The organism is Halopseudomonas salina, from assembly GCF_008641105.1.
In genome coordinates, this window is sequence record NZ_VTTI01000009.1 from 29,160 (window position 1) to 86,830 (window position 57,671).

At 56.8% G+C, this 57,671-nt stretch carries 51 protein-coding genes; 25 read left to right on the forward strand and 26 right to left on the reverse strand.

Annotated features, from left to right (window positions below):
* Positions 1-69 precede the first annotated feature (69 nt).
* The gene (locus tag FZF01_RS14200; RefSeq protein WP_150278875.1) at positions 70-834 is read right to left on the reverse strand and encodes a substrate-binding periplasmic protein; all 765 of its coding nucleotides are present in this window, start codon (positions 832-834) and stop codon (positions 70-72) included.
* Between the two features lie 134 nt (positions 835-968).
* Here FZF01_RS14200 and FZF01_RS14205 point away from each other — a divergent pair, with 134 nt between their 5' ends.
* A complete protein-coding gene (locus tag FZF01_RS14205; RefSeq protein WP_150278876.1) occupies positions 969-1,718 on the forward strand; it encodes a pseudouridine synthase in 750 nt (249 codons plus the stop codon).
* A gap of 2 nt (positions 1,719-1,720) precedes the next feature.
* On the opposite strand, the gene FZF01_RS14210 is transcribed toward FZF01_RS14205, so the two are convergent.
* On the reverse strand, positions 1,721-3,091 hold the full coding sequence (locus FZF01_RS14210; RefSeq protein WP_150278877.1) for an NAD(P)-binding domain-containing protein: 1,371 nt from the start codon (positions 3,089-3,091) through the stop codon (positions 1,721-1,723).
* A gap of 371 nt (positions 3,092-3,462) precedes the next feature.
* Between FZF01_RS14210 and FZF01_RS14215 the strand changes: the two genes are divergently transcribed.
* From FZF01_RS14215 to FZF01_RS14225, 3 genes are all read left to right on the forward strand, one after another.
* Entirely contained in the window at positions 3,463-3,693 is a 231-nt protein-coding gene (locus FZF01_RS14215; RefSeq protein WP_150278878.1) for a cysteine-rich CWC family protein, read from the forward strand.
* Positions 3,694-3,824: 131 nt separating this feature from the next.
* Positions 3,825-5,468 (forward strand): methyl-accepting chemotaxis protein, encoded by a 1,644-nt coding sequence (locus FZF01_RS14220; RefSeq protein ID WP_150278879.1) that lies wholly within the window; start codon positions 3,825-3,827, stop codon positions 5,466-5,468.
* A gap of 61 nt (positions 5,469-5,529) precedes the next feature.
* On the forward strand, positions 5,530-6,192 hold the full coding sequence (locus FZF01_RS14225) for an SDR family oxidoreductase (RefSeq protein ID WP_150278880.1): 663 nt from the start codon (positions 5,530-5,532) through the stop codon (positions 6,190-6,192).
* An 18-nt stretch (positions 6,193-6,210) separates the two neighbouring features.
* Here FZF01_RS14225 and FZF01_RS14230 read toward each other — a convergent pair whose 3' ends face one another.
* Positions 6,211-6,930: an extensin-like domain-containing protein gene (locus FZF01_RS14230; protein ID WP_150278881.1), complete on the reverse strand. Its 720-nt coding sequence runs from the start codon at positions 6,928-6,930 to the stop codon at positions 6,211-6,213.
* Positions 6,931-7,065: 135 nt separating this feature from the next.
* On the opposite strand from FZF01_RS14230, the gene FZF01_RS14235 reads away from it, so the two are divergent.
* On the forward strand, positions 7,066-8,199 hold the full coding sequence (locus FZF01_RS14235; protein ID WP_150278882.1) for a glutathione S-transferase family protein: 1,134 nt from the start codon (positions 7,066-7,068) through the stop codon (positions 8,197-8,199).
* Between the two features lie 48 nt (positions 8,200-8,247).
* Here the strand turns inward: FZF01_RS14235 and FZF01_RS14240 are convergent, their stop codons facing one another.
* On the reverse strand, positions 8,248-9,510 hold the full coding sequence (locus tag FZF01_RS14240) for a DEAD/DEAH box helicase (protein WP_150278883.1): 1,263 nt from the start codon (positions 9,508-9,510) through the stop codon (positions 8,248-8,250).
* 285 nt (positions 9,511-9,795) lie between these two features.
* Here FZF01_RS14240 and FZF01_RS14245 point away from each other — a divergent pair, with 285 nt between their 5' ends.
* The 7 genes from FZF01_RS14245 (at position 9,796) to FZF01_RS14275 (ending at position 14,857) form a co-directional block, all read left to right on the forward strand.
* The gene (locus FZF01_RS14245) at positions 9,796-10,404 is read left to right on the forward strand and encodes a LemA family protein (RefSeq protein WP_150278884.1); all 609 of its coding nucleotides are present in this window, start codon (positions 9,796-9,798) and stop codon (positions 10,402-10,404) included.
* The gene (locus FZF01_RS14250) at positions 10,401-11,168 is read left to right on the forward strand and encodes a TPM domain-containing protein (RefSeq protein WP_150278885.1); all 768 of its coding nucleotides are present in this window, start codon (positions 10,401-10,403) and stop codon (positions 11,166-11,168) included. The genes FZF01_RS14245 and FZF01_RS14250 overlap by 4 nt, the downstream gene beginning before the upstream one ends.
* Positions 11,169-11,187: 19 nt before the next feature.
* On the forward strand, positions 11,188-11,805 hold the full coding sequence (locus tag FZF01_RS14255) for a TPM domain-containing protein (RefSeq protein ID WP_150278886.1): 618 nt from the start codon (positions 11,188-11,190) through the stop codon (positions 11,803-11,805).
* A gap of 26 nt (positions 11,806-11,831) precedes the next feature.
* Positions 11,832-12,533, forward strand: a complete 702-nt coding sequence (locus FZF01_RS14260; protein WP_263363785.1) for a competence/damage-inducible protein A — start codon at positions 11,832-11,834, stop codon at positions 12,531-12,533.
* A 43-nt stretch (positions 12,534-12,576) separates the two neighbouring features.
* Positions 12,577-13,305, forward strand: coding sequence for a DsbA family protein (locus FZF01_RS14265; RefSeq protein ID WP_150278888.1), 729 nt, complete (start codon positions 12,577-12,579; stop codon positions 13,303-13,305).
* Between the two features lie 66 nt (positions 13,306-13,371).
* The gene (locus FZF01_RS14270) at positions 13,372-14,067 is read left to right on the forward strand and encodes a VWA domain-containing protein (protein WP_150278889.1); all 696 of its coding nucleotides are present in this window, start codon (positions 13,372-13,374) and stop codon (positions 14,065-14,067) included.
* 40 nt (positions 14,068-14,107) lie between these two features.
* Complete coding sequence (locus tag FZF01_RS14275; protein WP_150278890.1) at positions 14,108-14,857, forward strand: J domain-containing protein; 750 nt, start codon at positions 14,108-14,110, stop codon at positions 14,855-14,857.
* Here the strand turns inward: FZF01_RS14275 and FZF01_RS14280 are convergent.
* The 5 genes from FZF01_RS14280 to FZF01_RS14300 all read right to left on the reverse strand — a co-directional run bounded on the left by FZF01_RS14280 (position 14,854) and on the right by FZF01_RS14300 (position 18,314).
* Positions 14,854-15,183 carry a hypothetical protein gene (locus tag FZF01_RS14280; protein WP_150278891.1) on the reverse strand — a complete coding sequence of 110 codons (330 nt, stop codon included), beginning with the start codon at positions 15,181-15,183 and terminating at the stop codon, positions 14,854-14,856. The two genes, FZF01_RS14275 and FZF01_RS14280, sit on opposite strands and share 4 nt — an antisense overlap.
* Before the next feature lie 46 nt (positions 15,184-15,229).
* The gene (locus tag FZF01_RS14285; RefSeq protein ID WP_150278892.1) at positions 15,230-16,405 is read right to left on the reverse strand and encodes a saccharopine dehydrogenase family protein; all 1,176 of its coding nucleotides are present in this window, start codon (positions 16,403-16,405) and stop codon (positions 15,230-15,232) included.
* A 264-nt stretch (positions 16,406-16,669) separates the two neighbouring features.
* Positions 16,670-17,089, reverse strand: a complete 420-nt coding sequence (locus FZF01_RS14290) for an HPF/RaiA family ribosome-associated protein (RefSeq protein ID WP_150279004.1) — start codon at positions 17,087-17,089, stop codon at positions 16,670-16,672.
* A 279-nt stretch (positions 17,090-17,368) separates the two neighbouring features.
* A complete protein-coding gene (locus FZF01_RS14295; RefSeq protein ID WP_150278893.1) occupies positions 17,369-17,902 on the reverse strand; it encodes a Sir2 family NAD-dependent protein deacetylase in 534 nt (177 codons plus the stop codon).
* A 130-nt stretch (positions 17,903-18,032) separates the two neighbouring features.
* Positions 18,033-18,314, reverse strand: a complete 282-nt coding sequence (locus tag FZF01_RS14300; protein ID WP_150278894.1) for a hypothetical protein — start codon at positions 18,312-18,314, stop codon at positions 18,033-18,035.
* A gap of 205 nt (positions 18,315-18,519) precedes the next feature.
* Between FZF01_RS14300 and FZF01_RS14305 the strand changes: the two genes are divergently transcribed.
* Positions 18,520-19,155 carry a LysE family transporter gene (locus tag FZF01_RS14305; RefSeq protein ID WP_150278895.1) on the forward strand — a complete coding sequence of 212 codons (636 nt, stop codon included), beginning with the start codon at positions 18,520-18,522 and terminating at the stop codon, positions 19,153-19,155.
* Between the two features lie 48 nt (positions 19,156-19,203).
* Here the strand turns inward: FZF01_RS14305 and bfr are convergent, their stop codons facing one another.
* The 4 genes from bfr to FZF01_RS14325 form a co-directional block, all read right to left on the reverse strand.
* Positions 19,204-19,668, reverse strand: coding sequence for a bacterioferritin (bfr, locus tag FZF01_RS14310; RefSeq protein WP_150278896.1), 465 nt, complete (start codon positions 19,666-19,668; stop codon positions 19,204-19,206).
* 143 nt (positions 19,669-19,811) lie between these two features.
* Entirely contained in the window at positions 19,812-20,024 is a 213-nt protein-coding gene (locus tag FZF01_RS19700; RefSeq protein WP_150278897.1) for a bacterioferritin-associated ferredoxin, read from the reverse strand.
* A gap of 70 nt (positions 20,025-20,094) precedes the next feature.
* The gene (locus FZF01_RS14320) at positions 20,095-23,241 is read right to left on the reverse strand and encodes an efflux RND transporter permease subunit (protein ID WP_150278898.1); all 3,147 of its coding nucleotides are present in this window, start codon (positions 23,239-23,241) and stop codon (positions 20,095-20,097) included.
* A 4-nt stretch (positions 23,242-23,245) separates the two neighbouring features.
* A complete protein-coding gene (locus FZF01_RS14325; RefSeq protein WP_188434476.1) occupies positions 23,246-24,295 on the reverse strand; it encodes an efflux RND transporter periplasmic adaptor subunit in 1,050 nt (349 codons plus the stop codon).
* Positions 24,296-24,584: 289 nt separating this feature from the next.
* Here FZF01_RS14325 and FZF01_RS14330 point away from each other — a divergent pair, with 289 nt between their 5' ends.
* The 3 genes from FZF01_RS14330 (at position 24,585) to FZF01_RS14340 (ending at position 28,363) form a co-directional block, all read left to right on the forward strand.
* Positions 24,585-24,833, forward strand: coding sequence for a DUF2789 domain-containing protein (locus FZF01_RS14330; RefSeq protein WP_150278900.1), 249 nt, complete (start codon positions 24,585-24,587; stop codon positions 24,831-24,833).
* Positions 24,834-24,985: 152 nt separating this feature from the next.
* Entirely contained in the window at positions 24,986-27,121 is a 2,136-nt protein-coding gene (gene ovoA / locus FZF01_RS14335; protein WP_150278901.1) for a 5-histidylcysteine sulfoxide synthase, read from the forward strand.
* A gap of 54 nt (positions 27,122-27,175) precedes the next feature.
* Positions 27,176-28,363, forward strand: a complete 1,188-nt coding sequence (locus FZF01_RS14340; protein WP_223825534.1) for a MalY/PatB family protein — start codon at positions 27,176-27,178, stop codon at positions 28,361-28,363.
* 13 nt (positions 28,364-28,376) lie between these two features.
* On the opposite strand, the gene FZF01_RS14345 is transcribed toward FZF01_RS14340, so the two are convergent.
* Positions 28,377-30,158, reverse strand: coding sequence for an ABC transporter transmembrane domain-containing protein (locus tag FZF01_RS14345; RefSeq protein ID WP_150278902.1), 1,782 nt, complete (start codon positions 30,156-30,158; stop codon positions 28,377-28,379).
* An 86-nt stretch (positions 30,159-30,244) separates the two neighbouring features.
* Between FZF01_RS14345 and FZF01_RS14350 the strand changes: the two genes are divergently transcribed.
* Both FZF01_RS14350 and FZF01_RS14355 read left to right on the forward strand, forming a co-directional pair.
* Complete coding sequence (locus tag FZF01_RS14350; protein ID WP_150278903.1) at positions 30,245-31,678, forward strand: sodium-dependent transporter; 1,434 nt, start codon at positions 30,245-30,247, stop codon at positions 31,676-31,678.
* A 157-nt stretch (positions 31,679-31,835) separates the two neighbouring features.
* The gene (locus FZF01_RS14355; protein WP_150278904.1) at positions 31,836-33,014 is read left to right on the forward strand and encodes a multidrug effflux MFS transporter; all 1,179 of its coding nucleotides are present in this window, start codon (positions 31,836-31,838) and stop codon (positions 33,012-33,014) included.
* Here the strand turns inward: FZF01_RS14355 and selB are convergent.
* The 11 genes from selB to FZF01_RS14415 form a co-directional block, all read right to left on the reverse strand.
* The gene (gene selB, locus FZF01_RS14360) at positions 33,011-34,855 is read right to left on the reverse strand and encodes a selenocysteine-specific translation elongation factor (RefSeq protein ID WP_150278905.1); all 1,845 of its coding nucleotides are present in this window, start codon (positions 34,853-34,855) and stop codon (positions 33,011-33,013) included. The genes FZF01_RS14355 and selB overlap by 4 nt on opposite strands.
* Positions 34,852-36,249 (reverse strand): L-seryl-tRNA(Sec) selenium transferase, encoded by a 1,398-nt coding sequence (selA, locus tag FZF01_RS14365; protein WP_223825535.1) that lies wholly within the window; start codon positions 36,247-36,249, stop codon positions 34,852-34,854. Before selA ends, selB begins: the two co-directional genes overlap by 4 nt.
* 97 nt (positions 36,250-36,346) lie before the next feature.
* Complete coding sequence (locus tag FZF01_RS19750; protein WP_308420837.1) at positions 36,347-36,877, reverse strand: UGSC family (seleno)protein; 531 nt, start codon at positions 36,875-36,877, stop codon at positions 36,347-36,349.
* Entirely contained in the window at positions 36,874-38,310 is a 1,437-nt protein-coding gene (locus tag FZF01_RS14380) for a thioredoxin domain-containing protein (protein ID WP_150278908.1), read from the reverse strand. The genes FZF01_RS19750 and FZF01_RS14380 overlap by 4 nt, the downstream gene beginning before the upstream one ends.
* Positions 38,311-38,446: 136 nt before the next feature.
* Entirely contained in the window at positions 38,447-39,883 is a 1,437-nt protein-coding gene (locus FZF01_RS14385) for a methyl-accepting chemotaxis protein (protein ID WP_223825536.1), read from the reverse strand.
* A gap of 261 nt (positions 39,884-40,144) precedes the next feature.
* Positions 40,145-41,362, reverse strand: coding sequence for a beta-ketoacyl-ACP synthase I (gene fabB / locus FZF01_RS14390; RefSeq protein WP_150278910.1), 1,218 nt, complete (start codon positions 41,360-41,362; stop codon positions 40,145-40,147).
* An 11-nt stretch (positions 41,363-41,373) separates the two neighbouring features.
* Positions 41,374-41,889 carry a 3-hydroxyacyl-[acyl-carrier-protein] dehydratase FabA gene (gene fabA / locus FZF01_RS14395; protein ID WP_150278911.1) on the reverse strand — a complete coding sequence of 172 codons (516 nt, stop codon included), beginning with the start codon at positions 41,887-41,889 and terminating at the stop codon, positions 41,374-41,376.
* Between the two features lie 255 nt (positions 41,890-42,144).
* The gene (locus FZF01_RS14400; protein ID WP_150278912.1) at positions 42,145-43,713 is read right to left on the reverse strand and encodes a class I adenylate-forming enzyme family protein; all 1,569 of its coding nucleotides are present in this window, start codon (positions 43,711-43,713) and stop codon (positions 42,145-42,147) included.
* A gap of 130 nt (positions 43,714-43,843) precedes the next feature.
* Entirely contained in the window at positions 43,844-45,775 is a 1,932-nt protein-coding gene (locus tag FZF01_RS14405; protein ID WP_150278913.1) for an ATP-binding protein, read from the reverse strand.
* A complete protein-coding gene (locus tag FZF01_RS14410; protein ID WP_150278914.1) occupies positions 45,772-46,728 on the reverse strand; it encodes a hypothetical protein in 957 nt (318 codons plus the stop codon). Before FZF01_RS14410 ends, FZF01_RS14405 begins: the two co-directional genes overlap by 4 nt.
* 30 nt (positions 46,729-46,758) lie before the next feature.
* Positions 46,759-48,876: a TonB-dependent receptor plug domain-containing protein gene (locus tag FZF01_RS14415; RefSeq protein ID WP_223825537.1), complete on the reverse strand. Its 2,118-nt coding sequence runs from the start codon at positions 48,874-48,876 to the stop codon at positions 46,759-46,761.
* A 215-nt stretch (positions 48,877-49,091) separates the two neighbouring features.
* Between FZF01_RS14415 and FZF01_RS14420 the strand changes: the two genes are divergently transcribed.
* The 7 genes from FZF01_RS14420 to FZF01_RS14450 all read left to right on the forward strand — a co-directional run bounded on the left by FZF01_RS14420 (position 49,092) and on the right by FZF01_RS14450 (position 55,190).
* Entirely contained in the window at positions 49,092-50,135 is a 1,044-nt protein-coding gene (locus FZF01_RS14420) for an NAD(P)H-dependent glycerol-3-phosphate dehydrogenase (protein WP_150278916.1), read from the forward strand.
* A 2-nt stretch (positions 50,136-50,137) separates the two neighbouring features.
* Positions 50,138-50,476, forward strand: coding sequence for a DUF4389 domain-containing protein (locus tag FZF01_RS14425; protein WP_150278917.1), 339 nt, complete (start codon positions 50,138-50,140; stop codon positions 50,474-50,476).
* Positions 50,473-50,943, forward strand: coding sequence for a phosphohistidine phosphatase SixA (gene sixA, locus FZF01_RS14430; RefSeq protein WP_150278918.1), 471 nt, complete (start codon positions 50,473-50,475; stop codon positions 50,941-50,943). Before FZF01_RS14425 ends, sixA begins: the two co-directional genes overlap by 4 nt.
* Before the next feature lie 154 nt (positions 50,944-51,097).
* Entirely contained in the window at positions 51,098-52,783 is a 1,686-nt protein-coding gene (locus FZF01_RS14435) for an AMP-binding protein (RefSeq protein ID WP_150278919.1), read from the forward strand.
* 37 nt (positions 52,784-52,820) lie between these two features.
* On the forward strand, positions 52,821-53,240 hold the full coding sequence (locus FZF01_RS14440) for a hotdog fold thioesterase (protein ID WP_150278920.1): 420 nt from the start codon (positions 52,821-52,823) through the stop codon (positions 53,238-53,240).
* Positions 53,241-53,417: 177 nt separating this feature from the next.
* On the forward strand, positions 53,418-54,281 hold the full coding sequence (locus FZF01_RS14445; RefSeq protein ID WP_150278921.1) for an alpha/beta fold hydrolase: 864 nt from the start codon (positions 53,418-53,420) through the stop codon (positions 54,279-54,281).
* 63 nt (positions 54,282-54,344) lie between these two features.
* Positions 54,345-55,190 (forward strand): DUF4892 domain-containing protein, encoded by an 846-nt coding sequence (locus FZF01_RS14450; RefSeq protein ID WP_150278922.1) that lies wholly within the window; start codon positions 54,345-54,347, stop codon positions 55,188-55,190.
* Positions 55,191-55,209: 19 nt separating this feature from the next.
* Here FZF01_RS14450 and FZF01_RS14455 read toward each other — a convergent pair whose 3' ends face one another.
* Entirely contained in the window at positions 55,210-57,657 is a 2,448-nt protein-coding gene (locus FZF01_RS14455) for a penicillin acylase family protein (RefSeq protein WP_188434473.1), read from the reverse strand.
* Positions 57,658-57,671 lie beyond the last annotated feature (14 nt).

The window sequence follows — 57,671 nt, forward strand, 5'->3', positions numbered from 1 at the left end:
GCGCGGTGGGGCAAAGCCGGCAAATGGCTTGTTAATGCAGCATTCAGCGCGTTTATCTTCGCGTGTTGGTTAGCGCGCCTGGGCGAAGGGAGCTGGCTTGGTCCTGGCTGCGCTCACCTTGCGGTAGCCTTCGGTCAATGCAGCAGCGATACCGTCTGCGTCTGGGATATTTCTCGAGACCACGTATACCAAGGGCCAGGTATCGAGCACGTCGCATTTTGAATCTGCTTGCGGATAATGAAGCAACGCTTTCTTGATTGGATCGGCGTAACTGATCAGGTAGTCGGCACGCCCTTTTTGTAGCAGTTGCATGGCAGCTACGTGATCCGGCGCGACAATTGGACGCCGCTTGTTTTTCTCGAATATGTCGTCGAGCTGTGCGCGGTAGGTGTAACCCCTGATCAGTACCAGATCCTTGCGAGCAAGGTCCTGAACACTCTCGATCGAAGGAGTAGCTTCCAATGAGAATGCGCATAGCGTTATATCGATGCCGATTGAAGGCGTTTCGAGCGTAGCATCTTGCAGGGCAGGAATGGCCTGCGATCCGGGCCAGAAATCGATCTTGCCGGTGGTCAGGCCGTGGTAAATGCGCCTGATCGGATAACTTACCCAATTGATACCTAGCCCGCTTTCCGCCGCGACGCGATTGGTCAGCTCGATAACGCTCCCGGCTGGCTCACCGTTGTCATCGAGATACGCCATGGGGGGGAAGTTCAGAAAGGCTGCATTCAGTGTTCGAACGGGTTCTGCGGCATGCACGAAACTGAAACTGGTGTACAGCATCAGCAGTAGACCCAGAGAGATTCTGCGCCAGGGGCGGGTATATTGGTTCATTTATTTATTATTGGTTTGGTATTTGTAAGCGCACGCTGCCAAGCCTAGACGGGAATTCATTTGGCGTCGAGCCAGGATTCACACCCATTTGGGTTAGACTTGATTTCCTTGTTCGGCCCGGAGAGCAGCTCTTTATGGCTGTAGCGCATCCTTACCTGTCGGCTAACCCGCTGCATGAAATTTACCGGGACTCATGGCTCCTGGCGGCTCACAAGCCGGCCGGTCTGCTGGTACACCGTAGTCCTATTGATCGGCATGAAACCGAGTTTGCACTGCAATACGCCCGTGCGCTCAATGGCGGTGAGCATGTGTACCCGGTGCATAGATTGGACCGCCCGACCTCGGGTGTGCTTCTGTTCGCTCGAGACCCAGCGACCGCGAGTGCTCTGGGGAAAATGTTCATGGATGGAAAAGTAGCGAAGACGTATCTGGCGATGGTGCGGGGCTGGACTCCCGAGGCGGGGGTCATCGACCACCCCCTGCGCGAGCATCCGACTGACCGACGCTGCAAGGGTGAAGAGCAACCCCTACGCGAGGCGAAGAGCGGCTTCCGTCGGTTGGCGACGACGGAGATTCCAGTTGAGATAGAAGGCTACCCGGCCAGTCGTTACAGTCTGGTAGAGCTCAGCCCGCAAACCGGTCGCAAACACCAATTGCGCCGGCACATGCAGCACATCAGTCATCCGATTATTGGCGATACCAATTACGGTCGTACCCGGCACAACCATTATTTCGCCGAGCGTTTCGGCCAGAGCCGGTTGATGCTGGCGGCCACCGCTATGGCTTTCAGCCATCCCGTCACCGGTCAGTCGGTCATCCTGGAATCAGTACCCGAGATGTCGTTCATGCGGGTTTTATCAATTTTTGATGGGGAGTTTAGCTAAGCTCATACACTTTCCTTTTCTGGCTGGGCTTGCGCCTCAAAGAGGAAAGCTTCCAGCGAATCGTCCATCGCATCCATCCAGGGGGTGTGGTGGACGGGGGCCAGGGTGCCGGTCAGTGTCGAGCGGTAACTCTTGTTGCGATAACCGAGTATGTCCGCCTCCTTGTGATGTTCCCACTGCTTGAAGATCTCGGCGACGCCGGTCACATCGAAGGGCGGGTAGTCAGTCGGCTCAAGCAGATCCAGTATGTAGGCCGCCTGGAAGTCGATTGCCTCGAAGGGGTCAGTTACCTGTTCCTCGCGTCCTACCCATTCCCGGGTGTCGGCTGCCATCGCCTGGTCCGTTGGCAGGGTGATGCGGCCGAGCATCAGATCCCGCGCGTACCAGGCCTGGGCGTCAAACATATTGAAGGTGTAGTACTGGTCCTGCATGCCGAGGAAAACCAGTTTGGGGTTGGCCAGCGACACGATGCCCTTGTACAGGCCTTCCGGATAGAGTCGGTTGCTGGTGGTGAGCGTCAACTCGTTGGGCAGGAACGGGAAGTGATGCTGATACCCGGTACACAGGATGATCGCGTCAACGTCCTTGCTGGTGCCGTCCTTGAAGTGGGCAGTCTTGCCGACAACTTCGGAAAGCAATGGCACTTCGGCAAAGGATTCCGGCCAGTCAAAACCCATGGGCTTTGAGCGGTAGCTGAACGTGACCGACTTCGCCCCGTACTTGTGACACTGGGTGCCAATATCTTCCGCCGAATAGCTGCTGCCGATCAGTAGCAGATCCTTGCCCTGGAACTCGCAGGCGTCGCGGAAATCGTGGGCGTGCAGCACGCGACCGGGGAACTTTTCCAGACCTTCGAAGTAGGGCGCGTTGGGTGTTGAAAAGTGGCCGGTGGCAACGATCACATGATCGAACTCTTCAGTGCTGAGCACGTCCTGTTTGAGGTCGCGCACGGTGACTGCGAACTTGCCGGTGGCTTCGTCTTCGGCAACCCAGTGCACAGCGGTATTGAAGCGGATGTACTGGCGCACGTTGCTCTTGGCAACACGACCCATGATGTAGTCACGCAGGACGGCCCGCGGCGGGTAGGAGGGGATGGGGCGGCCGAAATGCTCCTCGAAGCTGTAATCGGCAAACTCCAGGCATTCCTTGGGGCCGTTCGACCACAGGTAGCGGTACATGCTGCCGTGAACCGGCTCGCCGTAGGCATCGAGTCCCGTGCGCCAGGTGTAGTTCCACAGGCCGCCCCAGTCACTCTGCTTTTCATAGCAGACGATTTCGGGGATGTCAGCGCCGTCGCGGCGGGCTGCTTCGAAAGCACGTAGTTGGGCCAGGCCGCTCGGGCCGGCGCCTAGAATGGCAACTCTAAAGCTCATAATGACTCCTGATAACAGGCAAGGTATCGTGCGCGGGCGAGAGCGGCCCGGGCAACGATTAAAAGCGAAAAGCACGCACCGCCCGAACCGAAATACGGTCGAGACATGGGGCTTCGCAATGAAGCGCACTGAAGTCGGGTTAACCGATGGCGCAATGTGATGAAGGCTGCAGCTGTCGGGGTGCAACAGAGGGCCGAAGGTGGGCAGGCCACCGATGAAACGCGAGGTCTCGAGAAAACGCCGGAAGGAAGCGCTCGAACTGGTCAAGCAGAAGAAGAATACTTGGTAACTCGTATGCCAGGAGCGGCACCTTAACACAATCGGGGTGTCCGCGTTTCTGCCGCATAGGATAGCTGACAGGAAAAATCGATATGAAAACCACCTCGCGCTTGGTTTGCCCCCTCTGTGGACAGGCTAACCAATGTGCTTATGTCGCATCGGACGTGACCGTAAAGTGCTGGTGTTTTGCTGTGCCGGTAAGCAAGCAGAATCTGGCTCGTGTCCCGGCTGATCAGATTGACAAGGCATGCCTTTGTCCACGCTGCGCAACAGCTGGAGCAAATACGGCTGAAGCGGACCACTCCGTCCGTCGAGCCGATTAAAGGATGGGTAATACTGGTCGACATATCAGGGAATATTTCGTGTAACACTTTTGGTGGATACGATCAGGTATGCCCAACCGGTGGTATTTCTCCACAAGTCGCGAAATCACCCTCCCTTCCGAGTACATCCTATGACTCTGCTTCGCCGATTCTCCATATCTCAGAGGCTGCTTGCGGGTACCTCGCTGACACTTCTGATCATTTTCGCTCTGGTCGGAGGCTTTGCCGTGGACTTCCGACAAAGCCTCCTTGATGGACGTGGGTTGAAAACACAGCACATTGTGGAATCGGGGATGGGCGTGCTGCAGTATTTCCATGACCGCCAGCTCAGTGGGGAGCTGACAAGGGAAGAAGCTGTTGCTGCAGCAATGGTAGCGCTTGAAGGCCAGCGTTACGGTGACAATGATTATTTCTGGGTTCACACCCTTGATCTGCAGATGCTCATGCATCCTTTCAGCAAGGCGCTGGTGGGAAATAGCGTGGCGCAGGTGAAGGATCCCAATGGCAAGTTTCTTTTCCGCGAAATGAACGATGTGGTCCGCGCTGATTCGGCTGGTTTTGTTGCTTACGACTGGCCGAAACCGGGAGTTACTGATCCTGTTCCGAAAATTTCTTACGTTTCTCTGTTCGAGCCGTGGGGCGTGGTACTGGGATCGGGAATCTATCTGGACGATGTAAATGGATTCTTCTGGGCGGAAATGGCCCCCAAACTCATTCTGGCGGGCTTCGGTTTGCTGGTGCTGATCGGCTTCAACCTGCTGATTGCACGCAGCATCAACGGGCCCCTCGGTCACGCAGTGCGAGCCATGAATGACATAGCAACAGGCGACGGCGATCTGACTCGAAGACTGGATACCAGCGGCAATGACGAAGTGGCGGGGTTGGCGCGTGGCTTCAATGCCTTTACCGACAAATTGACGGGGGTCATAGATGAGCTGCGTGAGGTGGTTTCGCGCAATCGGGAAATCGCGAGTGAAGTTGGTGGGGCCATGGCCAAGGCCGAGGCGTCCTATAACCAGCAAAGCAGTGAGCTGGAAACCATCGCTTCTGCGGTAGAGGAAATGAGTTCGACAGTCGAGGAAATTGCCAGACGCATGTCGGATTCGGCCGGAGCGGCCAAGGAGGCAGGCGACCAGACAGCCAAGGGGCATGAAACTGCAGAGCTTACCTCGGCAATGATGGTAACCCTGGCCAACGATATCGAACGGGCAGGGCAGGCCGTTAGTGAACTGAATGAAAACTCCAAAACGATAGGGTCGGTTCTGAGCGTGATACGTGGGGTAGCTGACCAGACCAACCTGCTGGCCTTGAACGCGGCTATAGAAGCTGCTCGGGCAGGCGAGCAGGGTCGGGGCTTTGCAGTAGTAGCCGATGAGGTAAGAACCCTGGCAAGCCGGACCCAGCGCTCTACCGATGAAATTCAGGAAATGATAACGCTGCTCCAGAATGGTACTACCAAGGCGGTGGAGTCCATGGAGGGCAGCCATCGTCAGTCGGAAGAGATGCAGGCACAGGTTGAGGCGTCCCGTACTGCCCTGGGCTTGATCGCCACCTCGGTATCGACCATTACCGACATGACCCATCAGGTGGCTGCCGCGGCCGAGCAGCAGTCACAGACATCCAACGAAATTGCTCGCAGCCTCAATCAACTCAGTGCCCTGGGCGGCAAGGTGATGTTCGAGCTGAAAGATACCGCAGAGAATACCGAGCACCTCAAGGAGGCTGCTGAGCAACTCGAACGATTGATTGGCCAGTTCAAGACAGCCCGGCTCTGAACGGGCACCCGGTAACAATGCTAGGCTTCTATTCTTGAAAACAACCAACAGGAGCCATGCAATGAAAACTGTACTTATCACCGGTGCCAACCGTGGAATTGGGCTGGAACTGGCTCGTTTGTATGCTGGCCGGGGTGATCAGGTGACAGGTGTCTGCCGCGAATCATCGCCCGAGCTCGACGCCGTCGCTACCAGGATTGTGGCAGGTATCGACGTGACATCTGAGCTCGACGTCAGGCGCCTGGCCAGCGAGCTCGCCGGCAGCCGCGTTGATCTACTGATCAATAACGCAGGCTTGTTGCAGGATGAAAAGTTGGGTGCCATAGATTTCGATTCCATTCGCACCCAGATGGAAATCAATGCCTATGCGCCGTTACGGGTTGCTGAGGCTTTGCTTGCGTTGATACCCAGGGGTGGCAAGATTGCCAATGTCACCAGTCGCATGGGGTCCATAGCGGATAATGACTCGGGCGGGCGCTACGGTTATCGCGCTTCAAAGGCTGCGCTGAACGCTTTTGGCAAGTCGCTGGCGATGGATCTCAAGCCCAAGGGAGTTGCCGTCGCGCAGCTGCACCCCGGTTATGTACAGACCCGGATGGTCGGTTTTTCCGGCCATATCACACCCACTGAGTCGGCCCGTGGGCTGGCTGAAAGAATCGATAATCTGAGTCTGGAAAATACCGGATCTTTCTGGCACAGCAATGGTGATGAACTGCCCTGGTAATCCATTTAGCTTTCGCGCCTAGCGGCAGAACCCGTAATTACTGGTATCCAGATGAAAGTGGTTGGCGTGGGCCTGGTTGTATTCGGGACCAAGGACGGTGCCAAAGTAATCGCAAGCGCTATCCTGGAAAGCCCTCAGGAAATCTCCAGCCTTTGACTCCCCAGGCCGTGCCCAATCCCTGAGCACCGAAATCCGCTCACCACCAACCAGTTCAAAGCTTGCAATATCCAGTGCAGATGCTGTGGCGTGTTCGCTGCGGCGACCCTCCTCACGGTTATACACATTGCGACAGGCAAAACTGCCGTAGTGATCTATCCGCTTCACTTGATTGTCCAGATGGATCAAGGCCAGGCGCTGTAATTCATTGCGTTCGAACATGATCCAGGCCACCGCCCAGGGACAACTGATGGTAAACGGAGAGTTGAAAGCCACGTCGGTTCGATTGATTCTGATTACATTTTCCAGCGGGCAGCCTTCCACCGGGGAGTAGTCTTCAAGCGGCATATAGTCCAATACGTTGTCGGGAGCTGTTGCCAGTGCATTTCTACACTGCTCGGGAGCGAGCTTGAGCCGGGACAACTTCCAGCGGGAAACAGGTGTTAGCTGGTGCTCGACCGACAATGGGGCCCAGGGATTCCAGGCAGCCGGAACAGCTTCCCAGGGGCGCGTCAGATATATCAGCAAGCATAAGGCCAGCAGGGCGAGGAGCTTCGCCAGGCGCAGTAGTAATTTATTCAACTGAACCTCGGTTTCGGGAGTGTGCGACTGTTCTTGGATGTTTCAGTCAACGTATTCATATTGTTGATTTGTCTTGCCTGCAGCACAATTTATGCTTATATCGGCTTTGAAATTCAGCCTCAGTGTGGAGAAAGCATGCCTGACAATAAAAACATCTACATTCTTTATGGCGCGTCCCATTCCCTTTACACAGGTAAAGCGCGCTGTTATTTACGCAACCAGCGCATTTCCTACATCGAGCGGCCGACCACCCATCCGGATTTTGCCGCGCGGATTCTCCCGCAGATTGGCAGGGGGATCATCCCTGTGCTGGAGACACCCGATGGGCAGATCATTCAGGATACTGTCGATATCATCGATTATTTCGAACGTCTGGGTGTACCTTACCCGGTGTATCCACAGGGTCCCTTGCAACGTGCAATAGCGATTATCATCGAGTACTACGGTGGCCAGGCTATGCTCAAGCATGCGATGCATTATCGGTGGTCCTACCTCGAGCAACAGAAAGATTTTCTGGTACATGCATTCACCAGCGGATCGGGTGCAGGGATGGCGGAAAAGATCATGATGCGTATGCAGGCCTATTTGCCGCGTCTGGGTGTAACCGAACAGAGCATCCCGCACATCGAGCGGTCATACGAGGCCTTGTTGGATATTCTTGATGCGCACTTCGAGCAGATGCCCTACCTGCTCGGGGACCGGCCCTCGATTGGAGACTATGGACTGATAGGCTCCCTGTTTGCCCACCTGGGACGTGATCCGGTGCCCTGCCAGATCATGAAGCTACGCGCGCCGCGGGTGTATCGGTGGGTTGAGCGCATGACGGCGCCTGGGCTTGATGTGGTCGAATATCCTGAGCGTGCTGCTGAATTCTGGCCCGAGGACGCGATCCCGCTAACACTCGAGCCACTACTAGAGCATATCGCCAGCGAAATCTTTCCTGAGCTGAGCGATAAGCTGGCCTTTATCGATAACTGGGTGTTGCGCAATCAGCCAGCCGATGGTGAGCCCGTGACTGAAAAGCCCCAGCAACGCCAGCTGGGTATGGTAAATACCAGTTTCAAGGGCACCCCGCTCGAGGTTGGAGTGGAACCGTACCTCTTGTTTTTACTACAGCGTGCAGCGGATGCGTTGGCGGATTTGACCGGGCCCGAGTCTGAGCGCGTGCAGGTCTTTCTCGACCGTATGGGGCTCGCAGCAGCTGTGCCTCGGGGCCTGGCTTACAGTGTTGCCCGCCAAAGCAATATCGAGGTGTGGGCTATAAGATGAAGCTGGGACAGTAATTAACCGTTTTTCAGCTGTGCTACTCAGGCGAGCTCAGCCCTCATCGAACCAGTTGCCCAGATGGATCTTGCCCTTGCGCGTGCTCGATGCGGGCTTGGGTTTCTTGGGTTTCTTCGGCTTTTTGACAATCTGACCGCCGGGGGTAGTTATCGGCACGCGGTGGGTGGGAATGAAGTCGGCTTCCTCCTTGCGCGGCAAGGTCTGGCCGATAAATGTTTCGATTGCTGCGAGCTGCTCTACTTCGTCAGCACTGACCAGCGAGATGGCTTCGCCGTTGCTGCCTGCGCGACCGGTGCGGCCGATTCGGTGGACATAATCCTCGGCGACCACAGGTAGGTCGAGATTGACGACCTGGGGCAAGTCATTGATGTCCAGTCCGCGTGCCGCGACGTCAGTAGCCACCAGCACTCGGACCTCGTCAGCCTTGAAGCGGGCGAGGGCGCGTAGGCGTGCAGGCTGCGGCCTGTCGCCGTGAATTGCATCGGCACTAACGCCATTGCTCTGTAGCATATCCACCAGTTGGTCCACTCCCTGGCGTGTTTTGGCAAAGACCAGTACCTGACGCCATTTGCGCTGTGATAGCAGGTGCATGAAGAGTTCAGGCTTACGTTTCTTGTCCACCGGGATAACACACTGCGAGACGGTGACTGCCGCGACCTCATTGGGGCTGATATCAAGCACCAGTGGGTCGCGCAACAGATCCTCGCCCAAGATGCGAATAGCATTGGAAAAAGTTGCGGAAAACAGCAGCGTCTGACGCTTGCTCGGCAGTGCACTGAAAACCTGATGCAGCTCTTCGGCGAAGCCCAGATCGAGCATGCGATCGGCTTCGTCCAGGACCAGTATCTGTAGCTGGCTGAAAGACACCGCGTTCTTGCGATAAAGGTCCAGCAGGCGACCGGGTGTCGCCACCAATATGTCCACACCCTTGCGCAATGCCATCATCTGCGGATTGATTGAGACCCCACCATAGACTGCATAGCTGCGCAACGGCAGCTGATCCCCGTAGGTCATGAAACTCTGCAGAACCTGTTCAGCCAGCTCCCGAGTGGGTACCAGAATCAGAGCCCGAGTCTGGTTGCTGGCGACCCTGGGGCCCTCTTGCAGCAGTTTGTGTAGTACCGGTAAGGCAAAGCCGGCGGTTTTGCCTGTCCCTGTCTGCGCCGCGGCCATTAGGTCCCGACCCTTGATCACGGCTGGAATGGCTGCTGTCTGGACTGCGGTTGGTGAGCGGTAGTTCAGTCGATCAAGTGTGCGCAGGATCGGGTCGAGCAGACCCAGGGAGGAGAACGTCATGGATGCAATGCCGGCAAGAAAAGAGTCGGTGCAGTTTACCCGTGGCTTGTGGAAGAAAGCCAACCGCGAATAATGGAGGCACCGACGGGTCGAATGGCTGGAGGGCCGCTCAAAGCAGACCTATGGCACGCGCTGGGATTGTCTACCATTCAATAGAACCTTTGCGGGTTATCTGTGTCGACTTTCAACCTACTCACTTTTATGTTCTGCTCTTTATGCCGTGATGTGAATTCTCACGGGCGCACCGCGGTGAAAAGCAAACGTTAACGTAATGGATAGCACAACATGCCCAATCAGTATTTACGATTTACCTGGCAACTGGCACTGGTTCTTATGCTCGGCAGCCTGCTTTCGGGGTGTGGCATAAACAACATTCCTACCTATGATGAGCAGGTCAAATCATCCTGGGCGCAGGTGGAAAATCAGTACCAGAGACGCGCAGACCTTGTGCCCAATCTGGTCGAGACGGTCAAGGGCTTCGCTCGCCAGGAGCGGGAAACACTGACCGCTGTGGTCGAGGCTCGGGCCAAGGCAACATCGATTCAGATCAGCGCCGAGGACCTGAACGACCCGGCCAAGATGCGGCAATTCGAGCAGGCGCAATCTCAGCTGACGGGGGCGCTCAGTCGGTTGATGGCTGTTTCGGAACGGTACCCGGATCTCAAATCCAATCAGAACTTTTTGACACTGCAGTCGCAGCTGGAAGGCACCGAGAACCGTATCGCGGTAGCAAGGCGCGATTACATCGCCTCCGTGCAGCAGTACAACACCGAGATCCGCACCTTCCCGGGTCGCATCTGGCACAGCCTGATGTATAGCGACATGCCCATACGCGAAAACTTTGAAGCCACCACTGAGGGCGCAGAACAGGCGCCGGCAGTGCAGTTCGAATGAGTATGCGCAAACTTCTCGTACCCTGGCAGTTGCTTGCCCTGCTGGTGTTCAGCTGCGCCGCTACTGCTCAGGTGCCGGCCGTCGAGGTCGAGTTGCCAGAATTGACCGGCCGCGTGGTGGATCAGGCTGAAATGGTTGGACCCCAGACTGAGACGCGCTTGACGCAAATGCTTGCTGCTCATGAACAGGCAACCGGTGAGCAGGTGGTGGTAGTGACTGTGCCGGATCTTCAGGGTCGCAGCATAGAAGAGTTTGGCGTGGAACTCGGCCGAGCCTGGGGTATAGGCGAGGCCGAGGAAGATACCGGCGCCTTGCTGATAGTGGCGCGCGATGATCGGAAGATCCGTATCGAGGTGGGTTATGGTCTCGAAGGTCGACTGACGGATGCGCAATCATCAGCCATCATCAACAGCATCATTACGCCAGCTTTCCGTGAGGGCAATTTTGAACAGGGCATCGCCGATGGAAGTGCGGCGATGGTCCAGGTTCTGGGCGGCGATCCCCTCTTGACGGCCAGTGGTCGTCCGGTCACTGAAAAGAATGACAACCCTCCCGGTGGTCTGTTCGTCATTCTGTTTTTCGTGGTGATCTCGCTGATCCGCGGTGCCTTCGGTGGTCGTGGCGGCCGCGGTGGCAGAGGTTTCGGCAGCGCGATACTGGCCGGCGCTCTGCTCGGTGGCATGGGTCGCGGCGGCGGTGGGGGAGGCGGTTTTGGCGGTGGCGGTGGCGGCTTTGGTGGCGGTGGCGCTTCGGGCGGCTGGTAAACTCAATCATGGATTCCCAATGACTCTTCTTACGCAAGACGAACAACAGCAGGTTGCTGATGCGATCGATCGTATCGAACTTGAGACCGACGCCGAGGTGGTAACGGTGCTTGCTGCCCGCGCCGATGACTACCATTACATTCCGTTGCTCTGGGCTGGTGTGCTTGCTCTGCTGATACCCGGTCTGGTGATACTTGTCACCGGCTGGCTGGGTGCGGCAGAGTTACTACTGGCCCAATGGGTGACTTTTATCATTCTGGCACTGGTCTTTCGGCTGCCGCCGGTCATTACCCGGCTTATCCCGCGATCAGTCAGGCATTGGCGAGCGAGCAACCTCGCGCGGCGACAATTCATTGAGCTCAACCTGCACCACACCGATGGTGCTACAGGCATGCTCATTTTTGTTTCCGAAGCTGAGCGGTATGTAGAGATTCTGGTTGATCGGGGTATTTCCGGTCGCATCGATAACGCGGTGTGGGAGTCCATTGTCGAAGCCTTTACCGTCAAGGTACGTGAAGGCAAAGTACTGGATGGCTTCCTGAGCTGCATCGACTCATGCGGAGCACAACTGAGTCAGCATGTGCCAGGCACGCACGACCGCAACGAACTGTCCAACCGTCTGGTGGTGCTGCCCTGAATCGTCGAACGGTTGGCCTCATCCTGATTGGCGATGAATTGCTCAATGGTCGCAAGCAGGACGCGCACCTGCCGGCAATGATCCCGCGGTTTTCCCAGCGTGGGCTGGAAATTGATTGGGTCAACGTCGTTGGCGATAATCCGGGCCTGATCACGCGCGCGCTTGAGGATTCCCTTGGTCGTGGAGATATCGTGTTCTGTTTTGGGGGTATAGGTGCTACGCCGGATGACCTTACCCGCCAGTGTGCAGCGGCGGCGCTGCGGGTAGATATCGAACTGCATCCCGCCGCCGAACAGGAAATCCGTGCGCAATTGGGTGACAGGCTTAACGCCAACCACCTGCGCATGGGCGAGTTTCCGGCGGGTTCTCGTATTATCCCCAACCCGATCAACCGCATACCGGGCTTTTCGATACGTGATCATCATTTTGTGCCCGGCTTTCCTCGGATGGCCTGGCCGATGGTCGAGTGGGTGCTGGATCACGACTACGCCAGTCTGCAAGCCCCGGGCCAGCAAGTCACTCAGACCCTTGTGCTTACCGATACTTCCGAGGGCCCTTTGATACCGCTCATGGAGCAGCTTTTGGCCGAGTTCGTTCATCTGCGTCTGGCCTGCCTGCCCCACGCCGAAGGCCGTCAGGAAGTCGAACTGAGTCTCAGGGGCAGGCCTGAGGAGGTGGTGGCAGGCATGGACCGGCTGCGTGAGTTATTGAATCAACGGGAAAAGTAGATGTTAAGCTGTCGAGTATATTCAGGTAGCCGAGGAATTGATCATGGGTGAGTCAAAGCGTCGTCAGGCAACAGGGGAGCCGAGCCCCCAGAGGCGCAAGCAGAAAGGCCGTAACGGCCTCGTGTGGGGCGGCGCTGTGCTGGCCGTGGCAGCAGCCTTGGCTGCTACCTTTTATCTGGCCACTCCAGGTACCGGTCCGATCGCATTGCCATCGGTGCCCGCGGATCAGCCGGCATTCCCTGCCGAGGTAGACAGATTCGGAGTGCAACTGGGCGACCCTGAGGCACCTGTTGTGGTGCGTGAGTTTGCGGACTATCAGTGCCCGGCCTGCGCGCGTTTCTCCGGCGTTATTGATCAACTGAAAAGCGACTATATTGATTCGGGCAAGGTGCGTCTGGTGTTCTTTGAAATGCCCCTGGCTCAGCACAGTAACGCTATGCCTGCGGCAATTGCGGCCCGTTGCGCCGGCGAACAGGATGCCTACTGGGGCATGCATGATGCGTTGTTCACCAATCAGGCTGCCTGGAGCACTTCAAACGATCCACTGGCACTATTTGCCGGTTATGCCGGGGAGCTGGGGCTGCATGAAGGGCGCTTTGAGCGTTGTATCTCGACCGAGCAGACCCGTTCTGCTGTAGAGGACAGTCTCGCAGTGGCCAAGCAACTGCGCGTCGCCAGTACGCCGACAGTGATCGTCGATAACATCCCGTTGACACGCAGCAACTGGGAGCAGCTTTCAGGCGTTATCGAGCAGCAGCTCGACAGGGACTAACACTCCAGATCGGGACGATGGCCGGCAGGCAGCTGGCCATCGTCCATAAAGCCGAGGCTAGCAGGTATGTCCGATAAACCGCTTGCAGCGCGTTCTGACCGCAGTTCGATCGACGCCTTCATCAATCAGGTACGCGCTCTGCCTGCACGCCCGGACGAGCAGGGCAGACTTATCTTTGCCCTTGACGCCACTGCCAGCCGTGAGGCTACCTGGGATCAGGCCAGTGATCTGCAAAGCGAGCTCTTCGGTGCGGCGCAGGACCTGGGCGGTTTGTCGATCCAGCTTTGCTATTACCGGGGATTTCGCGAGTTCAAAGCCACAGGCTTTGTTGAAAAGACCAGTCAGTTGCTCGGTCTGATGAATGGCGTTCGCTGTCTGGGCGGCATCACCCAGATTGGACGTGTGTTGCGCCATGCCTTGCAGGAGACCCGTGCAAAGCCGGTCAAGGCGGTGGTATTCATTGGTGACTGTTGCGAAGAGTCGGTTGACGAACTCTGTCATGCCGCTGGCGAGCTGGGCATGCTGCGAACACCGGTTTTCATGTTCCAGGAGGGTGCAGATCCTCATGCGCAGGCGGTGTTCCGGCAAGTCAGTAGCCTTTCGGGGGGCGCCTATGCACCTTTTGACCGAAGCAGCCCACAATTGCTCAGGGAGTTACTCGCCGCTGTTGCCGTGTACGCCTCGGGGGGTGTCAAAGCCTTGAGAGATCATTCCGATAGAAGCTCCGTAGAAGTGAGGCGTCTCACGCAGCAGATCCGGTAGGCGTGATGATGCGATACGATCTTTCATTTTTGGAGCGTTAATGGCTGCATTATTGCTTTTTTGTCTGTTCGCCGCTGTTGCTGGCTGGCTCTGGGTGCGTTCCCTTCCATCCGCCCAGCGCAAGCCGGCAATTCTCAAACTGGTGATTATCGGCACCGTTGCTGTGGTTGCCATTCTCGCGCTTACCGGACGTTTTTACCTGGTACTGGCGTTACTCGCGGGTCTGTTTCCATTGTTGCGCCGTATGCTCCCGGGGCTGTTGCTGGGGCGATTATTTCGGGGGTTCGGCTTGCCGGGGATGGGGCGCGGCCGCAGCAAGGCGAGTAGCGGCAATCAATCCCGGGTATCCAGTCAGATTCTGGAGATGACACTGGACCATGACAGTGGGGATATGAGCGGCAGTGTGCTGGAGGGTCCTTTTTCCGGTCAGCAGCTGGCTGATCTGGGCGAACAACAATTCATCGAGTTGCTTGAATATTGCAGGCAGAATGACGATGACTCAGCCCGCTTGCTGGAAAGTTATCTGGATCGGCGCTTCGGCGATTCCTGGCGTGCTGATGACTCAGCTAATGGATCTGCTGAAGGGCGGGAGGGAAGTCAGCGCTCAGCCCGTGCGGGTTCACTCACCAAGTCCGAGGCTCTGGAGGTGCTAGGGCTGGAGGCGGGAGCCACGCAGGAAGACGTTATTCAGGCGCATCGGCTCTTGATGCAGAAAATGCATCCTGATCGCGGCGGGAGTACTTATCTGGCGTCCCTGATCAACGAGGCAAAGGACGTCCTGGTCGACTAGCCGGAGCGACTAGAGGAGTTTTCCGGCCCACTGGCAGGCTCGTATTCCTTGCAGAATACGCCGCCGGCAGACAGGCAATAGGTTACCCATCTAGAGTCAGGTTTTATATCAAAAGGTGTCTCAGGACCGCCCAGAATGGCTTGTCTGGCAGCCTCGCAGCTATCAAACCGTACCGGGATATGGTACCCCGCCTGCGCTACCTGCTCCGGAAGCACTATTTGTGTGCCGGGCCCATCTGCAATACTCCAGCCGTTATCGCGCAATCTGACAGCGTAAAGCGCGCGCTCGACGGGTATCGCTTCGCTGTAATCATTGACTATATGCAATGCATTCTCCAGTTCAGGCCCCCTGCAGGCAGGGGGCCATTCATGTTCAGTCCTCGACCTGGAAGGTCAGACCAGCGTTGTTCTGCAGACGCTCAATCAGCAGCGAGCCAAGGGCTGATGCAGGTGTCCAGATACCACCGGAGGCGGCATTCGGGTTTTTCACCAGACACACAGCGCTCTCGGCGATCATTTTTGATGTGGAGCCATAGCCTGGGTCCTTGTCGCCCTTGACGCTGACCCTGAGGCTGTCGCCCTGCTCATTGGAGCCGGCAAAGAGTACGTCGTAGTAACCGTTTTCACGTTCTTCCTTTGATGGACCCTCGCCTGGCTGGCGCGGATCGTTGGCCATGGATTTGTCCGCGGCTACCGCCTTGGCGGTGGCTTCGCCCTTATCGCCAGGTCCGGTCAACATCATCTCGTCATACACAAAATCTTCGCCATACTTGTGGCCAAGCAGGAAGTTGGAGCGATGAATGTTCTTGGTATTGATCGTGGCCATGACGAAAGGCGCAGACCAGCTATTAAGGTCCTCGTCATAGCTGGGAGCGTTGCCTGAGGGCTGATCCGCACCGGTAAAGCCTGGAGTCAGCGCAAATGGATTACCCAGCACTTTCATCATTTCCGGCTTCTTGGATGCTGCTGCCATGGTGGCCTTGAAGCTGGCCAGGGTACCGCCGGAGAAGGTGCCTTTCATGGCTCGCACGCGGCCCTTGATCCTGGGCAGGGTGGTGGCGAACTTTTCCCTGGCCTTCTCCTGCAGGAAGAATGCGCCCAGGTCGAATGGCACAGAGTCGAAGCCGCAGGAAAATACGATACGCGCGCCGCTGGCCTTGGCGTCATCCTGATGCTTGGCGATCATTTCGTGCATCCATGCCGGCTCACCACACAGATCCACATAGTCAGTGCCTGCCTTGGCGCATGCAGCAACCACATCAGACCCGTAAAGCTGATAAGGCCCCACGGTGGTCAGTAACACCCGGGTTTTTTCCACCATGCTCTTGATTGAAGCGGGTTCATTTGCATCTGCGACCACGGTGGGCACATCGGCGGGTATCCCCATCTCTTCCCGTACGCTATCGATTTTGCTCTGACTGCGACCGGCCATCGCCCATTTGACCTCACCGTTGACGCCGTATTGCTTGTTCAGGTACTCGCATACCAGCCGACCGGTGTAGCCGGTTGCGCCATAAACGATGATGTCCAGTTCTCTTTCCGCTGACATGTCAGTTGCCTCTGTTGAGATGGGTGTATGAATCAATCCTAGACCAGGCCGCACGTCCATCAAGTATCGAGGATTCGGGCGGTGCTGGTTGTGTAGGTCAACAATAGGCTGATCAGATTCATTGCTGAAGCACTATCGCTTTGCGCCATTGGTGGATATAGACAATGGAAATTGACAGGGGAGGGGTGATGCTTGATGTCTGGGGAGAGGTGGAGAGCAGCCTGGCTGCTCTCCTGAGGCTTCTGAAGGATTAGATCAACGCAATCAGAGCTGTTGTTCTTTCTCAAGGAATTCTTCTTCCAGCAGTGCATCGCGACTCTCACGAGCGGCCTCGTCATCTAATGAGGTTTCAGCCATTTTTGCCGGATTGCCACGGGCGTCCAGTTTGCCCATCAAATGCTCTAGGGCATGACGAGCCTTCTCTGCTGCGCCATTGACCGCCAGCTCCAGGGACTCGTCATGGTTGGTCACTGAAAGAGGCTGGTGACCACGGGGACGCATTTCGATCTGGCAACGCTTGTCGCGAGCGCCGGACTTGTTACCATTCTCGTCGCTCACATGAACCTCAACGCGAGTCAGAAAATCGTCGAATCGCTCCAGTTCGTTTACCACGGCTGCAGTGACCCATTCCTGGAATGAGACGCTGGCGGTTTCAATCTGATGGCTGTTAATCAGTACTTGCATCATAGTGTGGTTCCATTTTTCCGCTGTTAAATTATTTGGCTCTTATCGCCACCGTAGAGCAGCCAACACGGATTGGCAACTACTCTGAGCAGTCCTTTTGACGCGGGTCAGGGAAAGCTGTTTGCCGGCAGCAAGAAACCCTGGACTCTGAATTTTGGACGATGGCGCAAAAGAAAAGATTCCGTCTGTCTTCCAAAATAATCCATGGCGTTACGTCATGCGGGATATTCGGTCAATTGTTGCCAGCAATAGTTAGTGTCGAATCAGCCTCGAGGCAAGTCAGCAGAACGCGGCGCTCATGAGTCTGGGTAACACTTCACCGGCAGGCCCCTGGATGGAGTGTTGCTGAGGGTGCTGGCTGCGTACAGGTTGAGGATTAATGTGCACCACATTGGCGCCGAGCTGATACGCCGCTGCGCATACCGAGCAACGGGGAGAATGCAGATCACCGTGTAGATGGATAACGTCTCTGCTGCCTGCGCGCTCATGCAGATCATCCACATTTTGCGTAATCAAAGTGAGGCGTGGCACTCGTTCCGCTAGCCCGGCTATTACAGCATGGGCCGGATTTGGCTGGGTGATACGCAGTTGCCGACGACGCCATTCATACCAGCCCCACACTAGCGCAGGATCGCGATCAAAGGCTTCCGGTGTGGCAAGGTCCATAGGATCATGCAGCGCCCAAAAACCGGTTAGTGCATCGCGAAAAGTAGGTATACCGCTCTCAGCGGAAACGCCCGCGCCGGTAAACACGACAACGTGTGCTGCCTGCCTGAGCAAAGAAGAGCAAACCGCAATATTCTCTTTGTTCATGCTGGCTCCGCCACGCCTATAGCAGGGCTAGGGCTACTGGCTTATCATTTGATTTGCGCATCGTGTGACCCGGTGGGGCAAAGCAGTGACAGAAAGAGGGCCGATGAGGCCCTCTTTGCTGCGCACACTTTTACTCGTCGAGTTCACCGACTTCAGGCTCTTCAGGATAGGTTTTCTTGTACGCGCTGCTGTGTACTGCGTCGTCCGCGCCGGGCATGTCTTCATTTGCATCCGCCTCGCCACGGTTGCTCTTCACAGCATCAGAGTCGGAACTGACGCCTACATCCGTACCGGCACGCGGGCTCTCTTCATGAATAGTGGTAGCCGGGGTGGTTTCCTCGGCTGCCACAGGCGCTGCGATACCCAGGGTTGCGATGGCTGCTACGGCTGTAAGCATTTTCATGTTGACCATAATAAACTTCTCCATTGTTGATTTTGCGGTAAGGGATAGAACACCTTTGCCGCTCGGCCTTCACAAAAATTGACAGACAATGACATCTGGAGTTCCGTTGTTCTGAATTGACATGATTTTGTACACGGATGAAATCGACGAAAAGCTACACACTCAAGATGCGTGGCAGGGCATACTCGTTTTTAGAATATAGCGAGAGAATCACATGAGCATGGAAACCTGGCTGGCTTTTCTGGTGGCGTGCTGGATTATCAGTTTATCGCCAGGCGCTGGTGCTATTGCTTCGCTTTCCAGCGGTCTGAACTACGGTTTTGGAAGGGGCTACTGGACGGCGATAGGGCTTCAGTTCGGGCTTTTGCTGCAGATAGGGGTTGTGGCGGCAGGGGTTGGCGCGCTACTGGCGACTTCGGAAACGGCATTCAGACTGATCAAGTGGTTTGGCGTTGCCTATCTCTTGTTTCTGGCCATACGCCAATGGCGCTCACCACCGGTGGATATGAGTGCTCAAGCGCGGGTTCGTTCCGTAGGGCAGCCTCTGGCACTGATGTTTCGTGGGTTTCTTATCAATGCCAGCAACCCCAAGGCCGTGGTTTTCATGCTCGCAGTTCTGCCCCAATTCATCAATCCCGCAGCGCCGATGGTTACCCAGTATCTGGTGATGGCAGCCACAATGGTTGTTGTCGATCTGATCGTCATGGCAGGCTATACCGGTCTTGCTTCAAGGGTGTTGCGAGTACTCAGTTCCCCACGCCAGCAGCGCATGCTCAACCGTGTTTTTGCCGGACTCTTCGGTGGCGCTGCGGCGTTACTGACGACCGTGCGGCGCGCCAGCAGTATATAGGCCCGGGCAAAAGCCCGGGTGCGTGGCACTGCCAACTTTTATCAGCTCTTACATCTGCGATTGCAAGAAGTTCTCAAGGCCGATGCTATTGATCAGGCTCAGCTGGGTTTCCAGCCAGTCAACGTGCTCTTCCTGGGATTCAAGAATGTCTTCAAGAACTTCACGGCTGCCGTAATCCCCCGCAGTTTCACAGTAGGCAATAGCCGACCGCAGATCGGGCAGGGTTCTCATTTCCAGCTTGAGGTCCGATTGCAGAATTTCCGGTACGTCTTCGCCGATCAGCAATTTACCGAGATCCTGTAGATTGGGCAGACCTTCAAGGAAGAGAATGCGCTTGACCAGTTTGTCGGCGTGTTTCATTACATCAATGGATTCGTGGTATTCGCGCTCGCCCATCTTTCCCAGGCCCCAGTCCTGCAGCATGCGCGCATGCAAAAAATACTGGTTAATGGCGACCAGTTCGTAGCCGAGAATGGTATTGAGCTGCTGAATTACTTTTTTATCGCCTTGCATGACCCTGCCCTCGAATGCGTTCAATCGGTGAGTTTGGAGTGCGGGGTGGGGGCTGTCAATTGATCGCGCAGTAGGGGCGGGGAATTATCAGCCGGCCAGGTGGCCGACCCGGATCTGTGCTGTGGGGGGAGAAGCTGCGCGACTCAGGCCGCGACAAATTGGGATGTATTCATGGATCCAGAAGCTGCACCGGCAAGACTTGATTCATTCAACAGGGATTTGCAGTCGCGACCACATTTACCGCATTGGTTAGCCACATCCAGTGTGTCACGCAAATCACGCATGCTGCAGGCGCCTTCATTGATCGCGTTACGAATCTGCTTGTCGGTCACACCCTTGCAAAGACATACGTACATGGCATCGATCCCATAAATAATCGCTATGTTTTGCATGCTAATGCTAACGAGAATGATTGTCAAACAAGTATCATGTTGATCTTCCTGCCTGCCGCTCCTGCCACTTCAACACCATCACAGTAAGCGCCGGCAACATGGTCAGGGTAACCAGAGTGGCACCGATAATGCCGGCCATGACGATCACACCCACACCCCGGTAGAGTTCACTCCCGGCGCCAGGCAGAAACACCAGAGGGGCCAGGCCGCAGATGGTCGTGATGCTTGATATTGCTATCGGACGCAGGCGTGATTCGACTGCCTCACGTACCGCTTCAACCGGATTCATGCCCTCGTCCTGCACGTTACGCGTGGACCTGTCGACGATCAGAATGGGGTTGTTGACTACTGTGCCCATGAGAATCAGAAAACCCAGCATCGAGATCATATCGAAGGGTTGGCTTAGCGAGCCAAGTCCCAACGTCTGCATGATTTCACCAATCAGATTGAGCACCGCCAGCCCGGCAATGCCGCCAGCAAACCCCAGGGGGATGGTGAGCATGATCAGCAGCGGATAGCCCCAGTGACTGAATATGGCCACCATCAGCAGGTAGACGATGACCAGTGCCACTAAATAGTTGTCGGTCAATGAGTCGCGAGTGGCATCCAGTTGATCTGCCGCGCCGGAAATGGTCAGCGTCACGCCGTTGGGTATCTGCCCGTTCTCCTGAAGGTAACCGACTACGTCTTCCTGCACGGTGGCCACCCCGGTCTCCAGTGCTACCGAACGCGGCGGGATAATGTTCAGGGTGATGGTGCGCCGGCCGTCCTTGCGTCGAACCGTACTGGTATCGACTGTCTCTTCGATGGTTACCAGTTCGGAAAGCAGAAGGGTTTCCCCTGCAGGCGTATGTACAGCGATATTGTCGAGTGTCTCCAGTGTGGCGTTGGGGCCCTGTTGGTTGTACAGGTACATATCGATCTTGTCGTCTTCGAGGAAGAACTCGTTTACGAATGCGCCATCGGTCAACACAGCGACGGCAAAACCGATGTCCTCGGTGGTCATGCCGACATCAGCTGCACGGTCGAAATCCGGCTTTACCTGCAGCAGTGGTTGCGCGAGGGCCAGACTCGAAGGTTGAGACTGAATACGCGGGTTGTCGAAAACGTCCTCGGCACGACTGTAGGCGGCCTGAGCGACTTCATACAGGGTGGCCAGATCAGGCCCGGAGATGTCCAGATTGACGCTACGCGTGCCGCCATCATTGCTGCTGATAATCGAGCCACGTGCAGCGAAGGCGCGCATGCCTGGATAGCTCTCATATTTGCGTTCCAGTGCGTCCATCAGGTCGCGTATGTCCGCCGGGTCCTTGGACTGGGTAATGATGCGGATACCCTGAGGGGTGACGCCCATGTTGATGTATGCCATTGCGGGTACGTCTGTTTCTCCGCGTTGATATTCTCCGGGTTCATCATCCATAAAGGGCAGGAAATAGGCCTGCAGTTCATCGGCATAGCCTTGCATGGTTTCCAGGTTGTAACCCGGGGGTGCGTTCATTGAGGCGAAGGTCTTGGGTTCTTCGCCCTCGGGTAGATACTCGGCTGGAGGCGTCAAGAGCAGGACGATAGCCAGACTGCTCCCCAGAGTTACAACCATGCAGCCCAAGCGCCGCGGGGCGGTTTCGATCAACCATCCAAGGGCGTTCACTACTTTCTTGCGTACCCGCTCGCGGCCACCTCCATCCAGGGAGCTGTCCTTCAGCTCAAGTCGGGCGCTGAGGGTGGGCACCACAGTGACGGCCACCAGCATCGATACAAGGATTGAAGCGGCAATGGCAATTGCTACGTCCGAGTAGAGCTGGCCCGCTTCTTCAGTGATGAAGACAACAGGTAGAAATACCATGACGGTTGTAAGGGAGGAAGCCAGCACGGCCGGCCAGACCTTCTGCACCCCGACAATGGCGGCGCGCAGCCGATCAAGCCCGCGGCGGCGTTCCAGCTCTATGCTTTCCAGTACCACAATGCTGTTATCCAGCGTCATGCCGATGGCAAACGCCACCCCGGCCAGGGATATGACATTAACGGTACGGCCGAACAGCATCAGGCCCAGAAAGGCCGCAATGGTGCAGATCGGTATGCCCAGTACGCCCAGCAGGGTGGCGCGGAACGAGCGCAGGAATACATACATGATGAGGGTCGACAGCAATGCGCCGAGTATCAGGTTTTTCCAGACATTGAAAATCGACGCTTCTACATAAACGACGTCATCGGCAGAGAGCTGCAGGCGCATACCCGCCGGGTTGAGCAGCTCCTTGTTGATAAGGTCTACTTCCTCCAGCATCGCTTCCTTGATCTGTATGACGTTTGAACCGCTTTGGCGTCGCACGGAGAGACTGATGACCGGATCACCATTGACGAAGGAGCGGTCGCGGATCTGGAAATGATCGAGGCTGATCTGGGCGATTTCACCCAGCCGTACCACGCTGTCTCCATCGCGCTTGATTACCATTGTGCGCATATCGTCCAGATCTGCGAAGCGGCCAACGGTGCGCAACAGGTAGCGCCGCTTGCCACTGTTGATTTCGCCCGCGGACACATCCTGGTTGCGCTCGGCGATTGCGCTGCGTACTTCACTCAGGGTGAGATCGCGAGCGGAAAGTTGATCGGGGTCCAGGCGTATCTGGATCTGCCGCTGTGCGCCGCCACGAACCTCGATCTGAGCAACATCGGGAACGCTGGACATGCGTGTACGGACGTTGTCCTCGATGTAGTCGCGCATCATGTCCATGTCGAGATTGCGCGGGTTACCGGGCAGCGGCGCCACGTAGAAATACATGAACGCGTTGGCCGAGAATGAAGTGGCCGTTACTCTGGGCTCATCGACATTTTCAGGGTAGGAGGGCACCTGGGTAAGGGCGTTGTTTACCCTTATGAGGGTTTCGGTGATGTCTACGGCGAAGGGGAAATCCAGTTCGATCTCAGCGGAGCCGGTATTGGCGCTGGAGGTAATCTCTTCGAGATAGGGGATGTTGCGCAGAAATTCCTCCTGCTCGATCAAAATCTCCTTTTCAATATCCTGCGGGGTCGCGCCTGACCAACTGGTTTGTACCGTGATGGTCCGGGTTTCCAGATCAGGGATCATCTGCACTGGTATGCGCAGCGCTGCGATTATCCCCAGCACGCATACAATGAGTACACTGACAGTCACTAGAATACCGTGTCGAACTATCTGCTCGAACATGGCCTCAGCGCCCCGAATCGATGATGTTTACCTGCTGATCTTCGCGTAATGCCTCATTGCCCCGCGTGACCACTTCCTGACCTGCCTCCAGGCCAGATGTGATCTCGATCTGGCCATCAAAGCTCAGACCGGGTTGTACCTGACGCTCGCGGACCTTGGCTGTATTGCCAGTTTCATCACGCTCCACAACCCAGGCGGTGACCCGCCCATCCGGGTAGCGCAATAATGCATCCCGATTGATAACTACGCCTCGTGTGCCACTGGCCAGACTCATGGTGGCATTCACTGACATGCCGGCGATCAGCATGGGTGGGCTGTCATTTTCATCGAGCATAACCCGTAGAAGAAACGTGCGGGCACTGTCACTGCTCTGGGGGACCTTGTGTGCTACCTGTCCGGAGAAACTCTGGTCCGGGTAGGCGTCAAAGCGCAAACTGACAGTAGTCTCGATTCCGATCATTGGATAAAAGCGCTGGGGCACCTGGAAGTCGGCGCGCAGTGGTTCCGAGGAAATGATTTGCAGAAGGCCTGTGCCTGGGTCAACCCACTCTCCGACTTCTACCAATTTCTGGCTGAGGGTTCCGGCGAAGGGTACCGTAACCCGGTGGCGACGCAGCTCGGCTTCACGTTGGCGGATCTCGGCCTGTGCTACGCCCAGAGCGGCTCGCCCGACCTCGGCCTGCGACTGTCGGGTACGTATTTCGCTCGCTGCAATGCTGTTGCTCGCAGCCAGTGCCTGAGCTTCAGATAACCGGCGCTCACTGTCATCCAGCTGCTCCCTAGCGCTGGCTGCTGCTGCCCGTGCCCTTTGCAAGGCTATTTCAGCCAGTTCAGGGTTGAGTTCAAGCAGCGTATCGCCGGCATCAAGCTGGTCACCTATGTCAACGTTGAGGCTGCTTACCAGTCCTGCTACCTCGGCGGAGAGGGTGGCAACTCGGGCTGCGGATAGAGATCCGGTCAGCGGGACTTCATTGATTAGTTCATTTTCGCGCGCGAGGTCGGTCTCTACGCGTGCCGCACGTTCGGCCTCCTGGGCAATAGCAACCGAAAACATGGAGCTGCCTGTAACGCAGGCTAGGACAATGAAAGATAACCAGGTTCTGGGTACTGCGCCTACCTTCAGTTTCATGAATAAACAGCCCGTTACAGATCGAAAATTCAGGATACACGTGCATCCGGACTGCGCAACCACGGGGGTCCGGCCTGAAATGTTGTGAACCAACTTTGTCTGTATACTCGCGCTGCTATGGAACTGATTGCGTTTGCTATCCTCCTAATGAACAGCAACACGCTCGCTGATGCCAGCACGTGGATATCCGCAGGAAGACCTTCAGGAGAATGAAATGGATACGCAGCAAAAGAACATGCAGATACTATTCGAGCAATTGGGTATGAATGGTGATGAAACCAGCATTGAAGCCTTTATTGCAGATCACTATCCACTGTCAGACGAGCTGAAACTGTCCGAAGCGCCATTCTGGACACCGAGTCAGGCAGCATTTCTCAAGGAAGAGATAGTAGAGGATGCTGAATGGGCACCCGTTGTTGATGAGCTGAACGCGCGCCTGCATGAGAATACGTCTTCTCGATAACGCGTTGTTGAGGCCGAGTGAGCCGTCGCTCGGCTGGTGGCATTATCAGCGACGACACGAATACACACGATTTCAGGTAAGCACGCGTCAGGGTCGATGGCATAATTAGGGGTGCACTCAAGACCAGCGGACCACCGCCCAAGGACCTGCCAATGACCATCGCCGAACAATTTCATGCTTCCGGAACAGCGCTTCTGCAAAGAACCCCAGCTCTGGACGGCCAGGATCCGGAACGTAAGCGGGCCGAGATAGCGGATTATTATGCTGCTGTTTCAGATCGCTATGAATCGCTTTTCCAGACCCTGGCTTGTGATCAGGCTTTCTATGAGAAGGCCATCCCCCTGCGGCACCCCCTGATTTTCTACTACGGCCACACAGCTACTTTCTTCGTTAACAAACTGGTGCTTGCCAAGTTGTTGCCAGAGCGTATTGATCCCAGGCTTGAGTCGATCTTCGCTGTAGGCGTGGATGAGATGAGCTGGGACGATCTGGATGAAACGCACTACGACTGGCCCAGCGTTGCAGAAGTTAAAGCCTATCGTGACAAGGTGCGTGCGGCAGTCCTGCACTTGATCAATACATTGCCTCTACAACTGCCCATCACCTGGGACAGTACCTGGTGGCCAGTTATCATGGGTATCGAACACGAGCTCATTCACCTGGAAACCTCCACAGTACTGATTCGCCAGCACCGCCTGGAGTACCTGCGCGCGCACCCAGACTGGAGGCCCTCCCATGAGCATGCCCATGCCCCTGTAAATGAGTTGCTGCCCGTACCGGCTGGGCGAGTGCAGTTGGGTAAGCCGCGAAAAGCCTCCATGTACGGTTGGGATAACGAATTCGGTCTGCGCGAAACTGAGCTGGAAGAGTTCAAGGCAAGTCGCTACCTGGTTTCGAACGGCGAGTTCCTGGGTTTTGTAAAAGCTGGCGGTTATCAGAACGACGCCTTCTGGGACGAGGAGGGTACGCAGTGGCTGCAGTTTGCCCAGGCAACTCATCCGACTTTCTGGGTGCCAGGGGCGCAGTGGCGTTTGCGACTGATGACTGATGAAGTGGAGATGCGTTGGGATTGGCCGGCCGAAGTCAATTACCACGAAGCCAAGGCCTTCTGTAACTGGAAGGCCGAGCAGACTGGCGAACCGATCCGCCTGCCTACTGAAGATGAATGGTATCGACTCTATGATGTGGCTGGTGTGAATGAAGTGCCCGCCGATGCCACTGCAGCGGCCAATCTGCAACTTGACCACGGAGCGTCCTCCTGCCCGGTCAACAGGTTTGCCCACGGTGATTTCTTCGACGTGGTAGGTAATGTATGGCAGTGGACCGAGACGCCGATGTATCCCTTTGACGGGTTCGAGGTGCACCCGCTATACGATGACTTCACTACTCCAACATTCGATAACCAACACAATCTGATCAAGGGCGGATCCTGGGTGTCCTGCGGCAATGAAACGCTGCGCAGCGCCCGTTATGCCTTCCGTCGTCACTTCTTCCAGCACGCGGGGTTCCGTTACGTGTCCAGTCATGCCCAAGCAATAGAACCAAACGCCTACTACGAAAGCGACCGACAGATGTCGGAATATGCCGAGTTTCATTACGGCGAAACCTGGTTCAATGTGGCCAACTTCCCGGCTGCCGTGGCGCAGCTGTGCATCGAAGTGATGGGCGATCGACCCGCACACAGTGCACTGGATCTGGGTTGCGCATCAGGCCGGGCCACTTTTGAGCTGGCGCGGCATTTCGATCAAGTGACCGGAGTTGATTTTTCTGCCCGCTTTGTCAGCCAGGGTGTAGAGATGGCGGAGCAGGGCGTGTTGCGTTACACCTTGACCGAGGAAGGTGATCTGGTCTCCTACCGCACGGCAACGCTTGAACAGCACGGGCTGGCTGATACTGTTGGCAAGGTGGCGTTCTTCCAGGGTGATGCGTGCAATCTAAAGCCGCAATTGACTGGCTACGATCTGATCATGGCCGTCAATTTGATTGATCGCCTGTACAATCCGGGGCAGTTCCTTGGACAGGTTCATCAGCGTATCAACCTTGGCGGACTGCTGGTCGTGGCATCTCCTTACACCTGGTTGGAGGAACACACGCCGAAGGCGCAGTGGATTGGCGGATACAAGAAGGACGGTGAAAGCTACACGACACTGGACGGGTTGCGCGACATACTGGGCAGCCACTTCGTGCAGGTGGGTGATCCGCGGAAACTGGAGTTCGTGATTCGCGAAACGCAACACAAATTCCAGCACAGTTTTTCCGAAGTCACCGTCTGGGAGAGAATCCGCTGAGCTGCCGATTTGCTGCTCGGCGGCCATAACGGCAACGCGCGGGAGAGCAATACAGTGGCGGTAAATTCAATAATCGATTTTGATCAGCAAATAGAGCGCAGCAATACCAACTCGGTAAAATTTGATGCGCTCAACGCGGTTTTCGGCAGCGAAGATGTACTGCCGATGTGGGTAGCGGATACCGACTTCGCTGCTCCAGAGGCGGTGGTTCAGGCCTTGATAGCGCGGGCGCAGCATCCCGTGTACGGCTATTCACTGTTCCCCGACAGCCTGTATCACTCGATGATCGACTGGTTTGCACAGCGACATAACTGGCAGATCAAGCGCGAGTGGATCATGCTGGCACCGGGCGTAGTACCTTCCCTGCACGCCGTTGCCATGGCCTTTGCAGCAGAAGGCGAGGGTATCATCGTGCAGCCGCCCGTGTACCCGCCGTTCTTTGCCGCCGCAGCCAAAACCGGTCGCTCGCTTGTGCTCAATCCCCTGGTACGCCGTGATGGTGAGTACCGCATGGACCTTGAGCAGCTCGAGCAATGCGCCCCTCAGGCGCGGGTGCTCGCGCTGTGTTCACCGCACAATCCGGTGGGCCGGGTTTGGCGCGAAGGCGAGCTGCGCGCGTTGCTCGACATCGCTCGACGGCACAACCTTCTGATTCTCTCCGACGACATCCATTGCGACCTGACATTCCCCGGCCATAGCCACACAATGCTGGCTGCACTGGCAACCGAGCAAGACCAGATCATTACTGCAGTGGCGCCGAGTAAAACCTTCAATATTGCGGGCATGGGGCTGTCGGCCCTGGTCGTTCCTGATCCGGCGCACCGCCAGGCCTTGAAAACCACTTTCGAGGCGATGCACATAGAACCGGCCAATCCGTTCAGTATTGCTGCCTTCGAGGCTGCCTACAGCCAAGGCGGGCCCTGGCTCGATGCGTTGCTCGACTACCTGCAGGGCAATGTGCAACTGGTCAGTGGTTATCTCACCGAGCATATTCCCGAGATACGCATGGACCAGCCCGAGGGCACTTACCTGCTCTGGCTCGATTGCAGCGACCTGGGTATGAGTGACTCGGAGTTGAAGAGGTTTTTCATTCGTGAGGCGCGGGTTGGAATGAACCCCGGGGTGAGTTTTGGTGAGGCCGGTAGCGGTTATATGCGGCTCAATATCGGTACCCGGCGCGCAGTAGTTCAGCAGGCTATGGAGCGTATTGCCCAGGCGGTGCGTGAATTGAAACGTACCTGAATATAAAGGCGGCTCAGTTTCGCTTTGACGACTCCGCTGCGCCAAACTGCAGGTGTGCCAGTCGCGCGTAAAGGGTATTGCTTTCGATCAGTTTGCTGTGGGTTCCGAGGGCGACAAGCTTGCCACCATCAATCACGGCAATCCGGTCCGCATGCTGCACGGTAGCCAAACGGTGGGCGATTACCAGCGTGGTGCGGCCTTGCATCAGTTGCGGCAAGGCTTGCTGGATAAGGTGCTCACTCTGGGCGTCCAGCGCACTGGTCGCTTCGTCCAGGAGCAGGATCGGTGCATCGGTGAGCAGTGCGCGGGCGATCGCCAGTCGCTGCTTCTGGCCGCCGGATAGACCCAGTCCGGCGTCGCCCAGGTGCGTGTCGTAGCCCTGGGGCATCTGCTGAATGAACTCGTCGGCATGTGCTGCGCGGGCTGCAGCAATCACTTCGGGCATGCCTGCTTCAGGTCGGCCGTAACGAATATTGTCGGCAACAGTGCCGTGGAAGAGCGCGGGATTCTGTGAAACCAGGGCAAAGCAACAGCGCAGATCGGGCGGGTCCAGTTGCCGGATATCACAACCCTCCAGTGTGATACGCCCTGCCGACGGATCAAAAAAACGCAGTAGCAGATCAAGGAGGGTGGATTTTCCGGCACCGGAGGGTCCGACCAGTGCCAGGGTCTCACCAGGCTGAACCCGCAAGTTGAAGCCGTCTATGGCATTGACTTCCGGTCGGCCAGGGTAGGCAAAGCTCAGGTTCTCGAACGCGATGTTGCCTGGTACCTCAGAGGGAAGTTCGCAACGTTCGCTCTCCGGTGGGGCGGCTATCTCACGTTCGGTGCGCAGCAGTTCGGCAATTCTCGCCCCGGCTCCTGCTGCGCGCTGCAACTCGCCGATCACTTCGCTCAAAGCACCGGCGGACACCCCGACGATCAGGCTGTAGAACACGAAGGCAGCCAACTCGCCACCAGTGATGCGTCCGGCAATGACGTCCATACCGCCTACCCAGAGCATGACGCCGATTGCGCCCAGCACCAGAAGAATGACCACGAATGTGAGCCAGGCACGCTGGCGTATGCGCTGGCGCGCTACCTGGAAGGCCTCTTCGACCACGCCTGAGAAGTGCTGTTTGTCCTGAGCCTGGTGGTTATAGGCCTGCACTGTCTTGATTTGTCCGAGTATCTCACCGACATAGCTGCCGACATCAGCCACCCGATCCTGACTCAGACGCGACAGAGTGCGTACCCTCCGGCCAAAAAACAGGATCGGCGCTATGACCAATGGGATCGCAAGCATCACGATGCTGGTCAGTTTCGGGTTAGTGATGAACAGCAGGATGATCCCGCCCAACAACATCAGCGCATTGCGCAGGGCGATAGAGACGGTGGAGCCGATCACGGATTGCAGTACCGTTGTGTCGGCAGTCAGGCGTGACTGGATTTCCAGTCCACGGTTACTTTCATAAAATCCCGGGTGTAATTCGATCAAATGATTGAACACCTGGCTGCGGATATCTGCAACAACCCGCTCACCTATCCAGGAAACCAGATAGAAACGAGCGAAGGTACCTATAGCCAGCGCCAGAATCAGCACAGCAAAAAGTGCGACAGACTGGTTGAGCAGCTCCGGCGATCGGGTCGCAAAGCCCTGGTCAACCAGTAGCCGTAATCCCTGTCCTAGAGAGAGGGTAATGCCCGCAGTAAATGTTAGAGCAAGCATGGCTCCGAGGACCTGCCACCGGTAGGGGGCAACAAACCATCGGGCTAGCGCCAGGGCTTTTCGAGTTGGGGCGGGGCTGGTCTTCATGGCGCATCCGGTCGAGCTATTGGTGCGCCTATGGTACTCTTGCCGGCGTTTTTTTCCTGAATAATCAGCCCCTGGAACCCTTTCTGATGAGCTCACGAAATATCTGGACCCACAAAGGCACCTTTCTGCTTGCAGCCGTAGGCTCTGCGGTCGGCCTGGGCAACCTCTGGCGCTTTCCATATCTGGTGGGCGAGAACGGCGGCGGTGCCTTTATTCTGGTTTACGCCGTTACTATTGCGATTGTGGGTATTCCGATCCTGATCGCCGAGACGTTACTGGGTCGTTCCAGTCGTAAAAGTCCGATTCTGGGCATGCAGCACCTTACCGAAAGTCACGGCACCAGCAGAGGCTGGCGTACGATTGGCTGGATGGGTGCGGCTGCGGCCTTTCTTATTCTGAGTTTTTACTCGGTGATCGCCGGTTGGGCGATTCACTACAGTATGCAGATGTTCTCCGGCGCTCTGGCGGGGGCTGATGCAAGCGAAATCAGCGCCTCATTCGATACCTTGCTGGCTTCTCCGAGTCTGCTGATCCTGTACCACACCCTGTTCATTGCCGCTTCTGGTCTGATTGTCGGCATGGGCGTGCACAAGGGTATCGAGGGCGGCCTACGGTTTCTGATGCCGGCACTCTTCCTGATTTTGCTGGTCGTGCTGGGTTATGCGGTGATGGTCGGCGATGCAGGTGCTGCCTTGAGCTTCCTGTTTACCTTCAATCTTGCCGATCTCAGCCTGGAAGGATGGCTGGAAGCCATGGGGCAGTCGTTTTTCACTCTGAGTCTGGGCATGGGCGCGATCATGGCCTATGGCGCGTATATGTCTGACGAAGCCTCGCTCACCCGCACTGCTATTTCCATCGCTCTGGTCGACACCCTGATTGCCCTTATGGCCGGCGTGGCTATCTTTGCCCTGGTATTTGGCAGTGGCCTGGAGGCAGGTCAGGGTCCGGGTCTGATGTTTGTTACCCTGCCACTAGCCTTTGCCGAGCTACCTGGTGGTTCCGTGTTGGGCGGCGTGTTTTTCATCCTTGTTATCGGGGCAGCATTGACCTCTGCCATCTCGCTGGTGGAGCCGGTCGCAGCCTGGCTGGTCGAACGCTTCGGTTTCAGTCGGCCGCTGGCTGTGCTGATGATGATCGTCGGTTGCTGGTTCCTGGGATTATTGACAGTGTTCAGTTTCAATGTCTGGTCGCAGGGTACGATTACCCATGAGCTGTTTGGCCGCTCGCCCTTCGATGTGCTGGAATTCATTACCAATATCCTGATGCCGCTGGGCGGCTTGCTGATTGCGCTGTTTGCTGGCTGGGCACTCACGCGTGAGCAGGTCATGGCACAGATGGCGACTAACGCAACCTGGTTTGCCGTGTGGCAATTCCTCGTTCGCTTTGTTGCGCCGACTGCCGTTGCCTTTGTATTTCTGCGTACCATTCCTCAGATCGAAGGCAACGTGGCACCCGCCGTGCTGGCCTTGCTGATGATTGGTGCCTTTACCGCCGGAAGGACATTCCTGGTCCGCCGCTGACTCCCTTGCCGGACGGGTTCCTTTGCCTGTCCGGCTTTTCACCAGCATCTCGTCCCTTTGCTGCAACACTCTGTTGCCGGCAGCTGTGGCCGGTTTCTGGCATCATGACGCTTCTGTGAATCGGAATTTTCTCCGCCGTCGCTAAACGGAATACGTCATGCCCTTCAACATATTGCTCATCCTCGGTGGGCTCAGTGCCTTCGGTCCACTGGCGATTGATCTCTATTTGCCCGCTTTTCCGGCCATGGCTGACTCCTTTGGGACGGATATTGAACATATCCAATTGAGCATGTCGGTCTATTTTCTAGGCCTGGCCTCGGGACAGATTTTTTATGGCCCGCTGGCTGACCGCTTTGGCCGCCGCAAACCGCTGCTCTTCGGTATCGGTCTTTTTGCACTTGCTTCTCTGGCCTGCGCCTTTGCTCCTACCCTGGAATGGTTGCTGGCTGCCCGTTTCGCCCAGGCACTGGGTGGCTGTGCTGGCATGGTCGTGACCAGGGCGGTAGTACGGGACCTGTGCAAGCCCATCGATGCTGCCAAGGCATTCTCCCAGTTGATGCTGGTAATGGGTGTTGCACCCATTCTCGCCCCTCTGGGCGGTGGTCTGCTGCTGAAGCTCAGTGGCTGGCCATTGATCTTTCTGTTCCTTGCCGGTTTTTCCGCACTCTTCGCCTTTGCTGTGTTTTTTGGCCTGCGTGAGACGCTTTCCAATCTGCAGCCGCCAGCGCCGCTCTCCAGCGCATTTGGCCGGTACAAGCAGTTGCTGCGTGAGCCGGTATTCATGTTTCATGCGCTAACGGGTGGCGTTGCAATCTCGGGCATGTTCGCCTATATCGCTGGTTCGCCTTTTGTGATTATCGAGCTGTACGGTGTGCCAGCGGAGCATTTTGGCTGGTTCTTCGGTGCCATCGCCGCGGGCTTCATTCTGTTTGCCCAGTTCAACAGCCGAATGCTTCGGCGTCGGCCGCCGGTCAAGTTATTGCAGCGCACGACGCTCATCTATCTGTTGTGTACGTTGTGGCTTCTGGGCACGGCACTTTGGCAACCAGACGCGCTCTGGCCCTTGCTGTTGCCCTTGTTCGGCAGCGTTGCAGTGGTGGCTCTGGTGTTACCCAACTCGTCGGCCTGCGCCATGGCGGGCCATGGGCACCAGGCTGGTGTGGCTTCAGCGTTGATGGGGACCATGCAGTTCATCATTGCGGGTATTACTTCAGCCCTCGTGGGTATTCTGCATAATGGCACTGCGGTACCCATGGCAGGGGTGATGGCTGTATGTGGGGTACTGGTGGTCCTGATGGCGCGCCAGGCCCGTCGGGCAGGTGGGCTCGACTTCTAGCGCAGTATCCGGGTGTTGCCTGAAGCACGGGTGAGGCCGGCACGGTCAAAGTACTCCAGCACCGCCACGCTGTGGTTGCGACCAATGCCGCTGCGATCACGGAAGTTCGCCGTGGAAAAATGCCCATCATGCTGCTCTGCTGCCAGACCCCGCGCGACATTCAATAGCCGGTCAGCATCTGCGGGGAGCAGATAGCGGTTACGGGCTATAAAAACCAGCAGCCCCGCTGCACTCAGCCGATCCAGCCAGTCCAGTAGTACATGTTTGTCGACCTGTAGTTGATTGATCATGTCCCCGATTACCGGCGGGCGGGGGCTGCACTCAACAAACGCGGGCCGGACCCGGTCGAACCAGTCAGTTACCTGTGCATCGAGCTGTGGGGTATGGGTCAGCAAGTGCAGGCAAGGTCCGGTTTGCCTCAGGTGATTCCTGTCCAGTGCCAGGCGCAGGATAGCTGCCAGTGTCCGGCTATCTGCTGTCAGCCCCAATTGCTTCCCCAGTTGCGCTCGAACAGGCCCGAGCAGCTGGGGGTTGATCTGGTGATAGTGACTGACCGCAGCTATGGCCTGTTGTATGAGGGCCTCGAGGTTGGCGCGGGTCCATAACCAGCCGCCAATCTGCAGCGTATCCGTGGAAATGGATGGAACAGAGTTCAGCCGACGGCTAAGCATGAAACGCTGGGTATCGACGCCCTCTGACTGAACATCGAGCATGGTTTCCAGTGCCTGATCGGGGCCGACCTGATCCATGGCTCTGATCAGGGCTAGGCGTTCAGGCTTCTGGCGCCCGCGCTGGGGCGCAAAGGGGTCAACGACAACGCCACTGCCAAGCAAGGTTCTGGAAGCGGGGTCGCGAACAATGAAGCGGTCTCCGTGAAAGCAGCACAGGGGCTGCTCCAGGACCCACTGGCCGTAGCTATCGGATGATTGCAATCCCTTCAGCGGCACCAGGCGAGCGCCTACCACTGCGCTGCCGATATGCAATTGTACTGTACCGCGCAGGTTGTGTTCCTGCAGATAAAGACGCGCATCAAAGCGGTTGGTAGGCGCCCACGAACCCTTGGCCAGCAGCTGACTGCCGCGCCCTAAAGCTGCGTCTTGCAGGTCGCCGCTGAGGTTGAGGGCGCAACGCTGGCCGGCACTTGCCTGCTTCGCTTCACGGTGATGAATCTGGATACCCCGTACCCGCACGAGTGCGCCGTTATCGGACAGCTGCAAAAAGTCACCAGTTCCAATCTGCCCCCCCAGCAGCGTGCCGGTAACAACTGAACCAAGTCCGGGTTGCTTGAAGTGACGGTCAATAACCAGTCGTGCCGGTTCGTTGGAGTTGGGTTTCGGGGTAATGGACGCCCATAACTGTAACTGCGCACCAACTGCCTCGACTCCAGTACCAAGCAGGCTGTCGACATGTAAACATATCGTCGCAGGGAGATTCTGTTGTTCTATGAGGCTCAGAACATCCCGTTCAATTGCCACTATCTGGTCCGATGTTGCCAGGCCAGTCTTGCTGATCACGATCAGTAGACGCGGGATTTCAAGCAGTCCAACCAGCGCAAGGTGCTCCCGTGTTTGCGGCATTACACCATCATCTGCAGCAATGACCAGCATCAATGCATCCACACAGCCGACACCCGCAAGCAGCGTGCGCATGAATTTTTCATGGCCGGGTACGTCAACAAAATCAATGCTCTGCCCGGTGTCGCCCGGGAGGTAGGCGTAACCCAGCTCGATACTGATGCCGCGGCGCAGTTCCTCGGCTGTGCGATCGGTATGCTGACCTGTCAGCGCTTTGATCAGGGCTGTCTTGCCGTGATCCACATGGCCTGCAGTGGCGACAATCATGTCGACTTATCGCGGGCAAGCTGGTCGATCAGTTGTTGTTCCTCATCCAGGCAGCGGAGGTCGAGAAGCAGACGGCTGTCGTGAATCCGCCCGACTACGGGTACTGGCATATTCAACAGGGCCCGTTGCAGTTCGCGCAATTGGCGATTAGCGGAACGCGCGGGCCCGGCAGGAGTGAAGGCGATTGCTTCACTGGGTAAACGTTCGATCGGCAGTGACCCGCTGCCTATCTGACCCATGACCGCCACACTGCTGACCGTGGCGCGGTCACCCGCCCACTGCCGCATCGCAGGAAGCAGACGCTCCACCTGCGCGGTAATATCCAGGTGGGGTCTGCTCAGCCAGCGCAGTGCAGGCAAGCGCTGACTGAGGGTTTCCGGGCTGGCATATAATCGCAGTACAGCTTCCAGCGCTGCCAGCGTGACCTTGTCGCAGCGCAAGGCTCGTTTGAGCGGGTTTTTTTTCAACTTCTCGATCAGTTCGCGTTTGCCAACAATAATTCCGGCCTGTGGACCACCGAGTAATTTGTCGCCACTGAAGGTCACCAGGTCCGCGCCGTCACGCAGACTGTCCATGGGCGTCGGCTCATAGGGTAGACCCCATTGCCGCATATCGATCAGGCTGCCACTGCCAAGATCCACGGCATAGGGTAGGCCGTGGGCGTGGGCGCTTTCGGCCAGCTCATGCTCGGCGACGCTGGCTGTGAATCCCTGAATAACGTAATTGCTGGTGTGGATGGTCATCAGTAGACCGGTGCGTTGGCTTATTGCTTCGTCGTAGTCGCGCCGGTGCGTGCGATTGGTGGTGCCCACCTCGTGCAGTTTTGCCTGCGCACGGCGCATGATGTCGGGCACGCGAAATGCGCCGCCAATTTCCACCAGCTCCCCACGCGAGACGAGAACTTCCTTACCCTTGGCCAGCGTGTTGAGCGTCAGCAGGACCGCGGCGGCGTTGTTATTCACCACGGTAGCTGCCTCGGCGCCGGTCAGACGACACAGCCACTGCTCTACATGACTGTCGCGGTCGCCGCGCTTGCCCTTGCCCAGATCAAACTCCAGGTTGCTCGCGCCCCGGGACACGTCGCACATGGCCTGTATGGCTTCTTCGGGGAGTGGCGCGCGTCCCAGATTGGTATGCAGCACAGTGCCGGTCAGGTTGAAAACCTTGCGCAGGGAAGGCGAAAGATATCCATGGATGTGCTGCTCGACGTTGGCGGCAAACTGAACAGGCTCACAGGGTTGTTGCGCTTTGCGCAATAGATCCAGCTGCTGGTTTACCAGACATTTGACCAGCGTCTGGCCATGCTGTTCTGCGAGCACGCGTATGAGCGGCCAGCCTAGTATCTGGTCCATGGCGGGGAGGGTACGGCGGGTGTCCAGCTTGGTGATTGACACTGTAAGGTAGGCCTCGTGATCAATAGACAAAGAGCCGCGACTGATGACACCTGCGGGGTCATCAGCCAAGTCTCCAGACGGGCAGGGCCCGTCTTGATCACGCGCCTTGCAACGTCAATGCTTGCAGAATGTTGTCCAGTGCCTGGTCTGCCAGCAACCTGAGTTCCTCATCGGTACGGTCCTGAATCGGGTGTTGGACGAAAACCATCTTCGGCTCCATCCCCAATGCCTTGGACTGCATTTTTGCCGCGTCGATGAACTCGGTCGAGGCAATGCCTACTCCGGGTATCTGTCTGCCTTCCAGGTCGCCTATATCATGCATACAGCACGAGGTACAGGAGCCTCAGTCGGCCAACCCTTCAACGAGCACGTCACACTCACTGGCGATCTGTTGTTTCAGATCAGTGGGTGCAATGCGAGCGAATGTGGGCTTGCGATAGCGTTTCACTTCGATTCCGCGCTCACTGAGAAGCTCGTCCAGGCGATCCAGCAACACGTTGCCGCGTGCCTTGGAAATGTCCAGCAGGCCGACAGTAAGCCCGTCGAGGGTCGCCGGCCGGGCTGTCAGGCTTCGGCTGGCCGCAGAACGCTCGGCGGTTGGGTCGAGCAGTACGGTTGGCGATGTCATGCCAATACCTCCTTGCTAACCGGGGTGGAGCCGGTTGGGCCAGACGCAGCCCAGCCAGCGATTACGGCGGAAAACAGACCGGCCGGGCCACCGGCCCGCACGATCATCAATCCACCAGGACGAAATTTGGGTAAATCAGCGCCAGCGAAATTCTCCGGCATGCCTTCGGTAATACCCTGGGCGCCCATGACCAGATCCTTGCCTGGCAGGGTCAATAACCTGCCTAGCTCCTCATGCAGGCGCGCCTTGCTCCAGCCGGCATCGGTAAATACGCGGCAATGCTCCGGTGATACCACCAGCATCGCATCGCCGTGCATCACCAGCTTGTAGTGGTCAACCGAGCGTAGCGACAATGCAAAACTGCGGGCCAGGGATTCGGGTGTGCGGGATTTCTGGTCAACGATCGCCTGCACCCCTTCAGCGGCGAACAGGGTGACGACCGACTGGTCTGCGCTGAAACCCCGCTCCACCGCCAGGGAATCCCAATCACTGTCCTCTGCTTCTGCAAAGCAGAAAGTGTACTTGCCCGGAGTACCCATGGTGGCGCGATCAATTTCGCCGGGACGGCCGCCGCCGATGTTACGCACCACCAGTTGCAGGGCGCGCCCGATGCTGGCATTGGCCCGATTACCCTGGCCCAGGCAGTTGACGCCGGAATTCATGCCTACACGCTTGGCCGCCGGACCGTTCACCAAAACCAGCGGGCTGGCAAACATGGTGGTGCAGAGCAGGCCGTGCATGCCGAATTCGTCAATCAGTGCAGCTTCGACCGCGGCCAGCACCACGGGCATATATTCGGGTTTGCAGCCAGCCATTACCGCATTGATCGCCACCTTCTCGACGGTGCAGGGCACCAGGTCCGGCGGCATTAATCCCAATACCTCGTCGGCTTTGCGAGTGGTGCCCTGGAGCATGCGATAGACGCGTTCCGGCGTCGGTGGAACGACTGGCAGGCCATCGCTCCAACCACGCTCGTGACAGGCTTCGATGGGATCTTCGCTTTCGCCGATTTCCACTTCGCGGGAATTGAACTTGACCGCGCCGAAGCGGATGGCCAGGCGGTCGGCGACGCCTGGATCCTGGGTTTTGGACCCACACCCTGGGCGAGATGCGGGTAGATCAGCACCTAACCCGGATACGCCGCTGAGCTTTTCCCAGTCTTCTCGAAACCAGCCGTAGGTGCGATCAACTTCTGCACCTTTTGCACGGTGGATCAGTGTCGGCACAATTTCACAGTTGAGTTGCCAGGACCATTCCAGGCTGTCATCAGCAATTTGCTGGCCACGGCCCACGTCGAAATCAGCGGTGTCCTGCACTATGACAGTCAATGGCAGCGACCCGCCAGCCAACTGGGCGAGCACGGGTTCAATGAGGGCGCAGGTTGGACAAGCGCGCTTGAGGATAACGATGAGTCCATCAGGTAGTGTTTGCATACAAGAGTTGTAGCAGCTTATGCCTGTCAGGCAAGCACTATCATCAGGTTTGATGGGGCAGGGCTGTTGTCGCAAATCGAGACACACGACCGCGTCTATGCCAGATCTGCTGCAGTCGTGTGCCCGTAAACCCGTTTCAAACAGCGAGGCTTGGTCGAGTTCCACGACCCTTTGCAGTCACGTCCGTCAGTAATGCGGACAGGCGCACGTCTGCGCCCAGTACGTAGCGTAATCGACCTTCCATGTCGAATACGGGAGTAGAGAGCGTAAAACAGAATGCGTCCGTCGCAGATGATCTGTACACCGGGCTGATGTGGGGAGCTAGCTGTTCCTTGGCCGCACGGAACCATGGGCGCGTGGACCAGTTCTTGCCGCGCACGCTGTTCTTGGCCACAGGCAGATCTGCGGCCAAGATGTTTTCACTGACCTGGATGCCATCGGCGCCCACGAGATACAGCAATTCCAGACGATTGTCGCGGGCGATGCATTGCTGCATGGCCCGCTCTGCATCGCGAATGCTGGCGATCATGGAGGGCTCTGCGGCCAGGGCTGTAACGCTTTTGCGAATCTGCTGGTGGATACCAAGCTGGAAATCGCCAAGACCCTCCAATAGCCTGTCGCTCTCATTGCGTACGGCATCACTATGCTCGCGCACCGCGGTGGCGCCAAGCTGCAACTCACCTGCCACATCAGCTACGTTCTGTACGTCCTTACTGACAGAGCGTACTGCTGCGCCAATTTGCTCAGTGCCGCTGGCCATACCGGCAACGCGTTGATCCAGCCGTTCCATCGCGCTCGTGGCTTCAATAAGACCCTGGTCTACACTCTGAATACCTTTTTGACCATCGACGACTGCCTGATGCATGCATTCGCCTGCTTGGTGTAACCGCTGCATACTGGATCGAAAGCCGTCGATGATCTGGCTGACCTGATTGGTTGCTTCAGTGGTGTTGCCCGCCAGGCGTCGGACTTCGTCTGCGACCACCGCGAAGCCTCGACCGAGTTCTCCGGCGCGAGCAGCTTCAATGGCGGCATTCAATGCCAGCAGATTGGTTTGCTGGGAAATGGTCGCAATCATGACAATAACCTGGTTGACCTCCTCAATCTGTTTGCCTAACTGAATGATTTCACTGGCTAGCTGCTCTTCCGTATTTTGAATAGTCTGCACCTGCCTGAGCACCAGTTGGCTCTCACTGGTGCAGTCTTTGAGCTGAGTGGTGACATCGCTGGAAAGGTCAGCTACAGCAGTGGCCCCCGGGACCAGCTCAGCCTCGAGACTGGCGCTGATTTCCTCTACAGCGCTGGCTATTAGTTCGGAAGACTGCGCCAGTTGTTCTCCATGGATTTCAGTAGTACGCGCAATTCTGGCCAGTTGAGGTGCATGGGAGGCTATGCCCACCGCTGCGTGCAAGCTCAAGGTAATGCGTTGCTGTAGCTTGGCGGTGAAATGCCCAAGCTTGCCAATCAGCCCAGGTTGAGCTGGGATCTCCAGGCTCAGATCCATATCCTGAAATAAGCGATCCAGCCGCCGTGTGTCGGTTTTGCCGTTTCGGTTGAGGTTGAAAATGCCCATGGCAGCTCCTTGCGGGGGGGGGGGGGATGTCAGATTGATATTACCTATGTCTGCCATCAGCTTAAGCAAGGAAGATGCCAGCGCCGGGTAAGCGCTAGCGGGCATGCAATCAGCTGCGAAATAACAGCAAGGTTGTGGAGCTGCGCCATCTTCGAGCGGTAAGCGCTTAATTGGGGCGTAGCCCGATTTTCAGACACCACAACGACTTCGGGCGGCCAAGGCCGCCCGAAGGGTTACAACTGCGCTGCTGTTAACCAGAGATCAGGCGTTGGTCCAACGCTTCAGCACCAGCGTAGCGTTAGTGCCGCCAAAACCAAAGCTGTTGGACATCATCAGGTTCGCGGCCTGATCAGCCTTTTCGCGAAGAATTGGCAGGCTGCCGACGTTTTCGTCCAGCTCATCGATGTTCGCGGAGGCGGTAAGGAAATTGTCGCGCATCATCAACAGGCAGTAGATGGCTTCCTGTACACCAGCAGCACCCAGGGAGTGGCCAGTGAGACTCTTGGTCGAACTGATCTTTGGCGGCTTGTCGCCAAACACCTCACGAATAGCCTTCAGTTCTGCGACGTCGCCGACCGGAGTGGAGGTGCCGTGCGTGTTCAGATAGTCAATGTCGCCTTCCACGGTTGCCAGTGCTTGCTGCATGCAGCGTACTGCGCCTTCACCGCTGGGTGCGACCATGTCATAGCCGTCGGAGGTGGCGCCATAACCAACCACTTCAGCGTAGATTTTTGCTCCGCGCGCCAGGGCATGCTCGAGCTCCTCGACCACGACCATGCCGCCGCCACCGGCAATCACGAAACCATCCCGCTTGGAGTCATAAGCCCGTGAAGCTTTCTCCGGGGTGTCGTTGTATTGAGTAGAGAGGGCGCCCATGGCGTCGAACAGCATTGACTGGGACCAGTGCTCCTCTTCACCGCCGCCAGCAAAGACCATGTCCTGCTTGCCCATCTGAATCTGCTCCATTGCGCTGCCAATGCAGTGAGCGCTGGTAGCGCAGGCCGAGGAGATCGAGTAGTTGATGCCCTTGATCTTGAATGGTGTTGCAAGACAGGCTGATACGGTGCTGCCCATGGTGCGGGGTACGCGATAGGGTCCAATCTTCTTAACGCCTTTTTCGCGCAGAATGTCGACCGCTTCCATCTGGTTCAGGGTCGAGGCGCCGCCACTGCCGGCGATCAGCCCTATGCGAGGGTGGCTGATCTCTTCGGCAGTCAGGCCGGCATCGGCTATCGCCTGTTGCATGGACAGATAGGCAAAGCCAGCGGCGTCGCCCATGAAGCGCTTGACCTTGCGGTCAATGGCGGCATCAAGGTCAATGTCCACACTACCGGATACGTGGCTGCGTAAGCCCATTTCCGCATAGGAGGGGTTATGGCGGATACCTGATTTGCCGGATTTAAGGCTGGCGGCAACGCTTTCAAGGTCTTGACCGAGGCAGGAGATAATGCCCATTCCGGTAATGACGACACGACGCATGGTGAGAATCCTCAGAAGCTATCGGTAGAAGTAAACAGACCTACACGCAAACCTTCAGCGGTGTAGATCTCGCGGCCATCGACGGCCATGCTGCCGTCGGCAATACCGAGGGTCAGTGAGCGGTTGATAGTGCGCTTGATATGTATGGTGTAGGTGACCTTCTTGGCGCTGGGCAAAACCTGGCCGAAGAATTTCACTTCGCCGGAGCCCAGGGCGCGGCCCTTGCCTGCGTAACCCAACCAGCCGAGGTGAAAGCCTACCAGTTGCCACATGGCATCCAGGCCAAGGCAACCGGGCATGACAGGGTCGCCTTCGAAGTGGCAGGCAAAGAACCACAGGTCGGGATGTATATCGAGTTCGGCGACTATTTCGCCCTTGCCATATTTACCGCCAGTGTCGCTGATGTGGGTAATACGATCGATCATCAGCATGTTGGGGGCGGGTAGTTGTGCGTTTCCGGGTCCGAACAACTCGCCACGGCTGCACTGAAGCAGCTCTTCCCGGTTGTACGCATTCTGTTTAGACATGTTCGCTCCTGCTCATCCCCGTTCGGTGGGGCGGTATGGTTTCTGCGTAACGAGTGCAATAGCGACTCGTCAGCGTAAGCTAGACTGCCCGCCCGACTGGAAAGTCACAAAAATGCGCTACGCCGGCAGCTCAGGCGTTGAGGATACCTGCGATGACTGCTGAGAACAAAGTTTCTGTCGCGCTCGAACCGGCGTAGCTGATCTGGATCAATCCCCGCCAGCCCGACTGGAGCTGGCAGGAATGGGTTTGGTAATTCAATCGAGCTCGCCGAACTGTTCCTGGAACTGGTCGCGCAGCTCGCGTTTCAATACCTTGCCAATGGCACTGCGCGGAAGTTCGTCAGTCAGAATCAGGCGGTTCAGACGCTGGGTCTTGCCAACGCGCTGGTTGAACCACTCGCGAATGCTGTCAGCCTCGGTGTTGGTGCCGGGCTTGAGAACTGCATAGCCTACCGGTGTTTCCCCCCAGCTGCGGGACTGTACGCCGATGACGGTGACGTCCTGCAAATCCGGATGCTTGCGTAGCTCGAGTTCCAGGTCACTGGGATAGATATTGAATCCCCCTGTGATAATCATATCTTTACGGCGATCCATCAGGGTAAGGAAGCCATCTTCATCAAATCTGCCGACATCGCCAGTGCGAATAAAGCGCTTGCCTTCGGAGTCGTACCATTCGGCCTCAGCTGTTTTCTCCGGCTTGTTCAGGTATCCGGTCATCATTGCCGGGGAATGCCCCACAACTTCGCCAACCGAGCCGAGCGGCAGCTCCTTGCATTCTTCATCAATTACGCGGATATCGTGGTTCTCTAGCGGCTTGCCCACGGTGTGCAGCTTGTCGGGGAATTGGTGGGCTGCGAGCATGCAAGACCCGCCGCCTTCTGTCATACCGTAGAACTCGATGAGACCACCCGGCCAGCGCGCCAGAATGTCGGCCTTGAGTTCGGCATGGAAGGGTGCACTGGTACTGAATTTCATCTGAAAATGCGACAGGTCGTAATTATCAAAATCCTCCCGAGCCATGAGCCTCTGATATTGCACCGGTACCAGCATGGTATGTGTCACCTGATGCTGCTCTGCCAGTTTCAGATAAGCCGCACCATCAAACTTGGACATCAATACGACAGTACCGCCCAGGCCCAGCGTGGGCAGAAATGAAACCAGGGTAGTGTTGGAGTACAAAGGCGTAGAAATGAGGGTGACACAATCGGGGCCGTAGCCGAACACCAGTCCCCGCTGAATATGTGACCAGCGCATCCCGTGTGACTGCACGATGCCCTTTGGTTCGCCCGTAGTACCGGAAGAATAGATGATATTGAATGGCATCTCTGCAGTGATGTTAACCGGCTTGGGTACAGCATTGTCCAGCCAGGCACTGAAGCTTTCATCCGTCCGGCTGTCGTCCATGCTCAACAGGCGAATCTGTTTGGCGGCATCGATCGTTGCCAGTGCCTGATCAACAGCCTGATCAACAAACACCAGCCTGGCTGCCGAGTCGCGAATCATGGTCATCAGGCTTTCAGGAGTAGAAGAGGGGGCGAGCGGCGCGACCACAACGCCTGCACGCAGAGCGCCTATATACAAAAGGGCATAGGCAATCGAGTTGCTGCCACAGATGGCGATGCTGTCACCGACAACCAGCCCGTCGCGCTGCAATGCGGCGGCTACCCGGTTTGCCTGTTGATCCAGTTCGCGGAAATTGAGTTGCTTACCTTCCTGGACGAGGGCTGGGTGATCACCGCGTTCTGCGGCGTGGCGAGCGATGAGTTCCGGAAGCAGACAAAATGGAGTATCGAGGGTAACAGGCGTAATTGCTGTAGCGCTCATTGACGGTCGGCCCTGTGCTGGTTGGTATGGTATGGAGATGCCTTCAGGCATTGCGGTAACTTAATAGCCGCTTAGTATCGCTTCTCCGCACACGCTTTGACAGGCACGAAATGTCAGGCAATCAGGATCATCAATGATTGTTTTGATCAATGCGTAGCCAGGTGTCGAGGCTGCGTTGCAGGGCCTGACGCGACACCGGCTTGCTGAGAAAGTCCTGCATGCCTGCCTCGATACACAGCCGGCGGTCCTCCTCGAAGGCACTGGCGGTCAGGGCAATGCAAGGTGCTGGTCGGATACCCCGTGTCTCGCACTCTGCGAGGTAGCGCCTAAAGACGCTGATGCCGTCAATGTCGGGCAGGTGCAAGTCCATCAGAATGACAGAGAACTCCTGTACTCCTTCGCCGAGAATATCCAGCGCCTTCTGGCCGTTTTCAACTGTAATGACGCTGTGTTCCAGCGTGCGCAGCATGCCCTCGATAACCATCTGGTTCACCGGATTATCCTCGATGAGCAGCAAGGGTCGGGGGCTATACACGATTTTTTCTGGCAGGTTCTCGACTGTGACTATATCGGATCCTGCTTCGGCAAGGGGCAGAGGGATGCCGAGGGTAAAACAGGAACCTTCGCCTTCCTTACTGCTTGCAGTCAGTTGGCCGCCCATCTTCTCGGCGAATGTCCGGGCAATGGACAACCCCAGACCGGTGCCGCCAAACCGTCGTGAAGTGCTGTTGTCTGCCTGACGGAATGCATCGAACATGCTTTCCAGCTTTTGTGGGGAGATCCCTATGCCGGTGTCACTGACGTGACATTCCAGCCACAGGCTGTTGGCAGACATCCGATGCCAACTACTGGTAATTTCGATGCTGCCCTGCTCGGTAAATTTCAATGCATTGCCAATCAGGTTTACCAGAATCTGGCGGATTCTAGTGGGGTCGCCAACAACCCTGGGTGATTGCGGGTCACCGCTGCGTTGCATGGTCATTTGCAAACCCTGCTGAGCTGCCGTGTGTTCAAAGATGACTGCCGAGTGATCAATGAGGTCTGCCAGATCAAAAGGGATCTGTTCCAGCTCCAGCGCGTCGTGTTCGATACGCGAGAAATCGAGGATATCGTTGATAACACGCAACAGATGATTTGTGGACTCGCCAGCAATCTGCACATATTCGGTCTGTTCACTACTGAGGCTGGTAGTTTCAAGCAACTGAAGCATGCCGAAAACACCATTCATGGGCGTGCGCAGCTCATGACTCATCATGGCGAGAAATTCGGACTTTGCATTGTTGGCGGTCTCTGCCTCTTCCCGTGCTGCAGCCATCTCGGCCATGGTGCGGTTCTGCTCGCTGGCAGAGCGCTCCAGTGTGCTGGCAAGTGTGTTGATGTTGTGCATCAATCGACCGATTTCGTGCTGTTCGCCCTCTTCCAGTCGTACCTTCAGATTGCCTTCTTTGAGTCGCTGGACTGCTGTGCTCATGCGGGCGAGCGGCTCGGATAACGCCTTGGCCAAACGCAAGGCCAGAAATAACGCCGCGACCATTACCAGCGCTGCGAGGATAAGCGCACGGTAGAGGATTTCGTGTTGCCTGCTGCTAAATGCGCTTTCGCTCAGGCCTACGCGCACCTGGCCAAGGTAGCGGAAGCTGTCGCTGATCTGGGGTGCGCTGTCCAATAGAAAGAGATCGTTCTTGAGCGGGATCTGCTGGCGGCGGATCGCTGCGGAAAAATACCGTATGGTTTCGTCATCTGCTCCAGCTGTACCCGGCGGCAGTGCGACCAGCCGGTTGCCGTGATCATCGAAGACCTCAACACTAAGTACGTGGGGAGTATCAAGAACGCCACTGATGAGGCTCTCCAACGTACTGATATTGCCGCTGATCACGCCGTATTCGGCGGTTGGTGCCAGTTGCTCGGCGATCAGTTCCCCGGTTTCCGTAAGCTGCCGTTCGACGTCGTCGAGCCGTTCCGCAAGAAAGTAGGCAAATACCACCAAGGCAAGCAGTACCGCGGGAAAAAGTGCAATACCGATCAGCCGGTTGTGAATGCTGCCGCTTTGCCAGAGACTCATTGGGTGTCCTCCACGCGGACGAGCTCTGCGGCCAGAGCAGCATCATCTGGCGGTGCGAAGCCCATGGAGCGGGCGACTTGCTGGTTGCTGAGAACGGAAAAAAAACGCGGATATTCCAGGCGCGCATCCGAGGCGGGATTGTCCAGCAGATAATCAACGCTGCGGGCCATGTCCGCTGGCGAGCTGAATGTAGTGCTGAGGCTGCCAGCCGCGATGAAAGGAGCGCTCGGGCCAATCAATACCCGGTCGCGCGTGTAGCTTGTCAGTAGAATGGTCTTCAGGTTGTCTGCGTTGAAGATGCTTCTGTCGTCGAGCCCCATGAGTACGTCGCTTCGGTCAAGCGTGCTGACCAGGGTGCGGGCAAGGTCTTCGGGTGCAGCCAACTCCGCAATGTTCAGCTTGACGTCGTTGCTGTCAGCCGCTCTTATCCAGTGGCTGAGCTGATCCGTATCGACAGAGCTGTGCAGCAGTGCAGCTGTGCGCAAGCGCGGGATGAGCAGCTTGGCCAGGCGCAGCTGACGTTCCGGCTTGGGATTGGCCAGAATGACGCGGGCATGCCTGGGCAATTCCTTTAACGCTGATTCATTAAGGCTGCTCTGGCTGACATAAGTGGCTATGACGGGTGTGGAGCTACCTTTCGCCAGTTGCCGCTCAAGGCTTGCGACTCCCATGGTAATGATAACGTCGGCGTTGACCGCCATATTGGGTGGTTCCGTATCCAGGCTGTGCACCAGGATCTTGTCTCCAGTTCGCTCGCGTGTCAGTTCGTCGACGAACTCTTCAGTCAGGGCTGTTGGGCTTGGCACGATGACCATGAGCGTTGCAGCCTGTGAATACATGGCCAAAGAGCTCAGCCATAACAGCAAAATATGGCAGGCGAATCTCATTGCCAGCGCTCGGATACGGGCGCCCAGGTATTGTTCATGGCGACATTCCTTGTGCCTGTCTGTCATCAGTCAGTACTGCCTGCGGGTAGAGCCGCCTCAGAAATCAAGCTCGGCGCTGACGTAATAGTGGCTGCGATTCTCGTAAAGGTTCTCGGGCCAGGTGAGGCCTTCGTCATCCAGTCGATATTGCCAGGTCAGTGCCAGTTCCAGATTATTGGTGCCGGAGCCAAACCGCTTGGCAACCCGGCCATCCAGCCGTTCAAATCGACGTTCATTGAGCATGTCAGCCCCGTAATATATCAGACTGCTTTCAAAGCCTGCCGGCCACTCTCGCAGCCATGCCGCCGAACCACTGTTGCGGGCGGTCAGCCGCTGGTCAAGCCGATTCGTCGCTACAAAATCGATATAAGCATAGGTTAGCCGCACTCTGTCGCGGCGACTCATTTTCCAGTCCAACTGAGTCTCGGCACCCTGGAAGCGACTAAAGCTGTCATTGTTTGGCACGAAGTTAACAATCTGCAGCGGTTGACTGATCATGTTGCTGATCTCGTCGTAGAAGACTTTTATGTCGACCGAGAGGGCAAGATTTGAGAAGTAACCGTTGTACCCCAGCTCTCGGGACCGCATCCTTTCCTGTTCCAGATCTCCGGGACCACGGGCAAGGGCGTAGTACTTGTCGCTGCCGGAAACCGGTCCGCTCAGGTTATTTGCTGTATAGGTCCAGTTGGCATTGTTCTCATACATGTCGGGTGAGCGGACAGCTTCGGAATAAACCGCACGAAGACTATGGGTCGGACGCAGAAAATAGTGCGCTGCCAGTCTGGGCGAGAATGAAAAACCACTCAGTCTGTCTTCCTCGGCCATGGCGCCGGCATGCAATAGCCAGCGATCATGAGGCCGATACTCGAAGTTGGCGAAAAGCTGGCCAATCTGGTTGTCTACCCGGCCATCAAAAAAGGTGTCCGAACGTGCCTCGTCATAGCGAAGGCTGCCACCCAGCACTGTCCGCAACGAGTTGCTCAGTTGCAGCGTATTCTGAACCTCTACTTCGTAACGGGTCTCGCGCAGATTCTCGTTGAGATCCCAGCAGGCAGGCTGACCATCGCGGGCTGCCTGATGCTCGGCGACCAGGGCGTCCACTAATGGGAGCTTGTCTGGTGGCAGGCCATCGTAACGTACCAGGTAGTCGCTATAAAAAGCTGGGTCGCCCCAGGCGCCGCTGCGGTTGCGCAGAATGTAATTGAGGCGGCGAGGGTAAACGTTCCCCAGCTCGGCCAATTCACGCAGTAATGGCGAAAACACAATGGGTGAATCACAGGCGCGCCACTGGGCGAGGCGTTCCATATGTTGTGCGTAGGCCTTCACTTCAAGGCGGTTGGTGGGCGATAGATCGTTCTTCCAGTGCAGCTGGGCAAAGTAATCCCGTGCTGTGGTGTCTGAGTTGGGCTCGTGCTCAGCCATCTCCCGATCAAACCTGAAAGAAAGGTCGGAGGGTTCGGCCATTACCGTATAATCATTCTCCAGCTGGTTACTACCTTCCTTGGCTCCAAGTTGCCATTGCAAACTCTGGTTCGCACTCAGGGTGGTTTCCCCCAGCAGATTGAAGGCATTCAGCCTTCTGCTGTCGCGATAATCCTTACCATCGTCATCAAAGTCGAACCCCGTGTCCTCCTTGGCGAACAGGCTCAGCCGCGCGACACTGTTTTGCAAACTGAAGCCATGGCTGGCGTAGAGGTCATTAACCCCGCGATTGCCCTGGGTGATTCGTACCTGTGTCCCTTGGCGCAGTTCGGGAGGTGTTGAAATGATGTTGATGACCCCCATCAGTGCGTTGGCACCATAGGCGGCGGTATTGGGTCCGCGGAAAACCTCGATACGCTCGATATCTTCTACAGCCAGAGGTATGTCGGTCCAGTCCACCGTTGCTAGGCCAGGCCTGTAGACCGAGCGGCCATCTACCAGTACCTGCATGCGACGTGCTTCGGTGGTATTGGTACCGTGATAGTTCACGTTGCTGCGGTGTCCCAGCAGGTAGCCGACCATCATGCCAGGCACCAGGCGCAGAATTTCGGGTACATCGCGTGCCCCACTGGCTCGAATCAATTCCCTATCAATAACCGTCATGCTGCCGGGAATTTCGGCGGGGGATTGCTTCAGGCGGGTTGCGCTGAGTACAGAGGGCAGCTCAAGCGGCTGCAGAACAATATCATCCATGGCAAATGCCGGGAGGCTTAAAGCCACACCCAGCAAGGGTAACAATCTTCTTGTTGAATAAGATGCCATTATTATGCAACCAGGGTAGTCATGTGCTGCCATATTACCTGCCGTGATCACATTTACCAGTGAACTTTGTCGGATTTTGCTGTCCAAGCCCGCCTAGTTTGCGATGTGAATTATACTGGCTGCAAACCTCAGCTGAAGGAATTGGCATGACTGACAAGAAAATTTCCGTATGCGTTTTGGGCGGAGGAAGTTTCGGAACAACGCTGGCCGGGCTGATGGCTGCTCGGGGCGTCCCGGTTACACTGTGGCTACGTGATGAAAAAGTTGCCGCGGAAATTGCTGGAGAGCATGAGAACAAGCGTTATATGCCCGGTTTCAAGCTGGACGCGCGCCTTGTTGTCACAACCGATATGCATGCCGCTGTTGCAGCCGCCGATATGGTGTTCCTGGCCATCCCGAGTAGTGCCTTTCGCTCGGTCCTACACGATATTGGTCCTCAACTGGCCGGTAAGGATGTGATCAGTACCACCAAGGGTATTGAGCAGCCTGGTTTTCTGATGATGAGCGACATTGCCGGGCAGGAGGCGCCGGGTGCGCGGATCGCTGTGTTGTCCGGACCCAATCTGGCAAAGGAAATAGCTACAGGCGAGTTGACGGCTACAGTGGTGGCTAGTGAAGACCAGGCGCTCTGCAGCCGAGTACAGGCTGTGCTTGGCAGCAGGCGTTTACGGGTATATGCGAGCCAGGACAAATACGGTGTGGAGCTGGGCGGAGCCCTCAAGAACGTATATGCGATCATCTCCGGGATGGCCGCCGCTTTGGGCATGGGCGAAAACACCAAGAGCATGCTGATTACGCGCTCTCTGGCTGAAATGAGCCGCTTTGCGGTGCACATGGGTGCCAGTCCAATGACCTTTCTCGGCCTTGCTGGTGTCGGTGACCTTATAGTTACTTGCATGTCGCCACTTTCGCGCAATTACCAGGTTGGATTTGCCCTGGGGCAGGGCCATACACTCGACGAGAGCGTAGCTCAGCTTGGCCAGGTCGCGGAAGGCGTAAACACCTTGAAGGTGCTCAAGCAGAAGTCGGACGAGGAGGGGGTTTATATGCCTCTTGTGACAGGGTTGCATGCCATATTGTTCGAGCAGCAACCTCTAGATGCTGTGATCGGGCGTCTGATGAGCGCTGAACAAAAGGATGACGTGGAATTTTCTGCGTTCATGTCCTGCACACCATTGGAAAAGGAGTAGTAATGGACGCTTTCAAACGCACAGTCACCTCAGCGGATTATTGGCTGCGAGTGATTTACACGCTGCTTCTGGCCTTGGCCTGGCAGGTCACGGAGTTGCTTCTGGTCGCTGTGACGGTACTGCAATTGGTATTCAAATTATTCACTGGAGAGTCGGATTCACGACTTGCCGGCTTCGGTAACAGCCTGTCCCAATATGCATGGCAGATCGGACGTTTTGTTACTTTTGCCTCGGATCAGAAGCCCTGGCCCTTCATGGAATGGCCGGACCCTGAGACCCAGTGGGTTCCGGCAGCTCGCCACTCGAGCGAGCCGAACTCGACTGACTCCGAGCTCAAATGAAAATCTGGATTCTCCGCCATGGACAGGCTGAGCCCATGGCAGCCAGCGATCCGGAGCGCGCGCTGACCCTGCGCGGTCGTGAAGAGGTGCGCAGGGTCGCACATCTTCTCGCAGGGGAGTCACTGGATACTATTCTTGCAAGCCCTTACGTACGTGCGCAGCAGACTGCAGAACAGGTGTGCCACGAGATTTCCTATCCGCGCGCCATCGCTACTGCCGCCTGGTTGACACCTGATGACGATCCACGCCAGGCGCTTGACTTTCTAGCTGAGCGTGCCGAGCGCAACCTGCTGCTGGTCAGTCATCAGCCTCTGGTCAGTCAATTGATCTCTTTGCTTGTCGATGGCCACAGGAGTGGCCATTACCCCATGCCAACAGCGGGGCTCGCCTGCATCGAAACGGATTTTCCCGCCGCAGGAATCGGCCGGCTACTGATGCTGAAAAGTCCCGGCGAACTTCCTGCCTGATTTTGCGGTCTTCAAACTGGCAGTTTTGCTGCAACAATCCAGGCCCGTTTCGTCTTGGCAGGAAGAAGGCGGCGTGGGATAGTGAATTTTGGATAGGTAGTTTTCAACTCGCAGTCTTATCCATAAGAAAAACAAGACAGACCGAGGTGGTGTAATGGAAGATCAGGCCAAATCGACCGACGCGACGGCGCTGGCGGCGTTTTATCGGCGCGAGCGACTGCATCCGGAAAAGACTTACCTGGTTCAACCCTTGCCCGACGGTCAGGTGCAGAACTACAGCTGGGGCGAAGTAGGTGCCCAGGCCCGTCGCATTGCCAGCTACCTCCTGAGCCTCGATCTGCCGCCGCAGAGCCATATCGCATTGATATCCAAGAATTGCGCTCACTGGATCGTGACAGATTTGGCGATATGGATGGCAGGCCATATCTCCGTACCTTTATACCCCAATCTGACCGCCGACTCCGTGCGCCAGATCCTCGAGCATTCCGAGGCTCGCGCGGTGTTTGTCGGCAAGCTTGATGAGTGGGCCAGCATGCGTTCGGGGGTGCCGCAGGATATACCCAGGATAGGCTTGCCTCTGGCACCGGATGACCCTGATCTTCTCACCTGGCAAGCCCTGCTCGACGCTCACGAGCCTCTGCCGGGCACGCCCTCCCCGGAGCCTGATCAACTGGCTACGATCATTTACACGTCAGGCACCACCGGCATGCCCAAAGGGGTGATGCTCAGCTTCCAGAACATGTATTTCTCGGCCAACAATTGTCTGCGCCTGTTCAATATCAGCGATCAGGATCGTTTACTTTCCTATCTGCCGCTATGTCATGTAGCCGAGCGGCAGTTTGTCGAAATCGCCTCTCTACTGGCAGGAGAAACCATTTTCTTTGCCGACAGCCTGGATACTTTTCAGCGCGATATGCAGCGGGCCAGGCCAACAGTCTTTTTCGGCGTGCCGCGTATCTGGGTCAAATTTCACCTGGCAGTAATCAGCAGGGTCCCGCCGCGCTTACTGGATACATTGCTCAAGGTTCCGGTTCTTGGCCGGATCGTGGGACGTAGGGTGCTGGAGGGCCTGGGGCTTGATCAGATTCGTTATGCGGTGTGCGGCGCTGCGCCGGTGGCAGACAGCACAATGGCGTGGTATCAGAGCCTGGGCCTGAATATCGCGGAGGTTTATGGTATGACCGAGAACTGCGGCTACTCACATCTTGGTCGCCCCAAACGTTACAAAAAGGGTTGGATCGGCCTGCCTAATCCGGGAGTTGAGTGCCGGCTTTCCGAGGACGGGGAATTGTTGGTGCGCAGCAACGGCACCATGCAGGGGTATTACAAGGAGCCGGAAAAAACGGCTGAAACCATTACCCCGGATGGCTTCCTGCGAACGGGTGATATCGGGGAAATAGACAACGAAGGCTTTCTGCGACTCACCGGCCGGATCAAGGATATTTTCAAGACGTCAAAAGGCAAGTATGTAGCTCCTGCGCCGATCGAGAACCTCCTGTCGGCACATAGCAGGGTGGAGCAGGTGTGTGTGGTGGGCAATAACCTGCCCCAGCCGCTGGCGCTGGTCCAACTCTCCGAGGCAGGCGTTCATGAAGCAGGAGAAAATCGTCAGCAGCTTGCCCGCAGCCTGGCTGCCTTGATGGAGGAGGTCAACGCCGTTCTGGCCCGACATGAGCAATTGAGTTGCCTGGTTATTTTGGAGGATTCCTGGACTGTCGAGAACGGCTCCATGACGCCGACCCTGAAAATCAAGCGCAACGTCGTTGAAGCGACTTATCAGGACCGTTTTGAGGACTGGTCTGTCAGCGGCAAGCATGTAGTGTGGCAGGCAGAGGGTTGATAAACACAGCGTCATGAGTGGAGAGGAGGCAGGTCTGATGGGTATCTGGAAACAGGAAGTTGAGTTGGATCAGTTGCACGGTGGCCAGAGCATCAACACGCTTCTGGATATCCGTTTCGAAGATTTTGGTGATGACTGGATCAGCGCGAGCATGCCGGTGGATCACCGTACACATCAGCCCTACGGGATTCTGCATGGTGGTGCGTCGGTTGTGTTGGCTGAGACACTCGGCAGTACTGCTTCGTACTTGTGTATTGACAAGGACAAGTTCTACTGCGTTGGTCTGGAGGTTAACGCCAATCATCTCAAGGCAGTCCGTGCCGGCAGGGTCACCGCGGTAGCAAGACCGGTCCATCTGGGACGTACCACGCACGTGTGGGACATCCGCCTGCACAACGAGGAGGGTGAGGCGACCTGCATATCACGGCTGACCATGGCAGTCGTGCCCATAAAGTAACATAGACAGGACAATGCCTTGATACAGGTGCCGGGTTATAGCCGGCTATTCATGCTGGTCGCCATTACTTGTCCTGATTGGAGACTCCACATAGATTGCGCTCTAAAACCGGGCTCGATCTGACTCACTGGTCTTGTACCCTACCGGCCTTCGGCATGCCAAACAGGATAGTCTTCAATGCAAGCAAACAGTCATGAAGTGCGTTTTTCCCTGCCATCACTCGAAGTTGCGGCGAAGGTCTGGGGAGATGCAGATGGACTGCCCGTTATCGGGCTACATGGTTGGCTGGACAACGCAGCAACCTTCGATCGTCTCGCACCTCACCTGTCGGGTATTCACCTGGTAGCCCTGGACTTGCCAGGCCACGGGCTTTCAGGTCATATGCCCGCGGCAGGCTACAGTCTCTGGCAGCAGGCCGCTACCGTGCTTCAGGTGGCAGAGAGCCTGGGCTGGAAGCGCTTTGCCTTGCTGGGTCATTCCATGGGCGCGATCATCAGCGGAATTCTTGCAGGCAGCTTGCCAGACCGGGTGATGGGCGCCTGCCTTATTGATGGCCTGCTGCCTTTTACCTCCGAGGCCGAAGAAGCGCCCAGGCAGATGGCACGCTTCTTTGATGCCAGCCTTGCCCTTGCGGACAAACGTAAACCTGTTTACGACAGCGTGGCCAAAGCTGTTGATGCGCGAGCCCGTGGTGGTAATACCGCTCTAAGTCATGAGGCTGCTGCCTTGCTGGTGGAGCGGGGGCTGATGCCCGAACATGGAGGCTGGACCTGGCGAACCGACCCGCAATTGATGCTACCCTCACCCATGCGATTGACCAGCGAACATGCTGCGGCGTTCATTGAAGCTATCCAGTCACCTGTTTGTCTGGTGCTGGCCAACCAGGGTGTAATGCACAAGCACCCGCAGGTAGTAGAGCGGATCGAACGTTTTGCGCACATCACGCGCCACGACATTGATGGCGGCCATCACCTGCACCTTGAGGAGCAGGCCGAAGAAATAGCAACGATATTTGACAGTTTTTTTGCCAAACTGGCGTGATTGTCGATGCTGCACGGGAGGCATCGCGATACGCTGGTATGAAAACCACAACCAGGAGTATCGATGTCACTCACAGCTTTTAACCGCCACGTTCAGGTTTGCCTGGGGTCGCTACTTCTTGCTCCGCTGGCGCTGGCTGAGACCGTCCCGCAGGGTCTGAGCATCAATCCCTTTCCGGGCGCTCAGATAACCGACTCCAAGGTGCTACCTCAGGCCGATCACGCGGTGGTTATCGGCCTGGTGCGCAAGGTAAACAACCGTCTGCGGGCCGAGAGGGAGGTGCGTGCGACGGGCGAGCTTATCAGGGTGACATTCGAAATTCCCCGCATACACTCCCGAGCCGAAGGGTTCGAACATGTCAGGGATCAGTTGCTGGCTCGTCCACATAGCATGCTGTTCTACTGTGAGGGCAGGGAGTGCGGTGCCAGTAGCCTGTGGGCAAACGAAGTACTGGACAACTCCAGGCTCTATGGTCCGGAGGAAAACCAGGCGTACCTCTCGGTGAGACTGGAGGAAGATCCGCAGCGTCTGGTGAGTGTCTACGCCATAACTCGGGGTAACCAGCGTTCTTACGTACATGTTGATCAATTCACGCCCGAAGAGCCGATTGTCGAACCGCTTTATCCAACACCCTCGACCCTGTTGAAGTTGCTCCACGCCAATGGACGTCTGGCACTACCTGGGCTGGAGCTGGGGCTTGTAACTGAAAAACCGCGTGCGGAGGATCCCGAAGTCTGGATCAATCTGGTCAATCGCATGCTGCGCTCTGACACTCGTGTGCGAGTGGCAATCAGTGGTCAGCAGGCACCGGCAGTGATGCAGCGTCTGATCGATCTGGATATACGTTCATCGCGACTGGAAATAGGTCAGCCGTACCCGGAAACGGGCATTGTTATCGACAAGATATGAGGTCTTGTTGGCTCTGGCTTCAGTCCGGTTCGATCAACAGGCGGTCTGGCAATGCCTTGATCGCTAGCCAGTCAAACAACTGACTGCGGTATCGGCCTTCGTTGTAAAGCTCGGCCTGATCATCATAGTGAGGGTCCAGTGGGAAGCCTGACTGCCCCATTGGCAAGATGCTCAACGTACCGTTGAGGTCAGCCAGGTCAATCAGGCGCCGCGTTGAGGGACCTGCCTTGATCTCGTAGCGGTTGCCCCCGACGTCGAATGACATGCTGTTGAGGCTTTCCCGGCCGCCATCGACGGGAGTAGCTTCGCTATCGAAAAAACCGCCAAAGGGCAGGCGTTCACTCAATGGATGCCTATGTTGCAGAACGGCAAGCCTTCCCCAGGTCCACTTTTGCGTTTCCACTCCCAGATCCTGCGAGAGAGATTCGATAGTTCTTATCCAGGCCTGTTCGATCGCTGCCTGGCGGCCATCCATTATGGGTTGCTGGCGGTTGTCCCACCACGGCGAGGCGGGCTTCCAATACAGGCTGAAAAGGCTCTTCTCGGCCATGAGCGTATTGCGGAAAATGGCAAAGTTTTCTCCAAGCTCGTCGGCAAAAAGCGCTTCCAGCAGATGGTCCTGCCAACGCTGATACACGGCCGCACCTATTTCATCGCGGTTGAAGCTGCCGTCCCATTCGGCAAGCGTTGCAGCGGCTCTGGCAGCAGGCGCGCGCAGATCAGCGCTGAGCAATTGATCACTGAACAGGGGTAGAGCATCCTTGAGCACAGCCAGGGCCTGGGCACGGTGGGTGTCCAGCTGCATTGTCTTGAACTGTGAGAGGTCGAAGGTTTCCTCATTGCCGAGGAGCTCCTCGAGTCGCTTCGCCCGTTCCGAAGGAGCGTAATAGCCCGGCAGGAGCCGTCGCGGGTTGCTCTCCGGAAAGGGATTGTTCGCGCTGAATACATGGCCTTGGCCGGGATTTACCATGCGCGGATTCGCTGTAAAAGGCTGATAGCCGCGAAAGGCGTCGCCGCTGATGCTGCCATTGAGCAGGCTGAAGCCATTGTTGCTGTTCGGCCAACGTTTGATCAGTCCAATTGCCCACATGGCAATGTTGTCTTCGATATCGGCGTAGATCAGGTTGAGGCCGGGGGAGACATGCAGTGAGGCTGCCTGTTCAAACTCACCCATGCTGGCGGCGCGGGATAATCCGTAAAATGCCTTGGCAGAGTCGTTGGTGGGATCAAGAAAGGTCCAGAACAGGCTGACCGGCTGCCGGTCGCTTTCCAGGTCCCCGACCGATTGGCTTAATGGATCATTGATAATCGGCCCGTGGTGAGAGCTGCGCAGCCTTATCAGACGGTCTTCATGGCCCCGAATCTTGATCACTTCCTCGTGTATTGCCAGATCCCGCCAGCCTTTGTCAGCCTCCCAAACCTGGCTGGGATTGTCAGGATTGACCCGCTCGCGATAAAAATCGATCTCATCGTTCATGAGCATTGTCAGCCCCCAGGCGTGGCGCCGCGTCTGCCCAAGAAGGGGGAAGGGCATACCACCCAGGAAATGGCCATATACCTCGTGCTCGGGGGTCCTGATGTGGGCTTCAAACCAGACCGCAGGGGCGGCGAAACCAATGTGTGGGTCATTGGCGAGCATGGGAGCGCCGCTGCTACTGCGACTGCTGTTGACTGCCCAGGCGTTGCTGCCCAGAAACTGACCGGCGGGCAGGTGCCGCTCTACGTTGGCAACCCGGCCCAGCAGTTCATCCGCCCAACGGTTATCGTAAGTCCCTGTCACTGGTTCAGCCGGAGCGCTGCTGGGTGGGATGCTCTCTGGCCAGCCGGGAACCAGATCCTGCATATGTCGCTTTCCCAGCTTGCCCCGAACCTGGTCGGTAAGGGCATCGGTCTTGAAGGCTTCGGCAAAGGAATAGGCCATGTAGCCCATGATGTGCGCGATATCTTCGGTGGAAAAGTAGTCCGGGCGGGTCAGCAGGAGGCTGTATTCCAGCGGCTGCCCACCCTGGTCAATATACTGATTGATGCCGTCTTGGTAGGCATGGATCAACTGCACATGGGGCTGATCGCCCTGGGTCTCCAGGTAGGCGGCATAACGCTGGGCGAAGCGGTTTATGCCCAGCGAACGGAAGAATCGGTCCGTTTCGAGCGAATCGGCACCGAAAACTTCGGAGAGTCTTCCCGCGCCAATACGGCGTAACATATCCATCTGGAACAGGCGTTCCTGAGCGTGTACGTACCCCAGTGCGCGGTAAGCATCGGCGTCATGCTGCGCATCAATATGCGGTACACCCCAGGCGTCGTAGAATACCGAGACCGGTGCGCGCAGACCCGACAAGTCAAGCTGCCCGTTGCGTTTGGGCTCTGCCCTGTGCAAGCCCCAGCCAATCAGGGTGCCGATCACCGCCAGAAGCAGCAGCACGACCAGTATTATTTTCAGGCAACGAAATAGACGGGGTGTGAGCACGGAAGACCTTATGC

Excerpts from the sequence above, each read along its gene's own strand:
- FZF01_RS14200 (WP_150278875.1), bottom strand. The coding sequence starts at position 834 with ATGAACCAATATACCCGCCCCTGGCGCAGAATCTCTCTGGGTCTACTG.
- FZF01_RS14205 (WP_150278876.1), top strand. The coding sequence starts at position 969 with ATGGCTGTAGCGCATCCTTACCTGTCGGCTAACCCGCTGCATGAAATT.
- FZF01_RS14210 (WP_150278877.1), bottom strand. The coding sequence starts at position 3,091 with ATGAGCTTTAGAGTTGCCATTCTAGGCGCCGGCCCGAGCGGCCTGGCC.
- FZF01_RS14215 (WP_150278878.1), top strand. The coding sequence starts at position 3,463 with ATGAAAACCACCTCGCGCTTGGTTTGCCCCCTCTGTGGACAGGCTAAC.
- FZF01_RS14220 (WP_150278879.1), top strand. The coding sequence starts at position 3,825 with ATGACTCTGCTTCGCCGATTCTCCATATCTCAGAGGCTGCTTGCGGGT.
- FZF01_RS14225 (WP_150278880.1), top strand. The coding sequence starts at position 5,530 with ATGAAAACTGTACTTATCACCGGTGCCAACCGTGGAATTGGGCTGGAA.
- FZF01_RS14235 (WP_150278882.1), top strand. The coding sequence starts at position 7,066 with ATGCCTGACAATAAAAACATCTACATTCTTTATGGCGCGTCCCATTCC.
- FZF01_RS14240 (WP_150278883.1), bottom strand. The coding sequence starts at position 9,510 with ATGACGTTCTCCTCCCTGGGTCTGCTCGACCCGATCCTGCGCACACTT.
- FZF01_RS14245 (WP_150278884.1), top strand. The coding sequence starts at position 9,796 with ATGCCCAATCAGTATTTACGATTTACCTGGCAACTGGCACTGGTTCTT.
- FZF01_RS14250 (WP_150278885.1), top strand. The coding sequence starts at position 10,401 with ATGAGTATGCGCAAACTTCTCGTACCCTGGCAGTTGCTTGCCCTGCTG.
- FZF01_RS14255 (WP_150278886.1), top strand. The coding sequence starts at position 11,188 with ATGACTCTTCTTACGCAAGACGAACAACAGCAGGTTGCTGATGCGATC.
- FZF01_RS14265 (WP_150278888.1), top strand. The coding sequence starts at position 12,577 with ATGGGTGAGTCAAAGCGTCGTCAGGCAACAGGGGAGCCGAGCCCCCAG.
- FZF01_RS14270 (WP_150278889.1), top strand. The coding sequence starts at position 13,372 with ATGTCCGATAAACCGCTTGCAGCGCGTTCTGACCGCAGTTCGATCGAC.
- FZF01_RS14275 (WP_150278890.1), top strand. The coding sequence starts at position 14,108 with ATGGCTGCATTATTGCTTTTTTGTCTGTTCGCCGCTGTTGCTGGCTGG.
- FZF01_RS14285 (WP_150278892.1), bottom strand. The coding sequence starts at position 16,405 with ATGTCAGCGGAAAGAGAACTGGACATCATCGTTTATGGCGCAACCGGC.
- FZF01_RS14290 (WP_150279004.1), bottom strand. The coding sequence starts at position 17,089 with ATGCAAGTACTGATTAACAGCCATCAGATTGAAACCGCCAGCGTCTCA.
- FZF01_RS14295 (WP_150278893.1), bottom strand. The coding sequence starts at position 17,902 with ATGAACAAAGAGAATATTGCGGTTTGCTCTTCTTTGCTCAGGCAGGCA.
- FZF01_RS14300 (WP_150278894.1), bottom strand. The coding sequence starts at position 18,314 with ATGGTCAACATGAAAATGCTTACAGCCGTAGCAGCCATCGCAACCCTG.
- FZF01_RS14305 (WP_150278895.1), top strand. The coding sequence starts at position 18,520 with ATGAGCATGGAAACCTGGCTGGCTTTTCTGGTGGCGTGCTGGATTATC.
- bfr (WP_150278896.1), bottom strand. The coding sequence starts at position 19,668 with ATGCAAGGCGATAAAAAAGTAATTCAGCAGCTCAATACCATTCTCGGC.
- FZF01_RS19700 (WP_150278897.1), bottom strand. The coding sequence starts at position 20,024 with ATGTACGTATGTCTTTGCAAGGGTGTGACCGACAAGCAGATTCGTAAC.
- FZF01_RS14320 (WP_150278898.1), bottom strand. The coding sequence starts at position 23,241 with ATGTTCGAGCAGATAGTTCGACACGGTATTCTAGTGACTGTCAGTGTA.
- FZF01_RS14325 (WP_188434476.1), bottom strand. The coding sequence starts at position 24,295 with ATGTTTTCGGTTGCTATTGCCCAGGAGGCCGAACGTGCGGCACGCGTA.
- FZF01_RS14330 (WP_150278900.1), top strand. The coding sequence starts at position 24,585 with ATGGATACGCAGCAAAAGAACATGCAGATACTATTCGAGCAATTGGGT.
- ovoA (WP_150278901.1), top strand. The coding sequence starts at position 24,986 with ATGACCATCGCCGAACAATTTCATGCTTCCGGAACAGCGCTTCTGCAA.
- FZF01_RS14345 (WP_150278902.1), bottom strand. The coding sequence starts at position 30,158 with ATGAAGACCAGCCCCGCCCCAACTCGAAAAGCCCTGGCGCTAGCCCGA.
- FZF01_RS14350 (WP_150278903.1), top strand. The coding sequence starts at position 30,245 with ATGAGCTCACGAAATATCTGGACCCACAAAGGCACCTTTCTGCTTGCA.
- FZF01_RS14355 (WP_150278904.1), top strand. The coding sequence starts at position 31,836 with ATGCCCTTCAACATATTGCTCATCCTCGGTGGGCTCAGTGCCTTCGGT.
- selB (WP_150278905.1), bottom strand. The coding sequence starts at position 34,855 with ATGATTGTCGCCACTGCAGGCCATGTGGATCACGGCAAGACAGCCCTG.
- FZF01_RS14380 (WP_150278908.1), bottom strand. The coding sequence starts at position 38,310 with ATGCAAACACTACCTGATGGACTCATCGTTATCCTCAAGCGCGCTTGT.
- FZF01_RS14385 (WP_223825536.1), bottom strand. The coding sequence starts at position 39,883 with ATGGGCATTTTCAACCTCAACCGAAACGGCAAAACCGACACACGGCGG.
- fabB (WP_150278910.1), bottom strand. The coding sequence starts at position 41,362 with ATGCGTCGTGTCGTCATTACCGGAATGGGCATTATCTCCTGCCTCGGT.
- fabA (WP_150278911.1), bottom strand. The coding sequence starts at position 41,889 with ATGTCTAAACAGAATGCGTACAACCGGGAAGAGCTGCTTCAGTGCAGC.
- FZF01_RS14400 (WP_150278912.1), bottom strand. The coding sequence starts at position 43,713 with ATGAGCGCTACAGCAATTACGCCTGTTACCCTCGATACTCCATTTTGT.
- FZF01_RS14405 (WP_150278913.1), bottom strand. The coding sequence starts at position 45,775 with ATGAGTCTCTGGCAAAGCGGCAGCATTCACAACCGGCTGATCGGTATT.
- FZF01_RS14410 (WP_150278914.1), bottom strand. The coding sequence starts at position 46,728 with ATGACAGACAGGCACAAGGAATGTCGCCATGAACAATACCTGGGCGCC.
- FZF01_RS14415 (WP_223825537.1), bottom strand. The coding sequence starts at position 48,876 with ATGGATGATATTGTTCTGCAGCCGCTTGAGCTGCCCTCTGTACTCAGC.
- FZF01_RS14420 (WP_150278916.1), top strand. The coding sequence starts at position 49,092 with ATGACTGACAAGAAAATTTCCGTATGCGTTTTGGGCGGAGGAAGTTTC.
- FZF01_RS14425 (WP_150278917.1), top strand. The coding sequence starts at position 50,138 with ATGGACGCTTTCAAACGCACAGTCACCTCAGCGGATTATTGGCTGCGA.
- sixA (WP_150278918.1), top strand. The coding sequence starts at position 50,473 with ATGAAAATCTGGATTCTCCGCCATGGACAGGCTGAGCCCATGGCAGCC.
- FZF01_RS14435 (WP_150278919.1), top strand. The coding sequence starts at position 51,098 with ATGGAAGATCAGGCCAAATCGACCGACGCGACGGCGCTGGCGGCGTTT.
- FZF01_RS14440 (WP_150278920.1), top strand. The coding sequence starts at position 52,821 with ATGGGTATCTGGAAACAGGAAGTTGAGTTGGATCAGTTGCACGGTGGC.
- FZF01_RS14445 (WP_150278921.1), top strand. The coding sequence starts at position 53,418 with ATGCAAGCAAACAGTCATGAAGTGCGTTTTTCCCTGCCATCACTCGAA.
- FZF01_RS14450 (WP_150278922.1), top strand. The coding sequence starts at position 54,345 with ATGTCACTCACAGCTTTTAACCGCCACGTTCAGGTTTGCCTGGGGTCG.